The organism is Streptomyces carpinensis (genome assembly GCF_002154505.1).
In the GTDB taxonomy this organism is placed as follows: Bacteria; Actinomycetota; Actinomycetes; order Streptomycetales; family Streptomycetaceae; genus Streptomyces; species Streptomyces carpinensis.
On the sequence record NZ_MUBM01000215.1, the window covers coordinates 1 to 52,119 of the forward strand.

46 protein-coding genes and 1 pseudogene are annotated in these 52,119 nt (G+C 72.6%); 36 read left to right on the forward strand and 11 right to left on the reverse strand.

The window, feature by feature from the left end; translation table 11 throughout:
* Positions 1-243 precede the first annotated feature (243 nt).
* Positions 244-990 (forward strand): tetratricopeptide repeat protein, encoded by a 747-nt coding sequence (locus tag BZY54_RS27765; protein WP_086728074.1) that lies wholly within the window; start codon positions 244-246, stop codon positions 988-990.
* Between the two features lie 99 nt (positions 991-1,089).
* Here BZY54_RS27765 and BZY54_RS27770 read toward each other — a convergent pair whose 3' ends face one another.
* Positions 1,090-2,382, reverse strand: coding sequence for a DUF1015 domain-containing protein (locus BZY54_RS27770; protein ID WP_086728075.1), 1,293 nt, complete (start codon positions 2,380-2,382; stop codon positions 1,090-1,092).
* A gap of 73 nt (positions 2,383-2,455) precedes the next feature.
* Between BZY54_RS27770 and BZY54_RS27775 the strand changes: the two genes are divergently transcribed.
* From BZY54_RS27775 to BZY54_RS27790, 4 genes are all read left to right on the forward strand, one after another.
* Positions 2,456-3,484 (forward strand): HAD-IIA family hydrolase, encoded by a 1,029-nt coding sequence (locus tag BZY54_RS27775; protein WP_086728076.1) that lies wholly within the window; start codon positions 2,456-2,458, stop codon positions 3,482-3,484.
* Between the two features lie 49 nt (positions 3,485-3,533).
* Entirely contained in the window at positions 3,534-4,577 is a 1,044-nt protein-coding gene (locus BZY54_RS27780; RefSeq protein WP_086728077.1) for a FecCD family ABC transporter permease, read from the forward strand.
* Between the two features lie 113 nt (positions 4,578-4,690).
* Positions 4,691-5,692 carry a FecCD family ABC transporter permease gene (locus BZY54_RS27785; RefSeq protein ID WP_244217366.1) on the forward strand — a complete coding sequence of 334 codons (1,002 nt, stop codon included), beginning with the start codon at positions 4,691-4,693 and terminating at the stop codon, positions 5,690-5,692.
* On the forward strand, positions 5,689-6,567 hold the full coding sequence (locus tag BZY54_RS27790) for an ABC transporter ATP-binding protein (protein ID WP_086728079.1): 879 nt from the start codon (positions 5,689-5,691) through the stop codon (positions 6,565-6,567). The genes BZY54_RS27785 and BZY54_RS27790 overlap by 4 nt, the downstream gene beginning before the upstream one ends.
* Here the strand turns inward: BZY54_RS27790 and BZY54_RS27795 are convergent.
* On the reverse strand, positions 6,551-6,898 hold the full coding sequence (locus BZY54_RS27795; RefSeq protein WP_086728080.1) for an SCP2 sterol-binding domain-containing protein: 348 nt from the start codon (positions 6,896-6,898) through the stop codon (positions 6,551-6,553). The two genes, BZY54_RS27790 and BZY54_RS27795, sit on opposite strands and share 17 nt — an antisense overlap.
* Positions 6,899-6,940: 42 nt before the next feature.
* Here BZY54_RS27795 and BZY54_RS27800 point away from each other — a divergent pair, with 42 nt between their 5' ends.
* From BZY54_RS27800 to BZY54_RS27825, 6 genes are all read left to right on the forward strand, one after another.
* Positions 6,941-7,285, forward strand: coding sequence for a hypothetical protein (locus BZY54_RS27800; protein ID WP_086728081.1), 345 nt, complete (start codon positions 6,941-6,943; stop codon positions 7,283-7,285).
* A gap of 7 nt (positions 7,286-7,292) precedes the next feature.
* Positions 7,293-8,108 (forward strand): TlyA family RNA methyltransferase, encoded by an 816-nt coding sequence (locus BZY54_RS27805; protein ID WP_086728082.1) that lies wholly within the window; start codon positions 7,293-7,295, stop codon positions 8,106-8,108.
* Complete coding sequence (locus tag BZY54_RS27810) at positions 8,105-9,028, forward strand: NAD kinase (RefSeq protein WP_086728083.1); 924 nt, start codon at positions 8,105-8,107, stop codon at positions 9,026-9,028. Before BZY54_RS27805 ends, BZY54_RS27810 begins: the two co-directional genes overlap by 4 nt.
* Before the next feature lie 223 nt (positions 9,029-9,251).
* The gene (recN, locus tag BZY54_RS27815) at positions 9,252-10,994 is read left to right on the forward strand and encodes a DNA repair protein RecN (RefSeq protein ID WP_208640787.1); all 1,743 of its coding nucleotides are present in this window, start codon (positions 9,252-9,254) and stop codon (positions 10,992-10,994) included.
* 19 nt (positions 10,995-11,013) lie between these two features.
* Complete coding sequence (locus tag BZY54_RS27820) at positions 11,014-11,766, forward strand: hypothetical protein (RefSeq protein ID WP_086728084.1); 753 nt, start codon at positions 11,014-11,016, stop codon at positions 11,764-11,766.
* A 361-nt stretch (positions 11,767-12,127) separates the two neighbouring features.
* Positions 12,128-13,264, forward strand: a complete 1,137-nt coding sequence (locus BZY54_RS27825) for a glycosyltransferase family 4 protein (RefSeq protein WP_086728085.1) — start codon at positions 12,128-12,130, stop codon at positions 13,262-13,264.
* Between the two features lie 94 nt (positions 13,265-13,358).
* Here BZY54_RS27825 and BZY54_RS27830 read toward each other — a convergent pair whose 3' ends face one another.
* Together BZY54_RS27830 and BZY54_RS27835 are read right to left on the reverse strand one after the other, a co-directional pair.
* The gene (locus BZY54_RS27830; RefSeq protein WP_086728086.1) at positions 13,359-14,990 is read right to left on the reverse strand and encodes a PucR family transcriptional regulator; all 1,632 of its coding nucleotides are present in this window, start codon (positions 14,988-14,990) and stop codon (positions 13,359-13,361) included.
* 142 nt (positions 14,991-15,132) lie between these two features.
* Complete coding sequence (locus BZY54_RS27835) at positions 15,133-16,935, reverse strand: glycoside hydrolase family 15 protein (RefSeq protein WP_086728087.1); 1,803 nt, start codon at positions 16,933-16,935, stop codon at positions 15,133-15,135.
* A gap of 516 nt (positions 16,936-17,451) precedes the next feature.
* On the opposite strand from BZY54_RS27835, the gene BZY54_RS27840 reads away from it, so the two are divergent.
* From BZY54_RS27840 to BZY54_RS27895, 12 genes are all read left to right on the forward strand, one after another.
* Positions 17,452-19,101: a CTP synthase gene (locus BZY54_RS27840; protein ID WP_086728088.1), complete on the forward strand. Its 1,650-nt coding sequence runs from the start codon at positions 17,452-17,454 to the stop codon at positions 19,099-19,101.
* A gap of 82 nt (positions 19,102-19,183) precedes the next feature.
* Positions 19,184-19,810 (forward strand): NUDIX domain-containing protein, encoded by a 627-nt coding sequence (locus BZY54_RS27845; protein ID WP_086728089.1) that lies wholly within the window; start codon positions 19,184-19,186, stop codon positions 19,808-19,810.
* 95 nt (positions 19,811-19,905) lie between these two features.
* Entirely contained in the window at positions 19,906-20,088 is a 183-nt protein-coding gene (locus tag BZY54_RS27850) for a hypothetical protein (RefSeq protein ID WP_086728090.1), read from the forward strand.
* A 402-nt stretch (positions 20,089-20,490) separates the two neighbouring features.
* The gene (locus tag BZY54_RS27855) at positions 20,491-22,599 is read left to right on the forward strand and encodes a tetratricopeptide repeat protein (RefSeq protein ID WP_167414076.1); all 2,109 of its coding nucleotides are present in this window, start codon (positions 20,491-20,493) and stop codon (positions 22,597-22,599) included.
* Positions 22,600-22,733: 134 nt separating this feature from the next.
* Entirely contained in the window at positions 22,734-23,858 is a 1,125-nt protein-coding gene (gene ald / locus BZY54_RS27860) for an alanine dehydrogenase (protein ID WP_086728091.1), read from the forward strand.
* A 498-nt stretch (positions 23,859-24,356) separates the two neighbouring features.
* On the forward strand, positions 24,357-25,406 hold the full coding sequence (locus BZY54_RS27865; protein WP_086728115.1) for a ParA family protein: 1,050 nt from the start codon (positions 24,357-24,359) through the stop codon (positions 25,404-25,406).
* Positions 25,391-25,996, forward strand: coding sequence for a hypothetical protein (locus BZY54_RS27870; RefSeq protein WP_167414078.1), 606 nt, complete (start codon positions 25,391-25,393; stop codon positions 25,994-25,996). Before BZY54_RS27865 ends, BZY54_RS27870 begins: the two co-directional genes overlap by 16 nt.
* 18 nt (positions 25,997-26,014) lie before the next feature.
* Positions 26,015-27,217, forward strand: coding sequence for a segregation and condensation protein A (locus BZY54_RS27875; RefSeq protein ID WP_107419833.1), 1,203 nt, complete (start codon positions 26,015-26,017; stop codon positions 27,215-27,217).
* Positions 27,214-27,888, forward strand: coding sequence for an SMC-Scp complex subunit ScpB (gene scpB / locus BZY54_RS27880; protein WP_086728093.1), 675 nt, complete (start codon positions 27,214-27,216; stop codon positions 27,886-27,888). Before BZY54_RS27875 ends, scpB begins: the two co-directional genes overlap by 4 nt.
* Positions 27,888-28,952, forward strand: a complete 1,065-nt coding sequence (locus BZY54_RS27885) for a pseudouridine synthase (RefSeq protein WP_086728094.1) — start codon at positions 27,888-27,890, stop codon at positions 28,950-28,952. The genes scpB and BZY54_RS27885 overlap by 1 nt, the downstream gene beginning before the upstream one ends.
* A gap of 77 nt (positions 28,953-29,029) precedes the next feature.
* Positions 29,030-29,749: an NUDIX hydrolase gene (locus BZY54_RS27890; RefSeq protein WP_086728095.1), complete on the forward strand. Its 720-nt coding sequence runs from the start codon at positions 29,030-29,032 to the stop codon at positions 29,747-29,749.
* Entirely contained in the window at positions 29,746-30,771 is a 1,026-nt protein-coding gene (locus BZY54_RS27895; RefSeq protein WP_086728096.1) for an ADP-ribosylglycohydrolase family protein, read from the forward strand. Before BZY54_RS27890 ends, BZY54_RS27895 begins: the two co-directional genes overlap by 4 nt.
* 274 nt (positions 30,772-31,045) lie before the next feature.
* Here the strand turns inward: BZY54_RS27895 and BZY54_RS27900 are convergent.
* Both BZY54_RS27900 and BZY54_RS27905 read right to left on the reverse strand, forming a co-directional pair.
* A pseudogene (locus BZY54_RS27900) lies at positions 31,046-31,802 on the reverse strand (nucleotidyltransferase domain-containing protein).
* Positions 31,803-31,824: 22 nt separating this feature from the next.
* Positions 31,825-32,307, reverse strand: coding sequence for a Rieske (2Fe-2S) protein (locus BZY54_RS27905; RefSeq protein WP_086728097.1), 483 nt, complete (start codon positions 32,305-32,307; stop codon positions 31,825-31,827).
* A 272-nt stretch (positions 32,308-32,579) separates the two neighbouring features.
* Between BZY54_RS27905 and aroH the strand changes: the two genes are divergently transcribed.
* From aroH to der, 5 genes are all read left to right on the forward strand, one after another.
* Positions 32,580-32,942, forward strand: a complete 363-nt coding sequence (gene aroH / locus BZY54_RS27910) for a chorismate mutase (RefSeq protein ID WP_086728098.1) — start codon at positions 32,580-32,582, stop codon at positions 32,940-32,942.
* The gene (locus BZY54_RS27915; protein ID WP_086728099.1) at positions 32,939-34,024 is read left to right on the forward strand and encodes a prephenate dehydrogenase; all 1,086 of its coding nucleotides are present in this window, start codon (positions 32,939-32,941) and stop codon (positions 34,022-34,024) included. Before aroH ends, BZY54_RS27915 begins: the two co-directional genes overlap by 4 nt.
* 158 nt (positions 34,025-34,182) lie before the next feature.
* Positions 34,183-34,878, forward strand: coding sequence for a (d)CMP kinase (gene cmk, locus BZY54_RS27920; RefSeq protein WP_086728100.1), 696 nt, complete (start codon positions 34,183-34,185; stop codon positions 34,876-34,878).
* A complete protein-coding gene (locus BZY54_RS27925; protein ID WP_208640788.1) occupies positions 34,836-35,543 on the forward strand; it encodes a lysophospholipid acyltransferase family protein in 708 nt (235 codons plus the stop codon). The genes cmk and BZY54_RS27925 overlap by 43 nt, the downstream gene beginning before the upstream one ends.
* Before the next feature lie 74 nt (positions 35,544-35,617).
* Positions 35,618-37,102 carry a ribosome biogenesis GTPase Der gene (gene der, locus BZY54_RS27930; protein ID WP_086728101.1) on the forward strand — a complete coding sequence of 495 codons (1,485 nt, stop codon included), beginning with the start codon at positions 35,618-35,620 and terminating at the stop codon, positions 37,100-37,102.
* 103 nt (positions 37,103-37,205) lie between these two features.
* Here the strand turns inward: der and BZY54_RS27935 are convergent, their stop codons facing one another.
* Positions 37,206-37,580, reverse strand: coding sequence for a hypothetical protein (locus BZY54_RS27935; RefSeq protein WP_086728102.1), 375 nt, complete (start codon positions 37,578-37,580; stop codon positions 37,206-37,208).
* A gap of 43 nt (positions 37,581-37,623) precedes the next feature.
* Positions 37,624-38,442 (reverse strand): hypothetical protein, encoded by an 819-nt coding sequence (locus BZY54_RS27940; RefSeq protein ID WP_086728103.1) that lies wholly within the window; start codon positions 38,440-38,442, stop codon positions 37,624-37,626.
* A gap of 530 nt (positions 38,443-38,972) precedes the next feature.
* On the opposite strand from BZY54_RS27940, the gene BZY54_RS27945 reads away from it, so the two are divergent.
* Positions 38,973-39,692: a transglycosylase family protein gene (locus tag BZY54_RS27945; RefSeq protein WP_086728118.1), complete on the forward strand. Its 720-nt coding sequence runs from the start codon at positions 38,973-38,975 to the stop codon at positions 39,690-39,692.
* Between the two features lie 464 nt (positions 39,693-40,156).
* The gene (locus BZY54_RS27950; RefSeq protein WP_086728104.1) at positions 40,157-40,372 is read left to right on the forward strand and encodes an I78 family peptidase inhibitor; all 216 of its coding nucleotides are present in this window, start codon (positions 40,157-40,159) and stop codon (positions 40,370-40,372) included.
* A gap of 150 nt (positions 40,373-40,522) precedes the next feature.
* Here the strand turns inward: BZY54_RS27950 and BZY54_RS27955 are convergent, their stop codons facing one another.
* Together BZY54_RS27955 and BZY54_RS27960 are read right to left on the reverse strand one after the other, a co-directional pair.
* The gene (locus BZY54_RS27955) at positions 40,523-41,548 is read right to left on the reverse strand and encodes a phosphatase PAP2 family protein (protein ID WP_086728105.1); all 1,026 of its coding nucleotides are present in this window, start codon (positions 41,546-41,548) and stop codon (positions 40,523-40,525) included.
* 268 nt (positions 41,549-41,816) lie between these two features.
* The gene (locus tag BZY54_RS27960) at positions 41,817-43,073 is read right to left on the reverse strand and encodes a hypothetical protein (RefSeq protein WP_086728106.1); all 1,257 of its coding nucleotides are present in this window, start codon (positions 43,071-43,073) and stop codon (positions 41,817-41,819) included.
* A gap of 261 nt (positions 43,074-43,334) precedes the next feature.
* Between BZY54_RS27960 and BZY54_RS27965 the strand changes: the two genes are divergently transcribed.
* Positions 43,335-44,936 carry an MFS transporter gene (locus BZY54_RS27965; RefSeq protein ID WP_086728107.1) on the forward strand — a complete coding sequence of 534 codons (1,602 nt, stop codon included), beginning with the start codon at positions 43,335-43,337 and terminating at the stop codon, positions 44,934-44,936.
* Between the two features lie 103 nt (positions 44,937-45,039).
* Positions 45,040-46,236 (forward strand): acyl-CoA dehydrogenase family protein, encoded by a 1,197-nt coding sequence (locus tag BZY54_RS27970; RefSeq protein ID WP_086728108.1) that lies wholly within the window; start codon positions 45,040-45,042, stop codon positions 46,234-46,236.
* A 36-nt stretch (positions 46,237-46,272) separates the two neighbouring features.
* Here the strand turns inward: BZY54_RS27970 and BZY54_RS27975 are convergent, their stop codons facing one another.
* Complete coding sequence (locus BZY54_RS27975) at positions 46,273-46,710, reverse strand: cell division protein SepF (protein WP_086728109.1); 438 nt, start codon at positions 46,708-46,710, stop codon at positions 46,273-46,275.
* A gap of 289 nt (positions 46,711-46,999) precedes the next feature.
* Here BZY54_RS27975 and BZY54_RS27980 point away from each other — a divergent pair, with 289 nt between their 5' ends.
* The 4 genes from BZY54_RS27980 to BZY54_RS27995 all read left to right on the forward strand — a co-directional run.
* The gene (locus BZY54_RS27980) at positions 47,000-48,223 is read left to right on the forward strand and encodes a DUF5685 family protein (protein ID WP_086728110.1); all 1,224 of its coding nucleotides are present in this window, start codon (positions 47,000-47,002) and stop codon (positions 48,221-48,223) included.
* Positions 48,224-48,783: 560 nt separating this feature from the next.
* Entirely contained in the window at positions 48,784-49,566 is a 783-nt protein-coding gene (locus tag BZY54_RS27985; protein WP_086728111.1) for a DUF1684 domain-containing protein, read from the forward strand.
* 223 nt (positions 49,567-49,789) lie between these two features.
* Positions 49,790-50,695, forward strand: coding sequence for a S1 family peptidase (locus BZY54_RS27990; protein WP_086728112.1), 906 nt, complete (start codon positions 49,790-49,792; stop codon positions 50,693-50,695).
* 383 nt (positions 50,696-51,078) lie between these two features.
* Positions 51,079-52,119, forward strand: a 1,041-nt coding sequence (locus tag BZY54_RS27995) for a S1 family peptidase (RefSeq protein WP_086728119.1), incomplete at its 3' end; no start/stop codon positions are given.

Below are 52,119 nucleotides of genomic sequence, written 5' to 3' on the forward strand. Positions count from 1 at the left end.
GACGACCGCCCCTCCTACCGTCGCGACGACCGCCGTGATGACCGCCGGGACGGAGACCGCGCTGAGCGCGGCGAGCGCGGTGGCTTCCGTGGCCGTGACGACCGTCGTGGCGGCGGTCCCCGCCGTGACGACCGCGGCGGGCGCCCCGGTGGCTTCCGAGGCCGTGACGACCGCCGCGGCGGCGGCCGTTTCCGTGACGAGCGGGACCGTGACCGCGACCGGGACCGGGAGCCGATCAAGCGGCTGCCGATCCCGCCGGAGGTCACGGGCGAGGAGATCGACAAGGACGTACGGCAGGAGCTGCAGAGCCTGCCCAAGACGCTCGCCGAGGACGTCGCCAGGAACCTGGTGATGGTCGCGCGGCTCATCGACGAGGACCCCGAGGCCGCCTACGGCTACTCCAGGGTCGCCCTGCGGCTGGCGTCCCGTGTCGCCGCGGTACGGGAGGCGGCCGGCTTCGCCGCGTACGCGAGCCAGAAGTACAGCGAGGCGCTCGCCGAGTTCCGGGCGGCCCGGCGGATGACCGGCAACGTGGACCTGTGGCCGGTCATGGCCGACTGCGAGCGTGGGCTCGGCCGGCCGGAGAAGGCGCTGGACATGGCCGGGGCGCCGGAGGTGCACAAGCTCGACAAGGCCGGACAGGTCGAGATGCGGCTCGTCGCGGCCGGCGCCCGGCGGGACATGGGGCAGCTCGACGCGGCCATCGTGACGCTGCAGAGCCCCGAGCTGGCCTCCAACTCCGTGCAGCCGTGGACCGCTCGGCTGCGGTACGCCTACGCCGACGCGCTGCTCTCCGCCGGCCGGGAGGCCGAGGCACGGGAGTGGTTCGCCAAGGCCGTCGAGGCCGACCGGGACGGCAGCACCGACGCCTCGGACCGGCTGGCCGAGCTGGACGGCGTGGAGTTCACCGACGCGCTCGACGAGGGCGGCGAGGACACCTCCGAAGGTGCCGGCCCCAGCGACGGCGAGAAGGACGGCGCCGAGGACTGACATCCGGCTGTGAGCAAGGGCGGGCCCCGATCGGCATTCCGATCGGGGCCCGCCCTTCTTCGTCCGCGGGCGCCGTCACCGCCCGTCCGGGAGGTCCCGTCACACGTCCAGTGCCCGCAGCACCAGTCCCGACGCCGGCTTCGGGCCGAACGAGGTCGACTTGCGGGGCATCGTGACGCCCTGGCGGGCCAGGTCGCGGACGACCTCCTCGCGGACCGGGTGCATCAGGACGGCCGTGCCGCCGTCGTGTTCGGCCTTCGCCACGGTGGCGGCGGTGTCGTGGATGTAGGCGATGTGGGCCGGGGAGTCCTCGGGGATGCGCCACACGTGCTCGAGAAGCGTGGCGTGCAGGACCGTCGCATCCAGGGTCCGCCAGGCGGCCGGGCGATCAGCCGGTACCGTGCGGGCCAGGAGGCCGGGGTCAGGGCGGTCCACGAGATGGAAGGAGCCGTCGCCCGCGAGCAGGAAGGCGTTGCCCGCGCAGGCCGCGTCCGCGAGGGTCGCCAGTGCTTCGGCCAGCGGCACCTCCAGCCGCCGTACGCGGAACAGGCCGTCCAGCGCGGACACCGCGTCGGTGACCGGCAGGCCGTGCAGCAGGCGGTGGATGGCGCGGACCCGAAGGGGGTAGCGGGCGGTGTCGACGAGGAGGACCAGGCCGTAGTCCCAGGCGCTGGGCGAGGGGTGTTCGGCGCGCAGCCGCCGGTAGGTGGCCCAGCGGTGGTGGCCGTCGGCGATCAGGGCCTGGTGCTGGGCCAGGTCGTCGCCGATGGCGGCCAGGTCGGCTGGGTCGGTGACGGCCCACAGGCGGTGGCTGAAGCCGTCCTCGGTGGTCGTCGACAGCAGCGGAGGCTGTTCGGCGGTGCGTTCGACGACCACGGCGGTGGCCGCGGTGGACCCGTTGCCGCGGTAGGTGAGCAGCAGTGGTTCGAGGTTGGCGCAGGTGGCCCTCATCAGGGCGGCGCGGTCCGCGACGACGTGCGGCATCACGTCCTCGTGCGGCAGCACCACGCCCTCCGCCGGGTCCGACACGCGCAGTGCCCCGATCAGACCGCGTTGCAGCATCCCGTCGCCGTCGCGCTGCTCGTAGACGTACAGGCCCGGCTCGGGGTCCGCGGTCAGTATGCCCTCGGCCAGCCAGCGGCGCAGGGTGTCGGCCGCCTGCTCGTTCCGGGCGGTGGGCGTGCCGGCCTGGGGCAGGATCAGGCGGACGATGTTGTACGGGTCGGCGGACTGGAGGTGGTGCAGGCCGTCGGGGCGCACGACGACGTCGTACGGCGGGGACGTCACGGCGGCGAGGCTGCCGACCCGTTCGGGGTCGTAGCGAAGGCCTCGGAACGGGGTGAGTTCGAGGCCCCGGCGTGTTGTTGCCGGTGAGTGACCTGCTGTGTCCATCCCGGCATCGTACGTGTGTCGTCGGCATGGGGGATGATCGGGGGAAAGCCGGTACCACGAGGAGCGATGCGGAATGAGCCAGGGCGTCAGGACGAGGCCCGAGGGCAGTGACCAGGCCCTGAGCGAGGCGTACGACACGGCCCTGCTCGATCTGGACGGGGTGGTGTACGCGGGGGGCGACGCCATCGCGTACGCGGTCGACTCGCTCGACACCGCCCGCGCGGGCGGCATGCACTTGGCGTACGTGACCAACAACGCCCTGCGGCCTCCGGACGCGGTGGCCGCGCACCTCACCGAGCTGGGCATACGGGCGGAGGCGTCCGATGTCGTCACCTCGGCGCAGGCGGTGGCCCGGCTGATCGCCGACCAGGTGCCGCAGGGCGCGCGAGTGCTGGTGATCGGTGGTGAGGGGCTTCGGGTGGCGCTGCGCGAGCGCGGGCTGGAGCCGGTGGAGTCGGCCGACGACGACCCGGCGGCCGTGGTGCAGGGGTACGGCGGGCCGGAGCTGCCGTGGGGGCGCTTCGCGGAGGCCTGCTACGCCATCGCGCGCGGTGTGCCGTGGTTCGCCTCCAACACCGACCTGACGATCCCGAGCGCGCGGGGAATCGCACCCGGCAACGGCGCGGCGGTGGAGGTCGTCCGGATCGCGACGGGCGCCGAGCCGCAGGTGGCGGGCAAGCCGCTGCCGCCGATGCACCGCGAGACGATCCTGCGCACGGGCGCGAAGAGGCCCCTGGTGGTCGGGGATCGGCTGGACACGGACATCGAGGGCGCGTTCAACGGCGGGGTCGACTCTCTGCTCGTGCTGACGGGGGTGACCGACGGGGCGCGGTTGCTCGCCGCTCCGCCGCAGCACCGGCCGACGTACGTCGACGCGGATCTGCGGGGGCTCCTCACGGGGCAGCCGAAGATCACCCAAGAGGGTGACGGTTTCCGGTGCGGCGGGTGGACGGCGACGGCCGGGGCGAAGCGGTTGGAGCTGACCGGCGAAGGGGAGCCCCTGGACGGGCTGCGGGCGTTGTGCGCGGTGGCGTGGACGGCGGGCGGCGAGAGCGCGTGCGAGCTGGACGGGGGAAAGGCGCTGGCGCGGCTGGGACTGTGAACGCTGACGCGCCGTCGAGACCAAAGCGAGGGTAGGCTAACCTAACCTCGTGTTGGTCGACAGTCCTCCGGAAGAGCGCGCGGCGGTGGCCGCCGCACCCCCAACCCGTCGCGGGCCACGAGCCCTTGGGCTCCTGCTCTCCGCCGCGATGCTGGTGCTCGTCGCCCTGGCGAGCATCAGCGTCGGAGCGAAGGATCTCTCCCTGGGCCAGGTCTGGCACGGCCTGTTCCAGGACTCGGGGACCTACGGCGACGTCGTGGTCGGCGAGCGGCTGTCCCGGACCCTCCTCGGACTGCTCGCCGGGGCCGCGCTGGGGCTGTCCGGGGCCGTGCTGCAGGCGCTGACCCGCAATCCGCTGGCCGACCCGGGAGTTCTCGGCATCAACGCGGGTGCGTCGGCCGCCGTCGTCACCGCGATCACCTTCTTCGGCGTGACCAGCCTCCGCGGCTATGTCTGGTTCGCCTTCCTCGGGGCGGCCGCCGTGGGCGCGCTGGTGTGGTTCCTGGGCGGCAGCCGGGGTGCAACGCCCGTGCGGCTCGCGCTCGCCGGCACCGCGATCGGTGCAGCGCTCTACGGCTATCTCCAGGCCGTGATGATCATGGACGACGCGGCGCTGGGGAAGATGCGCTTCTGGACCGTGGGTTCCTTGGCCTCCGCGACGAACGCGACCATCACCCAGGTGCTGCCGTTCTGCCTGGCCGGCACGGTCCTCGCGCTGCTGCTCGCGCGGCCGCTCAACGCCGTCGCGATGGGCGACGACACCGCCCGCGCCCTCGGCGCCGACCTGAACCGCACCCGGGCGCTCGCCATGCTCGCCGCGACCGTGCTGTGCGGGTCCGCGACCGCCGCCTGCGGGCCGATCGTCTTCGTGGGGCTGATGGTCCCGCACGTCGTCCGCTCCTTCACCGGGCCCGACCTGCGCTGGATCCTGCCCTACGCCACGGTGCTGTCGCCCGTGCTGCTGCTCGGGGCCGACGTCGTCGGGCGGGTCGTCGCCCGGCCCGCCGAGGTGCAGGTCGGGGTCGTCACCGCGATCATCGGCGGCCCGGTGTTCATCCTGCTCGTACGGCGGCGCAGGACGGCCCAGTTGTGAAGACCACCCGCACTCAGCGGGGCCTCGGCGAGACCCAGGCGCCTCATGTCGCCCGCACGTCCCGCACCGCCCCGCCCGCGCGTACCGCACGGGCCGTCCGCACCCCGGGCGGGCTGTCCCTCCGCCTCGACGTCCGGCTGCTGACCGTCGTCGTCCTGCTGGTGCTGGCCGCGCTCGCCGCGAGCGTCGTGCTGATCGGCACCGGCGACTTCCCGATCCCGGCCTCCGACGTGCTCAAGACGCTCGTCGGTCAGGGCGACCGGGGTCAGGAGTTCATCGTCCGTGAACTGCGGCTGCCGCGCGTCCTCGTCGGGCTGCTGGTCGGCGCCTGCCTCGGACTGGGCGGGGCGCTGTTCCAGTCCGTCTCGCGCAATCCGCTCGGCAGCCCGGACGTGCTCGGCCTCTCGCAGGGCGCGACGGCCGGCGCGCTCGTGGTGATCGTCCTGATCTCCGGCGGAGCCACCGCGGTCACCCTCGGCGCGCTCGTCGGCGGCCTGGTGACCGGGCTCGCGATCTACCTCCTCGCCTGGAAGCAGGGCGTGCACGGATACCGGCTGGTCCTGGTCGGCATCGGCGTCAACGCGGTCGTCACCGCGGTCAACGGCTACCTCATCACCAAGGCCGACTTCGTCGACGCGGCCCGCGCGGTCGTCTGGATGACCGGTTCGCTCAACGGCCGCGACTGGAGCCAGGTGTGGCCGTTGCTCGCCCTGTGCGCCGTGCTCCTCCCGCTCGTCCTCGGCAACGCGCGCGGGCTGCGCATGTTGGAGATGGGCGACGACACGGCGTACGCCCTCGGGGTGCGCGTCGAGCGCGTACGGCTGCTGATGATGGCCTCGGGCGTCCTGCTCACCGCGGCCGCCACCGCCGCTGCCGGTCCGGTCGCCTTCGTGGCCCTGACCTCGCCGCAGCTCGCCCGGCGCCTGACCGGCTCGCCCGGCCCGAACCTGGTGCCCTCCCTGTGCATGGGCGCCGCCCTGCTGGTCACCGCCGACTGGGCCTCGCAGCGCGCCTTCGGCGCCGACCAGCTGCCCGTCGGCGTGGTCACCGGCGTACTCGGCGGCGGGTACCTGCTCTGGCTGCTGGTCACCGAGCGCAGGAAGGGACGGATATGAGCACCCGCCACGATCCCGGCGGCCAGAACCCCCGGAGGAGCACCGTGAACCGCCTGTCCGCCGACGACGTCACCCTCGCCTACGATCAGCGGGTCATCGCCGAGCAGCTCTCGGTGGAGATACCCGACAACTCCTTCACGGTGATCGTCGGCCCGAACGCGTGCGGCAAGTCCACGCTGCTGCGGGCGCTGTCCCGGATGCTCAAGCCCGCCCGGGGCCGGGTACTGCTCGACGGGCAGGTCATCCAGTCGATGCCGGCCAAGAAGGTCGCCCGGACGCTCGGCCTGCTGCCGCAGTCGTCGATCGCACCCGAGGGGATCACGGTCGGCGACCTGGTGGGCCGTGGCCGCTATCCGCACCAGGGCGTCCTGCGGCAGTGGTCGGCCGAGGACGAGCGGGTCGTACAGGAGGCCATGGCGCAGACCGGGGTCGCAGAGCTCGCCGAACGCCACGTCGACGAGCTGTCGGGCGGTCAGCGCCAGCGTGTGTGGATCGCCATGGCCCTCGCCCAGCAGACGCCGCTGCTGCTGCTCGACGAGCCGACGACGTATCTGGACATCCAGCACCAGATCGACGTGCTCGACCTGTGCGCCGAGCTGCACGAGGAGCAGGGGCGCACCCTCGTCGCCGTGCTGCACGACCTCAACCACGCCGCCCGCTACGCCACCCACCTCATCGCCCTGCGCGGCGGGAGGGTCGTCGCCCAGGGCGCGCCGGACGACATCGTCACGGCCGAGCTGGTGCAGGAGGTGTTCGGCCTGCGCTGCCAGGTCATCGAGGACCCCGAGACGGGGACACCGCTGGTGGTGCCGGCGGCGCGCGCGGCACGGGCGCGCGCGGCGCACCCACGGGTGGGCGCTACAGAAGCTTCCTGAGCCGGAACAGGTCCAGCAGGCTCGCCTCCAGCTTCACCCGGCCCGAACCCCAGGCCGTGGCGAAGTTCAGCTCCCCGCCGACCAGCGCGATCAGGTCCTCCCCCGTCATCGCGAGCCGGATCTGGGCCTTTTCGGGCGGCGGTCCCTGGACGGTGTCGCGCACCTCGATCCGGCCGCCCGTCAGACGGCCCACGAAGCTGACGTCGAGGTCCCTGATGTGGCAGCTCACCGAGCGGTCCAGGGCCGCCGCATCACGGGCGTCCCCCTCCGCGTTCGTCATGTTGTCCGAGAGCTTCTCGAGTGCGGTACGGCACTCCTCGATCGTGGCCATCGCGACCGACGGTACCCCAGGCCGTCGCGGTAGCGTCTGGGCATGAACGACTCTGTGCCCGAGACGGAGGTCCCGGCGGACGCGCCGGCTGCGGAGGAGGACGCCGCGGAACCCGCGTACGACCTCGCCGATCCCGCCCCCCTGGACGTCCCCCGCACCCCCACGGGGGACGCCGACGTGGACGCGGCCCTGGAGCGGCTCGGTGACGTCGACCACCTCGCCACGGACGGACACGTGGAGGTGTACGAGGATGTACACGGAGGGCTGCGCGACGCGCTCACCGCGCTCGACACCCGCCCGGGACCTCCGGCGCCCCCGGTGCCTTCGCCGGCGCACCGGCAGCCGCCCCCGAAGCCGTACCCACAGTCGTACCGACACAGGAGCTGAACCGAACGTGGCAGGAGTCGCACGCCGCCGTCTGGACGCGGAGCTGGTCCGCCGGAAGCTCGCGCGTTCGCGTGAGCACGCCAGCCAGCTGATCGCCGCCGGGCGGGTCACCGTCGGCAAGACCGTCGCGACCAAGCCCGCCACGCAGGTGGAGACCGCCGCCGCCATCGTGGTCGCCGCCGACGACGGCGACCCCGACTACGTCTCCCGGGGCGGCCACAAGCTCGCCGGCGCGCTCCAGGCGTTCGTTCCCCAGGGCCTTGCCGTCGAGGGGCGGCGCGCGCTGGACGCCGGCGCCTCCACCGGAGGCTTCACCGACGTCCTGCTGCGGGCGGGCGCCGCGCACGTCGTCGCCGTCGACGTCGGCTACGGGCAACTCGCCTGGTCGCTGCAGAGTGATGAACGCGTCACCGTCAAGGACCGTACGAACGTACGTGAGTTGACGCTCGAGGCGATCGATGGGAAACCGGTGGATCTTGTCGTGGGGGATCTGTCCTTCATCCCGCTCGGCCTGGTGCTGCCCGCCCTGGCGCGGTGCGTGACGCCGGACGCCGACCTGGTGATGATGGTCAAGCCGCAGTTCGAGGTGGGGAAGGAGCGGCTGGGCAGCGGGGGTGTCGTGCGGAGTCCGCAGCTGCGGGCGGAGGCCGTGCGGGGCGTGGCGGACAGGGCGTGGGAACTGGGGCTCGGGGTGAAGGGTGTCACCGCCAGCCCGCTGCCGGGGCCGTCCGGGAACGTCGAGTACTTTCTCTGGCTGCGTGCCGGGGCGCCCGCCCTGGACCCGGCCGACGTTGACCGTGCAGTGGCGGAGGGGCCGCGTTGACACAGACCCAAGCTCGGACACAGACCCAGGCTCGAACCGTATTCCTGCTGGCCCACACCGGGCGGCCGGCAGCCGTCCGCAGTGCCGAGCTCGTGGTCAAGGGACTGCTGCGCTCCGGGATCGGCGTGCGCGTGCTTCAGGCCGAGGCGGTCGACCTGCCGCTGCCGGACGAGGTGGAGCTGGTCAAGGAGGCCACCCCGCAGTGCCTCGACGGGTGCGAGCTGCTCATAGTGCTCGGCGGTGACGGCACGCTGCTGCGCGGCGCGGAGTTCGCCCGGGCCTCCGGGGTGCCGATGCTCGGCGTGAACCTCGGCCGGGTCGGTTTCCTCGCCGAGGCCGAGCGGGACGACCTGGACAAGGTCGTCGACCGGGTGGTGAGCCGGGCCTACGAGGTCGAGGAGCGGATGACCGTCGACGTGGTCGTGCACCGCAACGGCGACATCGTGCACACCGACTGGGCGCTGAACGAGGCGGCCGTGCAGAAGGTGTCCGCAGAGCGGATGCTCGAGGTCGTGCTGGAGATCGACGGGCGGCCGGTGACCGGGTTCGGCTGCGACGGGATCGTGTGCGCCACGCCCACCGGCTCGACCGCCTACGCCTTCTCCGCCGGAGGGCCCGTGGTGTGGCCGGAGGTGGAGGCGCTGCTGATGGTGCCGATCAGCGCGCACGCGCTGTTCGCCAAGCCGCTCGTGACCTCGCCGGACTCCGTGCTGGCGGTCGAGGTGCTGCCGCATGTTCCACCGGGGGTGCTGTGGTGCGACGGACGGCGCACGATCGAGCTGCCGCCGGGCGCGCGGGTGGAGGTGCGGCGGGGGGCGGTGCCGGTGCGGCTGGCCCGGCTGCACCACGCCTCCTTCACGGATCGGCTCGTGGCGAAGTTCGCGCTTCCGGTTTCCGGCTGGCGGGGGGCGCCTCACTAGGGCCTGTCGGGCGGATCATGGCACAGACGCGGGGCCTGGCACGCCCCGCTCCCCTTGGTCGATCGGTGTCGTTGCTCATCTGCGGCTCGATCCGCCGGACAGGCCCCGGCCGACCGCGGGGGCGGCGGGCCGTCGGCGGGTGCCGGAGACCTCCGCGGGTGCCGGAGACCACTCGCGTGGGTGACAAGGGCGGTGCGGTCGCACTCGCCGCCCCGGACCTCGTATGGTCTTGTCCGTGCTGGAAGAGATGCGGATACGGTCGCTCGGAGTGATCGACGACGCGGTCGTCGAGCTGTCACCCGGCTTCACCGCCGTCACGGGTGAGACGGGCGCGGGCAAGACCATGGTGGTCACCAGCCTGGGGCTGCTGCTGGGCGGGCGCGCGGACCCGGCCCTCGTGCGGATCGGGGCCGGCAAGGCGGTCGTGGAGGGACGGGTCGCCGTGCCCTCGGGCACCGCCGCGGTCGTACGGGCCGAGGAGGCGGGCGCCGAGCTCGACGACGGGGCGCTGCTGATCAGCCGTACCGTTTCCGCCGAAGGACGCTCGCGGGCGCACCTGGGCGGCCGCAGCGTGCCCGTGGGGCTGCTCGCCGAGCTCGCCGACGACCTGGTGGCCGTGCACGGGCAGACCGACCAGCAGGGCCTGCTGAAGCTGTCCCGGCAGCGGCAGGCGCTGGACCGGTACGCGGGCGACGCCGTCGCCGTGCCGCTCACCAAGTACACCGAGGCCTACCGGCGGCTGCGGGCTGTCTCCGCCGAACTGGAGGAGATCACCACACGCGCGCGGGAGCGGGCCCAGGAGGCCGACATGCTCCGCTACGGCCTGGACGAGATCGCCGCCGTCGAACCTCGCGCCGGGGAGGACGTGGAGCTGGCCGAGGAGGCCGAGCGGCTCGGCCACGCCGAGGCACTGTCGTCCGCCGCGACGGCCGCGCACGCCGCTCTCGCGGGCAACCCGGAGGACCCCGAGGGCATCGACGCGGCCACCCTCGTCGCGGGCGCCCAGCGGGCCCTGGAGGCCGTGCGGTCGCACGACCCGGCGCTGGCCGCGCTCGCCGACCGGATCGGCGAGATCGGCATCCTGCTGGGAGACGTGGCCGGGGAGCTGGCCGGGTACGCCGACGACCTGGACGCGGACCCGCTGCGGCTGGCGGCGGTCGAGGAGCGGCGGGCCGCGCTGACCGGCCTGACCCGGAAGTACGGCGAGGACGTGGCCGCCGTGCTCGCCTGGGCCGAGCGGAGCGCCGCCCGGCTGACCGAGCTGGACTCCGACGACGAGCGGATCGGCGAACTGACCGCCGAGCGGGACGCGCTGCGCGCCGAACTGGGCGGCCTCGCCCAGGCGCTGACGGACGCCCGGACGGATGCCGCCGAGCGGTTCGCCGCCGCCGTGACCGCCGAGCTGGCCTCGCTCGCCATGCCGCACGCGCGCGTGTCGTTCGAGATCCGGCAGACCGAGGACCCGGACGGCGTGGAGGTGGGCGGCCGCACGGTCGCCTACGGGCCGTCCGGAGTCGACGAGGTGGAGCTGCTGCTCGCCCCGCACCCGGGGGCGCCGCCACGGCCGATCGCCAAGGGCGCCTCGGGCGGTGAGCTCTCCCGCGTGATGCTGGCGGTCGAGGTCGTGTTCGCCGGGACGGATCCGGTGCCGACCTACCTCTTCGACGAGGTCGACGCGGGTGTGGGCGGCAAGGCGGCCGTGGAGATCGGGCGGCGGCTGGCGAAACTGGCCAAGACGGCACAGGTCGTCGTGGTCACCCACCTGCCGCAGGTGGCCGCGTTCGCCGACCGGCAGCTGCTGGTGGAGAAGACCGACGACGGCTCGGTGACCCGGTCGGGCGTGAAGGTCCTGGAGGGCGAGGACCGGATCCGGGAGCTGTCCCGGATGCTGGCCGGCCAGGAGGACTCCGAGACGGCCCGCGCCCACGCCGAGGAACTGCTCGCCACGGCCCGTGCGGATCAGTAGCAGTGCGTAGGGTGGCGGGATGATCTCCCGTCTCGCCACCTCCTTCGCCCTGGCCGCCGGTCTCAGCCGCGCCACGACCGCCGCCCTCCGCGCCACCGCGCCCGGCGGTGGCCGGCGCTGGGAGCGGACGAACCACGCGGGCCGGCCCGTCGAGCTGTACGCCGGGCCCGCCACGGCGCTGGCGGCCGGGGTCGCCGCCGGGCGGGTGCGGCCGGCCGCAGGGTTCGCGGTGCTGGCCGCCGGGGCCTGTGGCGCCTACGACGACATCGCCGGGGCCGGTGATCCACGGCGCGGTTTCCGGGCCCACCTGTCGGCCCTGCGGGACGGAGAGGTCACCAGCGGGGCGGTCAAGCTGTTCGGGATCGGTGCCGCCGGGCTGATCGCCGGGGCGCTGCTCAAGGAACGGCCGGTCGACAAGGTGCTCGCGGGCGTGGTGATCGCCGGGGCCGCGCACGCGGTCAACCTCGTGGACGTGCGGCCCGGCCGCGCCGCCGGTGCGGTGCTCGCGCTCGCGGCTCCCGGACTGCTGCGCGGCGGGCCGGGCGCCGAACTGGCAGCCGCCGTGACGGGGACCGCCGCAGCCGTGCTGCCCGACGACCTCGGGGAGCGGGCGATGATCGGTGACACGGGGGCTCACGCCCTGGGCGCGATGCTCGGCGCCGCCGCCGTCGTGTGCAACGGTCGTGCCGGGCTGGCCGCGCACGCCGCCGCGGTCGTGGCCGCGGCCGTCTGCGGCGACCGGGTGAGCCGGTGGGCGGCCCACTCCTTCTGAGACCGACCGGCGACGATCCGAGGCCGGCCGGGAAGCATCCGCTGGGACCGGCCGAGCGTCCGCGGTGGGTCGGCCGGCCGGGAGGCATCTGCGGCGGGCCGAGGCCCCGAGGCGGGCCGGGCCATCGGCATGGGCCTGTCAGATTCACTCGTGTGAGTGACACGGGTTCGTCGGGTCGGCCCGTGCCCGCGCTCTCGCCGCACCCCCGGCGTGCCCGGAACACCCGTACGTACTGGCATCCTTGAGCCGGGGGCGGCACGCGGAGCAGGCGCGCGCGGTTCGGTCCCCGGCTCGATACCTTCTGTACGTTCTCCCGTGATTCCCCGTGTCCGCCCGACGCCGAACCAGGAGCCCTGGCCGCGTGAGCCCCGTGAACAGCCACGTACCGCACGGTCAGTCGACGCTGCGCACCGTGCAGGTGCTGGGCGGCGGCAACGCCGGCAGCAGCGCGCACGTGCGGTCGCTGGCCGCGGGGCTGGTCGCGCGGGGCGTACGGGTCACGGTGTGCGCCCCCGCCGAGGCGGACTTCGCCTACGGCTTCACCGTGGTCGGCGCCGACCACGTCCATGTGCCGCGCAGCAGCGACCCGGTGTCCGTGGCCGCCCTGCGCACGGCCTGCGCGGGCGCCGACCTGGTGCACGCGCACGGGCTGCACGCCTCGTTCCGGGCGGCGCTCGCGCTCAGCGGCCGCCGCACCCCGCTCGTGGTCACCTGGCACAACCACGCCCACGCCGAGGGCCCGCGCGCGCATCTGCTGCGCGTGCTGGAGCGGCGGGCGGTCAAGTCGGCCACCGTGGTGCTGGGCACCACATCCGAGCTGGTGGACCGGGCCCGTCACCGGGGCGCGCGGGACGCCCGGCTCGCCGCGGTCGCCCTGCCCCGGCCGCGCGCCGCCTACGAGCACCCCGATCGCCCCCGCTCCAAGGTACGGGCCGAACTCGGCGCCACGGGAAGGCCGTTGCTTCTCGCCGTGGGCTCGCTGGACCCGCACCGGGGTCACGAGCTGCTGCTGGACGCCGCCCGCGCCTGGCGCCTGGCGAACCCCGTGCCGCTGGTCGTGATCGCGGGGGAGGGGCCGCTGCGCCCGCTGCTGCAACGGCGGATCGAGGGCGAGGAGCTGCCGGTGCGGCTCGTCGGCCGGCGCGACGACGTCGGCGAACTGCTCGCCGCCGCCGACCTCGCCCTGCTGCCCGGCAGCCGGGAGGCCCGTTCCGTGCTCGCGCAGGAGGCCCTGCACGCGCGCGTGCCGCTCGTCGCCGCGCGGACCGGCGGCATCAGCGAACTCGTGGGCGAGGCGGCCGAACTCGTCCCCCACCGGGACGCGGAGGCGTTCGCCGCCGCCGTGCTGCGCCTGCTCGGCGACCCCGAACGCCGTCAGGCGCTGCAGGACCTGGGCGTCCGTCAGGCGGCCACCTGGCCCACCGAGGACGAGACCGTCGCCCAAGTGCTGAGCGTCTACGACGAGTTGACCAGGTCCATGCCCCTCGGCCGGCGCTAGGCCCTGTCGCCGAACTCCCGTCGTCCGCCCGGAGCGTGGGGCAGACGGGAGTTCGCCGACAGGACCTGGGGAACGAGGGGGGCGTCGGAGGCGGTCAGGGAACGTGCCGGCGGGCGCGCAGGGCGAGGCTCAACGCCAGGACCGTCTGCGGGTCGTCCAGATCGGTGCCCAGCAACTCCCCGATACGGGCGAGGCGGTTGTAGAGGGTCTGCCGGTTCAGGTGCAGCTCGCGGGCCGTCTCCGCCTTGCGGCCCGCGTGGGCCAGATACGTCTGCAGAGTGGGCAGCAGCGGCGGCTTCGAACGCCGGTCGTGGTCCCGCAGCGGGCCGATCGCGCGGTCCACGAAGGCAGCCAGGTCCGGGTGGTCGCGCAGCCGCCACAGCAGCAGGTCGATGTCGAGGCGGCGGGCGTCGTACCAGGCCCTCTCCGGCAGCCCCAGCGCCGCCGTCGCCGTCTCGGCCGCGTGCCTCAGGCCCGCCGAGGCCGCCGCCCAGCCCCCTGCCACCCCGACGACCACCACTGGCGGCTGCGCACCCGGCCGGCGCATCCCGGCCCGCTCCACACCGGCTCGCAGCGCCCCGGCGACCCGGTCGGCGACCGCCGCCCGCTCCGCCTCCGAACGCAGCCCGACCAGCAGCAGGACCCGGCCCTCCACCGGCCGTACGCCCAGCAGCACCGGCACGCCCACCGCCGCCAGCTCCTCGGCGACCGCACGCGCCAGCACCGCCCAGCCGCCGCCCGGAGCGAGGGCGTCGCCCAGCCGCATGACCAGGGGCAGCAGCGGGCTGCTGCCCGGCTTGAAGCCGAGGACGCGGGCCTGGGCGGGGGCGTCCTCGGCGGTGATACGGCCCTCGGCGAGATCGGTGAGGAAGTCGCCGCGTCCGCGGGCCGCCAGCTCCTCCTCCTGGCGGGCCTGCATCAGGACGACCGCCAGGATGCCCGCCGCCCGCTCGGCGGCCATGCGGTGGACCGGCGCGAGCGGCGAGCGGACCGGGAGCAGCACGAGCCGCGCGCGGACCGATCCCGAGCCGGGGCCGCCACCCGGCACGTCCACCAGGACCGAGCCGGCCGGGGGCGGGGCGTCCTTGTGCTGGCCGCGCAGACCCTCCCAGACCTGGAGCGGATCGGCGCCCTCGGGTCCGGAGCCGGCCGCGTACAGCAGCCGGCCGTCAGGGGTCTCCAGGAAGACCGGGTTGCCACCGAAGTCGGCCAGGATGCCGAGCACCTGCGGCACCCCGCCGCCGCCGAGCAACGCCTCGGTGCAGCGGCGGTGCACCTCCTCGGCGCGCTGGAGCAGCGCGTAGTGCCCGTTGACGATCTCCGTGTGGATCTCCTCGGTGACCGTCACGAACGGCACCTCGCGGTGCAGCTGGACGAGCGGGAGACCGGCGGTGCGCGCCGTCTCGACGAGGGCGGCGGGCAGCCGCGCGAACCGCGGGCCCAGCTCCACGACGAGCGCGGCGATACCGCGTTCGGCGAGGGTGCGGACGAACGCGCGCTGGTCGGCGGGGCGGGTGCCCAGGCCGTAACCGGTGGTCAGCAGGAGCTCGCCGCCCTTGAGCAGGGAGGCGATGTTGGGGACCTCGCCGGCGTGCACCCAGCGCACGGTGCGGGTGAGACGGTCGGCGCCGGCGAGAACCTCCGGGAGGCCGCTGCGGAGGCCGGGGAGGTCGAGGGCGCGCTGGACGGTGATCCCGGCGCCCTCGGTGTCGAAACTGCGGTCCATGAAAGCGGACGCTACCTGCAACTTTGCGGGGTGGGCAGCCTTGGGGGCGGTTGCCTTTCAGGCGCCCGGACTCGTGGGGTCGCGGTGAGGCGAAACAGCGCGGCTCGGCGTTAGGGCCGCCGAGCCGCCTCCATGGCGCGGTTCAGCCTCCGTACGCGCCGCTCGCCGTCAGCCTCAGGGCCGTGTCGATCAGGGGGACGTGGCTGAAGGCCTGGGGGAAGTTGCCCACCTGGCGTTGCAGGCGCGGGTCCCATTCCTCCGCCAGGAGCCCCAGGTCGTTGCGCAGCGACAGGAGCTTTTCGAAGAGCCTCCTCGCCTCGTCCACGCGGCCGATCATCGCCAGGTCGTCGGCCATCCAGAAGGAACAGGCCAGGAAGGCGCCCTCGTCGCCGGGGAGGCCGTCGACGCCCTTGTGCTCGCCGTCGGTGGGGTAGCGCAGGATGAACCCGTCCGGCGTGGACAGCTCGCGCTGGATCGCCTCGATGGTGCCGATCACCCGCTTGTCGTCCGGCGGCAGGAAGCCCATCTGCGGGATGAGCAGCAGGGAGGCGTCCAGCTCGCGCGAGCCGTAGGACTGGGTGAAGGTGTTGCGCTCCTTGTCGTAGCCCTTCTCGCACACGTCCCGGTGGATCTCCTCGCGCAGCTCCTTCCACCGCTCCAGCGGGCCGTCGACGTCGCCGGACTCCATCAGCTTGATCGTGCGGTCCACGGCGACCCACGCCATGACCTTGGAGTGCACGAAGTGGCGGCGGGGCCCGCGCACCTCCCAGATGCCCTCGTCCGGCTCCTGCCAGTGCTTCTCCAGGTAGCGGATCAGCTTGAGCTGGAGCAGGGAGGCGTAGTCGTTGCGGGCGAGGCCCGTCATGTGGCCCAGGTGCAGTGCCTCGGTGACCTCGCCGTAGACGTCCAGCTGGAGCTGGTGCGCGGCGCCGTTGCCCACGCGGACCGGCGCGGAGTTCTCGTAGCCGGGCAGCCAGTCCAGCTCCGCCTCGCCGAGTTCTCGCTCACCGGCGATGCCGTACATGATCTGCAGGTTGTCGGGGTCGCCGGCGACCGCCCGCAGCAGCCACTCGCGCCAGGCGCGCGCCTCCTCGCGGTAGCCGGTGCGCAGCAGGGAGGACAGGGTGATCGCCGCGTCCCGCAGCCAGGTGTAGCGGTAGTCCCAGTTGCGGACGCCGCCGATGTCCTCCGGGAGGGACGTGGTGGGCGCGGCGACGATGCCGCCCGTCGGGGCGTACGTCAGAGCCTTCAGCGTGATCAGGGAGCGGATGACGGCCTCGCGGTAGGGGCCGTGGTACGTGCAGTGCGCGACCCACTCGCGCCAGAAGTCCTCCGTCGCCTCGAGCGACTGCTCCGGCTCCGGCAGCGGCGGCGGCTCCTTGTGCGAGGGCTGCCAGGAGATGGTGAACGCGATCCGGTCACCGGGGGCGACGGTGAAGTCCGCGTACGTGGTCAACGACTCGCCGTAGGTCTCCGCCTCTGTGTCGAACCACACGGAGTCCGGGCCGGCGACCGCCACCGTGCGCGACTCGTGCCGGTGCACCCACGGCACGACCCGGCCGTAGGAGAAGCGCATGCGCAGCGCCGAGCGCATCGGGACCCGGCCCGTGACGCCCTCCACGATGCGGATCAGCTGCGGGGCGCCGTCACGCGGGGGCATGAAATCGGTCACGCGGACCGTGCCGCGCGGGGTGTCCCACTCCGACTCCAGGACCAGCGAGTCGCCGCGGTAGCTCCGCCGGGCCGCCGCCGGCGCCGCCGCGTCGGCCGGGTGGGCGGGGCCGAGCCGCCAGAAGCCGTGCTCCTCGGTACCCAGCAGACCGGCGAAGATGGCATGCGAGTCGAAGCGGGGCAGGCACAGCCAGTCGACCGTCCCGTCCCGGCAGACAAGGGCAGCGGTCTGCATGTCTCCGATGAGTGCGTAGTCTTCGATGCGCCCGGCCACGTGCAACTCCAGTCGAACGGCCACGTCACACCCCACGAAAGGGGCTGTCGCTAGTGCGGTCAAGGGGTGGTTGTAATGCGTCGTCGAGCGGTGAAACGACCGTCGGTCGGCCCTGGGGCAGAACGACAACCTCTGCTCAACGAACTGACGAGCTCTTGTTGTTCCGGTCTATACGGGCTGGGGTGGTGCCGTGTTGCCGGCCGGGCTCGGCAGCGAGTGTCCGAGCAGGATACGACGCACGTACATGATCCGCGTGCCGCTCCCGGCAACCCGCATGCGCCGAACGAGTGAGCCACGGGTGAGGAAACTGTAAGCGGTGCGCACCCGTGTCGGGGTGTGTGCGGAGCGTGGCCGGAAGCCATCGCCCTCAGGCGCTGATACCCTGGTAGCCCGTGGACCGGTGGGCTCGAAACCCCCGAACCGCAGCGACGGCGCCCCAGCCGGACAACCCGGGTTCCCCGGGCCGGACAGCCGTACCGCACGACAGACCGCGACCACGGGAGCCCCCTCTTGGCCATGCCGCCCAAATCCACGACGACCAAGCACATCTTCGTCACCGGGGGTGTCGCCTCCTCGCTCGGCAAGGGCCTCACCGCCTCCAGCCTCGGCATGCTGCTCAAGGCGCGGGGCCTGCGGGTCGTGATGCAGAAGCTCGACCCGTACCTGAACGTCGACCCGGGCACGATGAACCCCTTCCAGCACGGTGAGGTGTTCGTCACCAACGACGGCGCCGAGACCGACCTGGACATCGGACACTACGAGCGCTTCCTCGACCGGGACCTGGACGGCACCGCCAACGTCACTACAGGCCAGGTGTACTCCACCGTGATCGCCAAGGAGCGGCGCGGCGAGTACCTGGGCGACACCGTGCAGGTCATCCCGCACATCACCAACGAGATCAAGCACCGTATCCGCCGCATGGCCACCGATGAGGTGGACGTCGTCATCACCGAGGTCGGCGGCACCGTGGGCGACATCGAGTCGCTGCCGTTCCTGGAGACCGTCCGCCAGGTCCGCCACGAGGTCGGCCGGGACAACGTCTTCGTGGTCCACATCTCGCTGCTGCCCTACATCGGCCCCTCCGGCGAGCTGAAGACCAAGCCGACCCAGCACTCGGTCGCCGCGCTGCGCAACATCGGTATCCAGCCGGACGCCATCGTGCTGCGCTGCGACCGCGAGGTGCCGACCGCCATCAAGCGCAAGATCTCGCTGATGTGCGACGTCGACGAGGCCGCCGTCGTGGCCTGCCCCGACGCCCGGTCGATCTACGACATCCCGAAGGTCGTGCACTCCGAGGGCCTGGACGCCTACGTGGTGCGCAAGCTGGACCTGCCCTTCCGTGACGTGGACTGGACGACCTGGGACGACCTGCTCGACCGCGTCCACAACCCCGACCACGAGATCACCCTCGCCCTGGTCGGCAAGTACATCGACCTGCCCGACGCCTACCTGTCGGTGACCGAGGCGCTGCGCGCGGGCGGCTTCGCCAACAAGGCCCGGGTGAAGATCAAGTGGGTCACCTCCGACGACTGCAAGACCCCGGCCGGTGCCAAGGCGCAGCTCGGCGACGTCGACGGCATCTGCATCCCGGGCGGCTTCGGCGACCGCGGTGTGCTCGGCAAGGTCGGAGCCATCCGCTACGCCCGCGAGAACAAGATCCCGCTGCTCGGCCTGTGCCTGGGCCTTCAGTGCATCGTGATCGAGGCCGCGCGCAGCCTCGCCGACATCTCCGACGCCAACTCCACCGAGTTCGACCCGGCCACCGCCCACCCGGTCATCTCCACCATGGCCGAGCAGCTCGACATCGTCGCCGGTGAGGGCGACATGGGCGGCACCATGCGGCTCGGCATGTACCCGGCCAAGCTGGCCGAGGGTTCCATCGTGCGGGAGGTCCACGGCGGCAAGGAGTACGTCGAGGAGCGGCACCGCCACCGCTACGAGGTGAACAACGCCTACCGCGCCGAGCTGGAGAAGAAGGCGGGCATCGTCTTCTCCGGCACGTCCCCGGACGGCAAGCTCGTCGAGTACGTCGAGTACCCGCGCGACGTCCACCCGTACCTGGTCGCCACCCAGGCGCACCCGGAGCTGCGTTCGCGCCCGACCCGCCCGCACCCGCTGTTCGCGGGCCTGGTGAAGGCCTCGGTCGAGCGGAAGAACTCGAAGTAACACACCCGGTTGTACGGTTGCCGGGGTGCAGGCCTTCAAAGGCGGGCACCCCGGCTTTCGTACGTGTGGGGAAGGACAGGGCATGACGATCAAGGACGCCCCGGAGGAGTGGGAGATCCGGGGGACTTCGACCCCGTTCACCGGGGCCAAGACCTCGGTCAGGACCGACGAGGTGGTCATGCCCGACGGGTCGGTGGCCACGCGCGACTACCAGGTCCACCCGGGCTCGGTGGCCGTGCTCGCCGTGGACGCCGAGGACCGGGTGCTGGTGATCCGCCAGTACCGCCACCCCGTGCGGCAGAAGCTGTGGGAGATCCCGGCCGGCCTGCTCGACGTGCCCGGTGAGAACCCGCTGCACGCCGCCCGCCGCGAGCTGTACGAGGAGGCGCACGTCAAGGCCGAGGACTGGCGGGTGCTGACCGACCTATACACCACCCCCGGCGGCTGCGACGAGGCCGTACGGATCTTCCTCGCCCGCGACCTGTCCGAGGCGGAGGGCGAGCGCTTCGCGGCGGAGCACGAGGAGACCGACCTGGAGCTGGCCCGGGTGCCGGTGGCGGAGCTGGTGCGCGGCGTGCTCGCGGGCGAGCTGCACAACAACTGCCTGGTGGTGGGTGTCCTGGCGCTGCTCGCGGCGCGGCAGGGCGACGGGCTGGACGCGCTGCGCCCGGCGGAGGCGCCCTGGCCGGCGCGTCCCTTCGAGTCCTGACGGCGACACGCCGAAGCATCGCGCCGGGCGTCCTGGCCGTCGCGGCGACGGCGGCGGCCGTCACCCGGGCGGGTCGGCGCCGTGAGGGCCGGCAGGTGCACCTGGCGACGGCCCCGTCCCGCTCGGCGGTCGTCGGCGCCTGGGACACGGTGGACGGGCGTGGCCGGATCCGGCCCGACGCGGACGGACGTTTCCGGGCCGCGGCGCTGCCCGCCGAGGTGTTCGCCCTCGGCCGGCGGGTCGACGGGACGACGAGTACCACCGCACCTGGTTCCTGAGCGGCAACGGCGGCTGGGTGGCCCTGGAACCGGCCACCGCCTCCGGTGCGGGGGCGGACGACCTCGGTCCGGCGCCGTCGAGACCGGGGGCGCCACCCAGCTGTGCGTGGGCTCGGACGACCCGGGGGTGCCGTGCGACTCGCTGCTGCGGCGGGCTCCCGGATGAGCCGGACGGGCCCGGCGCGCGGCGTCCGGTGTGACCATCGCCTGATCCGATCGGGCGACGTGCCTGCGGTGCTCGTCATGCTGCTCCCGGAACGTCGCAGAGCGTGAACTAGGCTCTTCGCGAGTGAGCCGAAGGTGCTGCAGCGCCCCCGAGGCGAGCGAGCCGAGGAGCAGGCGCAGCGCCCGCACGGGAGCCACGGCGGGCCTGCGCGTTGCGGTGGGACGGGAGTGTGGCCCGTGACGGATCAGGCGGTGGACGCAGGCGGCATGAACCTGTCGGGAGACGACCGGACGCCGGCGGCCACGACGCGCCTCTTCCTGGGTCGCACAAGGGAGTTGAAGGAGCTGCGCGCCGACATCGAGCGCGCCGGCCTCGACACCATCTCCGGCCGCAAGGCCCCCCGCGCGCGGGTGCTCCTCATCGCGGGGCGGCCCGGCTCCGGCCGTACGGCGCTCGCCGAGAAACTGGTCCGGCAGGTCGCCCACCGTTACCCCGACGGCGTGCTGCGCGCCCGGCTCACCGAACCCGACGGCACTGCCGTGCCGGTCGAGCGCGCCGCCCGCGACCTGCTCGCCGCGCTCGACCTGCCCGGCCCGCCCGGTGCCGGCGAGGACGACCTGGCGAAGGCCCTGCGGGACGCCCTCGCCGAGCGCCGAGTACTGCTCCTGCTCGACGACGCGGCCGGCGCCGGGCAGGTCGACGCGCTGCTGCCCGACAACGCCGACTGCCTGCTCGTCGCGGTCTCCCGGGGCCCGCTCACCGGCATCGCCGACGTCCGCCCCTGCACCCTGGGCGGACTGGACACCAAGTCCGGGGTGGAACTGCTCACCCACCACATCGACCCCGTACGCATCACCGTCGACCCGCGTGCCGCCGAGACCCTCGTCGAGGTCTGCCAGGGCCAGCCGGCCGCCCTCGCCCTGGCCGGCGGGTGGCTCGCCGCCCGCCCCAAGGCGGCCGTGTCCGACCTCGCCAAGCAGCTGCACGCCGACCCCTACGAGGGCGACGCCCTCGGCCGCGTCCTCGGGGTCGTGCACGCGGCCCTGCCCGGCTCCGTCGCCCGGATGCTGCGCCTGCTCGCCCTCGCCCCGGCCGGTGACATCGACCCGCACACCGCCTCCGCGCTCGCCGGCTGCTCGCTCGACGCCGCCCAGGAGCTGCTCGACGACTTCGCCGCCCTCGGCCTGCTGCGGGCCGTTCCCGGACCGCTGCCGCGCTACGAGGTGCCCGGCTGTCTCCACCCCCTGCTGAAGTCCCTCGCCGACCGCCACGACCGCCCCGCCGAGCTGCAGCTGGCCCGGGCCCGGATGCTGGAGCGGACCGTACGGCTGCTCCAGTCCTGCCGTGCGATCACCGAGACCGACAGCCCCGAGACCCGCGAGCGGCTGAAAGGCCTGCCGCCCGCGCTGCGCTTCGCCACCCCGAGGGCCGCCGAGGACTGGCTGCTGGCCCGCAGGCCGGCCCTGCTCGCCGCTGCCCGCCTCGCGGTCGCCGACGGTGAGCTCGACACCCTGGCCCGCCGCCTGATGTCCCAGCTGGTGCGGGCGATGGTCGCCCACCTCGGCACCCAGGCCGCCGCCGCGGACCTGTACGGCATCCACAGCCTTGTCCTCGACGTGGCCGAACGGCAGCAGCTGCCCCGGGAGCAGGCCGCCGCCCTGCTGAACCTGGCCGACCTGGACGCCCGCACCGGCCGCACGGCGCAGGCGCTGGCCCGCTACCGGGCCGCACTGGACGCCGGACGCGCGGCGAACGACCCGTACGCGACCGGCCGCGCGATGGAATCCGTAGGCAGCGCCCACCAGGAGCTGGGGGACCACGACCGCGCCGCCGACTGGTACGGGCGGGCCCTCGCCCAGCGGCTGGCGCGCGGTGAACACGAGGACGCCGCCCGGCTGTACGGCCGGATCGCCACCGCGCACACCTACGCGGGCCGCTACGGCGAGGCGCTGCGCAACTGGCGGGCCGCCGTCGCCGCGCACCGCAGGACGGGCGACGTCGCCGCCCACGCCCGCGCGTTGAGCGAGCTGGCCCGCGTCCAGGAGTACGCGGGCCGCCCCGAGGAGTGCCTGCGCACCTGCCAGGAGGCCGGGGAGTGGGCCCGTCGCGCCGGGGACGTGCGGCTGCAGGCCGCGCTCCAACTGCGGCTCGCCGACACCCTGGAGCGGCTCGGCGACCCGGCGGCCGCGGGCCTGCACCGCGGCGCGGCCGAGCGCCTGCTCTCGGGCGAGATCCGGCCGGTCGGCGACGCCCCGGCGGAGGACGAGCCGGGCCCAAGGGACGACACACCAGGGGAACGCGGTGCTGACGCCTGCGAAATCCGCAGCACATCCGGTGAAGATTGATGCAATGAAAGGCTAGACAGCGAGAACACCTTCATTAAACTGGCTCTGCCGCTCGTTCTCCTGCGGTGTCTCCTGGTATGCCCCCGCATGCCGGGGTACGTCTTTATTGCCCCACATTCCCTGAGTCAAGGACCGTGATCGACGTGAAGGTCGGCATCCCCCGCGAGGTCAAGAACAACGAGTTCCGGGTGGCCATCACCCCCGCCGGCGTGCACGAGCTGGTGCGCAACGGTCACCAGGTCGTCGTCGAGCGGAACGCCGGCGTCGGCTCCTCGATCCCGAACGAGGAGTACGTCGCGGCCGGCGCCGAGATCCTGGACACCGCCGACGAGGTCTGGGCCACCGCCGACCTGCTGCTGAAGGTCAAGGAGCCCATCGCCGAGGAGTACCACCGCCTCCGCAAGGACCAGATCCTCTTCACCTACCTGCACCTGGCCGCCTCCAAGGAGTGCACGGACGCCCTGCTGGAGTCCGGCACCACGGCGATCGCCTACGAGACCGTCGAGCTCCCCAACCGCGCGCTGCCGCTGCTCGCCCCGATGTCCGAGGTCGCCGGCCGGCTGGCCCCGCAGGTCGGCGCCTACCAGCTGATGGCCGCGAACGGCGGCCGCGGCGTGCTGCCCGGCGGTGTCCCGGGCGTGCCGGCCGGCAAGGCCGTCATCATCGGCGGCGGTGTCTCCGGCTGGAACGCCGCGCAGATCGCCATCGGCCTGGGCTTCCACGTGACCCTGCTCGACAAGGACATCAACAAGCTCAAGGAGGCCGACAAGATCTTCGGTACGAAGATCCAGACCGTCGTCTCCAACGCCTTCGAGCTCGAGAAGGCCTGCCTCGACGCGGACCTCGTCGTCGGCGCCGTCCTCATCCCGGGCGCCAAGGCCCCGAAGCTGGTCACCAACGACCTGGTGTCCCGGATGAAGGCGGGAAGTGTCCTTGTCGACATCGCGATCGACCAGGGCGGCTGCTTCGAGGACTCCCACCCGACCACGCACGCCGAGCCGACCTTCCGGGTCCACAACTCGGTCTTCTACTGCGTGGCCAACATGCCCGGTGCGGTGCCCAACACCTCCACCTACGCGCTGACCAACGCCACGCTGCCGTACATCGTCTCGCTGGCCAACAACGGCTGGGTGGAGGCGCTGCGTCGCGACGCCGCGCTGGCCAAGGGCCTCAACACCCACGACGGCAAGGTGGTTTACAAGGAGGTCGCCGAGGCTCACGGCCTGGAGCACGTGGACCTCGAGACCCTGCTCGGCTGACCTCGCGGCCGAGTCGTCGTCAAGTCGTCTTTACGCACAAGGCGATACGTCAACACGAGTCGTCAACGCCAGGCAACCGGCCGGACCTTGCCCCACAAGGTCCGGCCGGATGTGTGTATGGTCACTTCGCCGCACTCGGTCAACTCGCCTCGAACGCAACCATTCGACCGATTCACGCACCGGTGAAACCTGCCGTGCGACGGTCGTACGCCCTTGACAGAGGGATGTTTCATTGCCGACACATCGGGCCGGGTCCGGCGGATTGTGTTGCTGCGGACCGCCGACACGCCATAGAGTCGCCAATCGTCGGCATGGTGCCACGCTGACCTGTCTAGAAGTTTCCTGGTCACCAAGGAGGTAAGACGACTTGTGAATGAGTCGACATTTTCTCCCGGGGGTGGTCAACCAGGAACGCCTGTGCGGGGCCAGGGCTCCGCAGGGCTCGAGGCTGTCGGCTCCGTTGCTGTGCGCACCTTCGCAGCCCACCAGGGTCACCGGATGCAAGGGGTGACCCAGTCAGCACACCAGAGCATGGATGGCCATCACGTGAACGCCATGGCCGGCGACGGAAGTGGCGCGCCCCACAACCACTTCGCCGACTACGACTCACTGCCCGAGGGGCACTTCTACGACCCCGACGCCGAGTACGAGCCCGATCCCGAGTACGCGGCCACGCTCGCGCCCGACGCGGCGCGCCAGCGCCGCGAGCGCATCGGTCCCACCGGACGGCCGCTGCCGTACTTCCCCATCCCGGGTCCGCTGACCGACCACGGTCCCGCGAAGATCATCGCGATGTGCAACCAGAAGGGCGGCGTCGGCAAGACGACGTCGACCATCAACCTGGGTGCCGCGCTCGCGGAGTACGGCCGCCGGGTGCTGCTCGTGGACTTCGACCCGCAGGGCGCGCTGTCGGTGGGTCTCGGCGTCAACCCCATGGAGCTCGACCTCACCGTCTACAACCTGCTCATGGAGCGGGGCATGTCCGCGGACGAGGTCCTGCTGAAGACCGCGGTCCCCAACATGGACCTGCTGCCCAGCAACATCGACCTGTCGGCCGCCGAGGTCCAGCTGGTGAGCGAGGTGGCGCGCGAGTCCACGCTGCAGCGCGCGCTCAAGCCGCTGATGGACGACTACGACTACATCGTCATCGACTGCCAGCCCTCGCTCGGTCTGCTCACCGTCAACGCCCTCACGGCCGCGCACAAGGTGATCGTGCCGCTCGAGTGCGAGTTCTTCGCCCTGCGTGGTGTCGCGCTGCTGACCGAGACCATCGAGAAGGTCCAGGAGCGCCTCAACCCGGACCTGGAGCTCGACGGGATCCTCGCCACGATGTACGACTCGCGCACCGTGCACAGCCGTGAGGTGCTCGCGCGTGTCGTCGAGGCGTTCGACGACCACGTGTACCACACGGTCATCGGGCGCACGGTCCGCTTCCCGGAGACCACGGTCGCCGGTGAGCCGATCACCACGTACGCATCCAACTCCGTCGGTGCCGCCGCCTATCGCCAGCTCGCCAGGGAGGTGCTCGCCCGGTGTCACGCCGAGTGAGTCTGCCGGGGGCCGACGAACTGTTCCGTACGACAGGGGGGACGGCGCTCCAGGCGTCCACTCCCCGGCGCCAGCCGGGTGGCGAGGCCAGGGTGCCCGCCCCCGCGGGGGAGAGCGACCCGGCGGCGGCTCCGGCGGAGGACGCCGCCCCGCAGTCGGTGCCCGCGCAGGGCGGCGACGGCGGGGGCGCGGAGCACGTCGCGGCCGGCGCCGACCCGGCCGAGGCCGGCGAGTCCCGCAGCCGGGGCCCGGCGGTTCCGGCCGCGGAGCGCTCCGCACGGCACCAGGCCGCGCAGGAGGGTCCTGCCGCCAACGGCGCCGCGAATGCCGCCGCCGCGCAGCCGCGCAAGCGCGGCCGGTCCGCGACACGCCGGCCCAGCGGCCGGGAACGGCACGACGAGAAGATCACGGTGTACGTGTCCGCCGAGGAACTGATGGACCTGGAGCACGCCCGCCTGGTGCTCCGGGGCGAGCACGGCCTTGCCGTCGACCGCGGCCGTATCGTCCGCGAGGCGGTGGCCGTGGTCCTCGCCGACCTGGAGAGCCGCGGGGACGCCAGCATCCTCGTACGCCGGCTCCGCGGGCGGTAGCGGTAGCCTGCGGGGGCCATGACCTCGAACGACGTTCCCGCTCCCGGCGCAAACGCCGGCCGTCGGCGTGCGTTGGGGCGGGGGCCCGGTGCCGCGCCCGCGGCGCCCCCGGTGGCGGTCCCCGTGGCGGACCTGGAACCGGAGCCGCCGAAGCCCGAGCCTGAGCCGTCCCGGCAGGAGCCTGCGGAAGAGGACGAGCCGGAGATCGTCGCGCCCGGGCCGGAGCCCGAGGAGGCCGCACCCGAGTCGAAGATCGTCGCACCCGAGCCGGAGCCCGAAGTGGCCGCACCGGAGCCGGTGCCTGACGTGGTCGCGCCCGAGTGGGCGCCCGTCGAGGCCTCACCGCCCGCCCCGACCATGGCCGCACCGCCCGCCGGGGAGCCCGAACCCTCCGACGGCGTCTTCACAGTGCGCCTGTCCAACTTCGAGGGCCCCTTCGACCTCCTCCTCCAGCTGATCTCCAAGCACAAGCTGGACGTCACCGAGGTCGCTCTCTCGAAGGTCACCGACGAGTTCATGGCGCACATCCGGGCCATGGGCCCGGACTGGGACCTGGACCAGACCACCGAGTTCCTCGTGGTGGCCGCGACGCTGCTCGACCTCAAGGCGGCCCGGCTGCTGCCCGCCGCCGAGGTGGAGGACGAGGCCGATCTGGCCCTCCTGGAGGCCCGGGACCTGCTGTTCGCCCGCCTGCTGCAGTACCGCGCGTACAAGCGGATCGCCGACATCTTCAACCGGCGCCTGGACGAGGAGGCACTCCGCCATCCCCGTACCGTCGGCCTCGAACCCCACCACGCCGAACTGCTGCCCGAGGTCGTGATCAGCATCGGCCCCGAGGGCTTCGCGAGGCTCGCGGTCAAGGCGATGCAGCCCAAGCCCGAGCCCCAGGTGTACGTCGACCACATCCACGCCCCGCTGGTCAGCGTGCAGGAGCAGGCCGGGATCGTCGTGGCACGCCTGAAGGAACTCGGCGAGGCCAGCTTCCGCGCGCTCGTCGAGGACACCGACGACACGCTGACCGTCGTGGCCCGTTTCCTGGCACTGCTGGAGCTGTACCGGGAGAAGGCCGTCGCCCTGGAGCAGGAGGCCGCGCTCGGCGAGCTGATCGTGCGCTGGACCGGAGGGGACGGGGAAGCGGCGCCGATGGTCACCGACGAGTTCGACCGGCCACCGGAGGAGCCCAAGGAGCGCAAGGAGTCCAAGGAGGAGAAGAAGCCGTGAGCGAGGAGACCGCCGAGGCCCCGGCCGCGCCGACCACCGTCGCCGACCTCGACCTCAAGCCCGCCCTGGAGGCCGTCCTCATGGTCGTGGACGAACCCGTGACCGAGGATCAGCTGGCGAAGACGCTTCAGCGGCCGCGGAGGCAGATCGCGGACGCGTTGCGCGAGCTGGCCGACGAGTACACCGTGCAGGGGCGCGGCTTCGAGCTGCGGCTGATCGCCGGCGGCTGGCGCTTCTACACCCGCCCCGAGTACGCCGCGGCCGTGGAGGGCTTCGTCCTGGACGGGCAGCAGGCCCGGCTCACCCAGGCCGCGCTGGAGACCCTGGCGGTGGTCGCCTACCGCCAGCCGGTCAGCCGCAGCCGGGTCTCGGCCGTGCGCGGAGTCAACTGCGACGGCGTGATGCGCACCCTGCTCCAGCGCGGGCTGGTCGAGGAGGCGGGCACGGAACCCGAAACAGGTGCGATCCTGTACAGGACGACGAACTACTTCCTGGAGCGGATGGGCCTGCGCGGTCTGGACGAGCTCCCGGAGCTCGCGCCCTTCCTCCCGGAGGCGGAGGCGATCGAGGCCGAGACCCAGGAAGCCGTGCCGTCGTTCGACCCGGACGCCCCGGACCCGGACGACGGTCCCGGGACGCAGATGACTGACACGACGACGACGGAACTTTGATGCGAAGCAGCGGCAGCGGCAAGAGCGGCGGGCGCGGTAACTACCGCGGTGCCGGTAACGACAGGGACCAGAAGCAGGGGCAGGGCCGCCCCCGCAAGCCCCGCCCCGAGGAGCGCCGCTACGACGTCGGCCCCGGCGCCACCAAGGACGGCCCGAAGGCGGGGCGCGGCGGCGCGGCCCGCGGCGGAGCCAAGGGAGGCCCCAAGCAGCCCCAGCCCCGCAGCGGCCGTACGGCTCCCGCGCGCTCCCGCGAGTACGAGGCGCGCGCCGAGGAGCGCAACCGCGAGCGGTACGCCGGCAAGAAGGACATCAAGCTGCCCAAGACCTTCCCGGGCGCCGAGCAGGAGGGCGAGCGGCTGCAGAAGGTCCTCGCTCGCGCGGGCTACGGTTCGCGGCGTGCCTGCGAGGAGCTGATCGAGCAGGCACGGGTCGAGGTCAACGGCGAGATCGTCCTGGAGCAGGGCCGCCGGGTCGACCCGGAGAAGGACGAGGTCAGGGTCGACGGCCTGACGGTCGCCACGCAGTCCTACCAGTTCTTCTCGCTGAACAAGCCCGCGGGTGTCGTCTCCACGATGGAGGACCCGGAGGGCCGGCAGTGCCTCGGCGACTACGTCACCAACCGCGAGACACGGCTCTTCCACGTCGGCCGGCTGGACACCGAGACCGAGGGCGTCATCCTGCTCACCAACCACGGTGAGCTGGCGCACCGGCTGACCCATCCCAAGTACGGCGTGAAGAAGACCTACCTCGCCGCCATCGTCGGGCCGATCCCGCGCGACCTGGGCAAGCGCCTGAAGGACGGCATCCAGCTGGAGGACGGGTACGCCCGCGCGGACCACTTCCGGGTCGTCGAGCAGACCGGCAAGAACTACCTGGTCGAGGTCACCCTCCACGAGGGCCGCAAGCACATCGTCCGCCGCATGCTCGCGGAGGCCGGCTTCCCGGTGGACAAGCTGGTCCGCACCGCCTTCGGCCCCATCACCCTCGGTGACCAGAAGTCCGGCTGGCTGCGCCGCCTGTCCAACACCGAGGTCGGCATGCTGATGAAGGAGGTCGACCTCTAGGAGGCCGTCCAGGGCTTGTCACCGCCCCCACCCCTCTTTATAGTCGAGATGACTCTTAAAGGGGGGTGGGTGCGCGCATGCGGGGCTACGACAAGTACGCCTACGAACCCTTCGCCGTGACCGTCGACCTCGCCGTCCTGACGATCCGCGGGGGCGCGCTGCACGTGCTGCTCGTCGAGCGCGGACAGGAGCCGTACGCCGGACACTGGGCGCTGCCCGGCGGCTTCCTGCTGCCGGACGAGTCCGCGGAGACGGCCGCGCGGCGCGAACTCGCCGAGGAGACCGGGCTGTCGGACGTCTCCGGACTGCACCTGGAGCAGTTGCGCACCTACAGCGAGCCCGACCGCGACCCCAGGATGCGGGTCGTGTCGGTCGCGTTCACCGCGCTGCTGCCCGACGCGCCCGAACCGCACGGCGGCGGCGACGCGGCCCAGGCCCGCTGGCGGCCGTACGACTCGGCCGGGCCGCTCGCCTTCGACCACGACCGGATCCTCGCCGACGCCCACGACCGGGTCGGCGCCCAGCTGGAGAGCAGCTGCCTGGCCACCGCTTTCTGCCCGCCCGAGTTCACGCTCGGCGAGCTCCAGCAGGTCTACGAGACGGTCTGGGGTCTGGGGCTGGACCGCCCCAACTTCCGCCGCAAGGTCCTCGCCACTCCCGGCTTCGTCGAACCGGTCCCCGGCGCCGCGCGCCTCACCGGCGGCCGCGGCAAACCGGCCGCACTCTACCGCGCGGGCACCGCCACCGTGCTCCACCCGCCTCTGCTCCGCCCCTCCCGGGAAGGACGCCCCGCATGACGACCACCACGACCGTCCGCAAGCGCGCCGCCACCGGGGCCCTGCTGGGCCTCGCCCTCGGGGACGCGCTCGGTTTCCCGACCGAGTTCAACGACGTGCCCTCGATCCTCGCCAAGTGCGGCCCGTGGCGCGAGATGAAGCTGCCGCGGCCGGCGATCGTCACCGACGACACGCAGATGACGCTGGCGCTCGGGCGGGGGCTTCGGACGGCGATGGGCCGTGGGCTGCTGACCCCGTCGCGGCTGGCGCGGCCGGTGCGCGAGGAGTTCGTGGACTGGTACCAGTCGCCGGAGAACAACCGGGCCCCGGGCCGCACCTGCCTGGTCGCCTGCGGTCTTCTGAAGTCGGAGCGCCGGCCCTGGCAGGAGGCCAGCCAGATCGGCTCCAAGGGCTGCGGGGCCAACATGCGCGTCGCGCCCCTCGGGCTCGCCCCCGGGCTGAGCGACGAACAGCGCGCGGGCGCCGCCCAGCTGCAGGCAGCGCTCACCCACGGCCACCCGACGGCACTCGCCGCCTCCGACCTCACGGCGCGCGCCGTACGCCTGCTCGCCCAGGGCGCCGAGCCCACCGGACTGGTCGGGCTGCTGCGGTCGTACGCGTACGAGAACCGCACCCGCTACCACCACCAGTGGCTCGGCGACCTGTGGACCCGCGCCCAGGACCCGACGCCGGAGCACTTCATCGCGCGCGGCTGGGACGAGTGCCTGGACATCCTGGGACGGCTCCAGGAGGCCGTGCGCACCGTCTCGCCGGAGACCGACCCGTGCCTGGCCACCGGCGCGGGCTGGATCGCCGAGGAGGCCCTGGCGACCGGGCTGCTGTGCTTCCTGCTCTTCGTCGACGAGCCGCTCACGGCGCTGCGCCGCGCCGCGTGCACCTCCGGGGACTCGGACTCGATCGCCTGCCTGGCGGGCGCCTTCGCGGGGGCGCACCTGGGCGCGGACGCCTGGCCGGCCGAATGGGCCGACCGGATCGAGTACCGGGGCGATCTGCTGACGCTCGGGGCGCTCTGGGACGCTTGACCGGCGACCGGCGACCGGCCCCCCCGGCCCCGCGCCCGTCGTCGCCGCAGAACCCGACCCCCTGCTGTTCGTGACCGACTCCGGCGGCCACCGTCACGGCCGCCCGGCGCACGACCCGGACGAGGAGCCGCCGGGCGTCCGCCTGTTGCCGCCGGCCGCACCGTCCGGCCTGCGCGAGCCGGACGGGACACGGTCGCGGATGCGGGTGCTCCGCGAGGGGCGTGGAGACGGACCCGGTCATCCAGACCTGGGCAAGCGGCCAGGCGCAGGCGCGTCAGACCTGCCCGGTGGGCCGGGCGTGTGGCAGACACCGCCCGACTTCGCGGTCCGGGTCCGTCCGCAGGGCCGAGGCACGGCGGACCCGGACGAGGAAGTCCTCGACGCGGCGACGGTCCGGCTCCGGGGGGAGCGGCGTGTGGTGGGCGGCGCGCTCGGTCTCCGCCGCCAGGCGGGCCATCCAGGACTCCACCTCGGGCCAGGGGACCTCGCCCCGCTTGACCGCCAGCAGGCGCTCCCGGCGCTCGCCCACCTCGACGGTGAGATGGCCCGTGCGCACCAGGTCACGGGCGCTGGTCAGCAGGCGCAGCAGGTGCATGGCGTGCTTCCAGCGCGGGGCGCCGTGCGTGCGCAGATCGGCGTCGAGCTTGCGGCGCTGGCCGAGGGCATAGCCCGTGAAGGTGTCGTGGACCCGGCGGGACAGGAACGCCTCGCGCAGCGCCAGCAGTTCACGGCCGGTGTCGTCGGCGTACTCCACGAGCGGGGAGTGCAGGCACTCCAGGATGTTCGGGTTCCCGCCCAGCGCCAGCTCGCAGAAGCGCTCCAGCTCCCAGCTGAACTGCTCGGGCAGCGGGCCGTCCACGTGCGTGGGCGGCTTGTCGAACCGCCAGAAGAGCTCGGTGGGGGCGACGAAGACGCCCCGGCGGTCCGTGTCGCTGCCGTCCGTCGCCAGTCCGAAGGCCCGCGAGCCCATCCACGCAGGCGAAGATCGTGTGGTCGCGTACCAGGCAGAACCTGGGCTCCTCGGGCTGCATGCCCGGGAGCGTACGCGGATCCTCACGCCAGACGGATCGAGTTTCCCTCCACCTTGATCTGCCGGGCGGCCAGCGGCCGTGTCGCCGGGCCGTCCGCCACCGAGCCGTCGGTGACGCGGAAGCGGCTGCCGTGGCAGGGGCAGTCGATGGTGCCGTTCGCGACCTTGGCGACCGAGCAGCCCTCGTGGGTGCAGATCGCCGAGAAGGCCTTGAACTGACCCTTCGTCGGCTGTGTGACCACCACCTTCTGCTCCGCGAAGACCTTGCCGCCGCCTTCCGGGATGTCGCTGGTGCTCGTCAGACTCTGCGCCACTCCGGAGCCTTTGACGGAGGTGTTGGCCGAGGCGTGGGAGGAGGCCTCGGCTCGGGCGGAGGGCGACGTCTTGGCGGAGGGAGACGTCTCCGTGGAGTTGTCGGTGCCGCTGGCCGTGTTGCCGCACCCCGTCGCCACGAGTGCCGCCGCACCCGTGGCGATAACCGTGCGCCGCGTCGAGCCATGGGTCATGGGAGTCACTCCGGGGGCCGAGGGAAAAGGGGAGAGCTCCGGGGCGGAGCAAGAGCATCTTTGCATCGAAGGCCACCAGGACGAAGCAAATCGGAAGGAAGCCGCGTAAGTCGTAAAAGGCGCTCTTCGTGCGACCTCGTCGGCGCCGCTCCTGCCTCCGTCCCTTTTCCCGTCTCAGTGAGCGAGCGGCCGCACGCCGCTCGCACGCACTCTGACTAGGCTGGACGCCCGAGAACGACACAGACGTCAGCACGTCAGCGAGGAGCAGCGCCGTGGCGGTACGAGCGGTCCGGGGGGCCGTCCAGCTGGAACGGGACGAGGCCGGCCACATGAGTGAGCAGGTCGAGGCCCTGCTCACCGCCGTCCTGGAGCGGAACGGCCTGACCGCCGACGACCTGATCAGCATCTGGTTCACGGCCACGCCCGACCTGCACAGCGACTTCCCGGCGGCCGCCGCCCGCAAGCTCGGCATCGTCGACGTACCGCTGATCTGCGCCCAGGAGCTGGACATCGAGGGCGCGATGCCCCGCGTCGTCCGCATCCTGGCGCACATCGAGTCCGACAAGCCGCGTGCCGAGATCGCCCACGTCTACCTCGGCGCCGCGGCCGCCCTGCGCAAGGACATCGCCCAGTGAGGACCGCACTCGTCATCGGCACCGGGCTCATCGGCACCTCCGCCGCCCTGGCCCTGGTCCAGCGCGGCGTGACCGTGCACCTGGCCGACCACGACCCGCAGCAGGCCCGTACGGCCGCCGCGCTCGGGGCCGGCACGGACGAGGCCCCGGACGGCCCCGTCGACCTCGCGATCGTGGCCGCCCCGCCGGCGCACGTGGCCTCGGTGCTGGCCGACGCCATGCGCCGGGAGGCGGCTCGCGGCTACGTGGACGTGGCCAGCGTCAAGGGCGGCCCGCGCCGCGAGCTGCAGTCGCTCGGCCTGGACCTGACTCGCTACATCGGCACCCACCCCATGTCGGGCCGCGAGAAGTCCGGCCCGCTGGCCGCGACCGGCGACCTCTTCGAGGGCCGCCCCTGGGTGCTCACCCCCACCCGGGACACCGACACCGAGGTGCTCAACCTCGCCCTGGAGCTGGTCTCGCACTGCCGGGCGGTGCCGGTCGTCATGGACGCCGACGCCCACGACCGTGCCGTGGCCCTGGTCTCCCACATGCCCCACCTGGTCTCCAGCATGGTTGCCGCGCGCCTGGAGCACGCCGAGGAGGCGGCCGTACGGCTGTGCGGCCAGGGCATCCGGGACGTGACCCGGATCGCCGCCTCCGACCCGCGGATGTGGATCGACATCCTGTCCGCGAACCCGGGCCCGGTCGCCGACCTGCTCTCCGACGTCGCCACCGACCTGGACGAGGCGGTGCGCGCCCTGCGCGCGCTGCAGTCCTCCGACGAGTCCAAGCGCCGCGAGGGCAGCGCGGGCATCGAGGGCATGCTGCGGCGGGGCAACGCGGGCCAGGTCCGGGTCCCCGGCAAGCACGGGTCCGCGCCGCGGACGTACGAGGTCGTCGCCGTCCTCATCGACGACCAGCCCGGCCAGCTGGCCCGCATCTTCGCGGACGCGGGGATGGCCGGGGTCAACATCGAGGACGTCCGCATCGAGCACGCGACGGGGCAGCAGGCAGGTCTGGTGCAGCTGATGGTCGAGCCGAAGGCGGCCCCGGTCCTCACGGCCGCGCTGCGCGAGCGCGGCTGGGCCATCCGCCAGTAGCGGCTCCCTCCGGTCGCGCCGGTGCCCGGCCCTCGCCGGGGCCGGGCACTCACCCGTATGGAGGCCTCCGGGAAGCCAGTAACCTTGTGCGGGGCGCCCTGAGGACCCGGCGTCCCCGCACATCCATCCACCACCCTTCACCAGGAAGGTGCCCCGCTGTGGAAAACGGCGCCGCCCGGACCGCCCAGCCCGTGATTGTCGCCATCGACGGCCCCTCCGGCACGGGCAAGTCGAGCACGTCGAAGGCCGTGGCCGCGCAGCTCGGCCTGAGCTACCTGGACACCGGTGCCCAGTACCGGGCGATCACCTGGTGGATGGTGACCAACGGGATCGACATAGACGACCCCACCGCGATCGCCGCGGTGGCCGGCAAGCCGGAGATCGTCTCGGGCACCGACCCGGCCCACCCGACGATCGCCGTCGACGGCGTGGACGTGGCCGGCCCGATCCGCACCCAGGAGGTCACCTCCAAGGTCAGTGCGGTCAGCGCCGTACCGGAGGTGCGGGCCCGGATCACCGAGCTCCAGCGCTCCCTGGCCTCCTCGGCCGGGACGGGGATCGTCGTCGAGGGCCGCGACATCGGCACCACCGTGCTGCCGGACGCCGACCTGAAGATCTTCCTCACCGCCTCCCCGGAGGCCCGCGCCGCCCGCCGCAGCGGAGAGCTCAAGGGCGCCGACGTGCACGCCACCCGCGCGGCCCTGATCAAGCGGGACGCCGCCGACTCCAGCCGCAAGACCTCCCCGCTGGCCAAGGCCGGCGATGCGGTCGAGGTGGACACCACCGACCTGACGCTGGCGCAGGTCATCGAGTGCGTCGTCACCCTCGTCGAGGAGAAGCGGGCCGCGAAGTGAGCCTTCCGTCCGAGCGCACGGCGGGCCTTCCGTCGGAGCGCGGCGCCGACGTCGGCCGTCGGATCGGCGTCGGGCTGATGTACGGGCTGTGGCGTCCGCGCGTGCTCGGCTCCTGGAAGGTGCCCGCGACCGGCCCGGCGATCCTCGCCGTCAACCACTCCCACAACATCGACGGCCCGATGGTCATGGGCGTGGCACCGCGACCGGTGCACTTCCTGATCAAGAAGGAGGCGTTCGTCGGCCCGCTCGGCTCCTTCCTGACCGGCATCGGCCAGCTCCAGGTGGACCGGCACACCACCGACCGCACGGCCATCACCCGCGCCCTCGGCGTCCTGGGCCAGGGCGGTGCCCTCGGCATCTTCCCCGAGGGCACCCGGGGTGAGGGCGACTTCGCCTCCCTGCGTGCCGGGCTCGCCTACTTCGCGGTCCGCAGCGGGGCGCCCATCGTCCCGGTGGCCGTGCTGGGAAGTTCCGAACGGCGCGGACGGTTGATACAGGGGTTGCCCCCGCTGCGCTCCCGCGTCGACGTCGTCTTCGGCGACCCCTTCGAAGCGGGCGACGGCAGCGGCCGGCGCACGCGCCGGGCGCTGGACGAGGCCACCGAACGCATCCAGAAGCAGCTCACCGCCCACCTGGAAAACGCCAGGCGCCTGACCGGGCGCTAGGCGACACTCGAGTAGTGGATCACCACGGACCGTGGCGCTCCACCGATCACCACGAACGACGAGGTACGGACTTCATGAACGACGACATCCAGCCCGAGGGCTCGGCCGAGCACGAGTACGACCACGGGGCGCTCGGCGATGCCGAGTACGCGGAGTTCATGGAGCTCGCCGCGGAAGAGGGCTTCGACATCGAGGACGTCGAGGGCGCCATCGAGGCGGCCGGCCACGGGCCGCTGCCCGTCCTCGCCGTCGTCGGCCGTCCCAATGTCGGCAAGTCGACTCTGGTGAACCGCATCATCGGCCGCCGTGAGGCGGTCGTCGAGGACAAGCCGGGCGTCACCCGCGACCGCGTCACCTACGAGGCCGAGTGGGCGGGCCGCCGCTTCAAGGTCGTCGACACCGGTGGCTGGGAGCAGGACGTCCTCGGCATCGACGCCTCCGTCGCCGCCCAGGCCGAGTACGCCATCGAGGCCGCCGACGCGGTCGTCTTCGTCGTCGACGCCAAGGTCGGCGCCACCGACACCGACGAGGCCGTCGTACGGCTGCTGCGCAAGGCCGGCAAGCCGGTGGTGCTGTGCGCCAACAAGGTGGACGGCCCGAGCGGCGAGGCCGACGCGGCCTACCTGTGGAGCCTCGGCCTCGGCGAACCGCACCCCGTCTCGGCGCTGCACGGCCGAGGCACCGGCGACATGCTGGACGCCGTGCTGGAGGTGCTGCCGGACGCCCCGCGCGAGACCTTCGGCGGGAGCGGTATCGGCGGCCCGCGCCGGATCGCCCTGATCGGCCGCCCCAACGTCGGCAAGTCCTCCCTGCTGAACAAGGTGGCGGGCGAGGAGCGCGTCGTCGTCAACGAGCTCGCGGGCACCACCCGCGACCCGGTCGACGAGCTGATCGAACTGGGTGGCGTGACCTGGAAGTTCGTCGACACGGCGGGTATCCGCAAGCGCGTCCACCTGCAGCAGGGCGCCGACTACTACGCCTCCCTGCGCACCGCGGCCGCGGTGGAGAAGGCGGAGGTCGCCGTCATCCTGATCGACGCCTCCGAGAACATCTCCGTGCAGGACCAGCGGATCGTCACCATGGCCGTCGAGGCGGGCCGCGCGATGGTCATCGCCTACAACAAGTGGGACACCCTCGACGAGGAGCGCCGCTACTACCTGGAGCGGGAGATCGAGACGGAGCTGGGCCAGGTCGCGTGGGCCCCGCGTGTGAACGTCTCGGCGCGCACCGGACGGCACATGGAGAAGCTGGTCCCGGCCATCGAGACGGCCCTGGCCGGCTGGGAGACCCGGGTGCCGACCGGCCGCCTCAACGCCTTCCTGGGCGAGCTGGTCTCCGCCCACCCGCACCCGATCCGGGGCGGAAAGCAGCCGCGCATCCTCTTCGGCACCCAGGCCGGCACCAAGCCGCCGCGGTTCGTCCTGTTCGCCTCCGGCTTCATCGAGGCGGGCTACCGGCGGTTCATCGAGCGCCGGCTGCGTGAGGAGTTCGGCTTCGACGGCACGCCGATCCACATCTCGGTACGGGTGCGCGAGAAGCGCGGCTCGAAGAAGAAGTAGCGGCCCGGGGAGGCGCGGGGGACCCGGAGAGCCGGCAGAGACAGAGGAAGGGCGGCCCCTGTCAGGGTGGGCCGCCCTTCCGGTCCGTGGACCTCTGTGTGTCTCACAGGCCGCGGCGCGGGGCGGGCGGCAGCGCCGCCGGGACGGGATGCGTCCCGGTCTCCTGCCGCCGGATCGTGCCCACGCGCTGCCACTGCGCCTGCTGCTGGCCGGTGCCGTGCCGTGTGCTGTAGGCCCCGGCGCTGTAGGCGATGTACGCCTGGGAACCCGTACTGTGCGAGAGGTGCCCGAACGCGACGAAGCCGAGATCCTCCTCGCCGCTGCGGTCACCCGGCAGCGCACGGTAGGACTTGACGTACTCGGCGTAGAGCGCGTCGTAGATCGGCGTGGCCGATGGGCCGCCATGGGGGTCGTGGACCGGCCGCGGGGACCGGATCGGCGGGTAGGACTGGCGGCGGGGAACGTCGTATGCGTGCACGTATCTCCAAACGACCCCGGACCGGAAGAGATGCGGCTCAGGCTCAGGTACCGGCCAGCGGCAGGGTGGCCGCCACCAGCCGGCCCGCGGCCGCGGCCTTGTCCAGGGCGTCGCGCAGCAGGTCCTCGCGCGGCTGGCGTCCGATGGAACCGACCGGCGCCGCGAACAGGAGCACCTGCTGGTGCTTGTTGGCGGCCGCCCGCCAGCCGTCGCTGACCTGGAGCGGTTGGTGCGCCTGCCACCAGGCCGTCGGCTGGCCGCCGCCGGCGCCGGGCTGCAGGACGGCGTGCAGCTGGCCCATGGCCAGCAGCACCGACCATCCGTGCAGCACGGGCGGCACGGAGTCGAGGTCGGCCACCGGGCGGTAGCCCTGCTCGAGGAGCAGCGTCAGGAAGTCGTCGCCGGGGCCCATCGTGCCCGGACGCACGATGGGCGCGGTCGGCTCGACGACCAGGGCGGGGTGCAACTCCCCGGCGATCAGGACCAGTCCGCTGGTCACCCCGAGCACGGCCTGCTCGGGCACCGGCCTGTGCTGCTCGCCGTACTGCGGTACGCCCTGCGCGGGCACCCCGCCGGAGACGCCCGCGTCGGCGTTGATGGAGCGGACCGCGCCTCGCAGCTGTTCCTCGGTGACCTGGACGACCTGCGAGGGCAGGCAGGTGGCGTGGGCGAAGGCGAGGACGGCGGTCTCGTCCCCGACGAACAGCACGGTGCTGGTGCGCTCCTGTTCGGAGTCGCCGGGGGTGCGGCAGGACGTGCAGTCGTAACTGCCCGGGGCGTTCTCTCCGGTGAGCAGCCGGTCGGCTTCTTCGTCGCCGATCTCGGCGCGTACGGCGTCGCTGACGTCGAGCATGCGCGGCACGGGTGGCTCCCTCGGGATGCGGTGCGTGGCGGGACCGGGTGGCTCCCGGCCCGGGAACCGGGAGGGCCCCCGGCTCATGAAGAAGACAACGGACGATCTGTGGCGGGAGTCACGCCCTCCGGCATACGGAATCGATCCATCCTGCGCACACGGTCACGACAGGTGCGGAATCCGGCACTCAACGTCAACTCGCCAAAAGTCAAGGGGTGTTGACGGGGTGAAGTGAGTCACAGAGTGACCGTGGTCCTGGTCGACAAATCAGGAAATCAGCGAATGAAGTGGGTGGCCGAAAAAAGACGGTACCCCTGGTAACCGGCAACTGGCCTGCCAGAACAGCCGATTGGTTGATCCCCGCTCGTCATGCTCCCTACATTCCTCGGCCGAGTGCACAGAGCACCGCCCGGGTACGTCCGCCGACCGCACCACCCAGCACGACCCCGACCGGCGGGCGGGGCGAGCACGCCGACCGCGTCCATGCGCGTGAGGTGCGCCGCGCCATGGGGGACCCCGGGTCCTTCGAGAGGATCTCCATGTCCGAATGTGCCGATACCTACGCCGCTTCCCACGTCTCACACGCCGACACCAAGCGCGACGGCGCCCGTAGGGCCCGGACGACGGCAGCCCTCGCCGGGGCGGCTCTGCTCGCCCCCCTCGGCCTGCTCGCCGCGTCCGGCGAGGCCCGGGCGGCGGACGGCGGGGTGTGGGACCGCATCGCACAGTGCGAGAGCGGCGGCAACTGGCACATCAACACCGGCAACGGCTACTACGGGGGGCTTCAGTTCGCCGCCGGCACCTGGCGTGCCTACGGCGGCACGGCCTACGCGCCCACCGCCGACCAGGCCTCACGGGCCCAGCAGATCGCCGTCGCCACCCGGGTCCAGCAGGCCCAGGGGTGGGGCGCGTGGCCGGTCTGCTCGGCCCGGGCCGGAGCGTCCGGCGGCGCGCCGGCCTCGGGCCCGGCCGGGGCCGGGTCGGCGCACAGGACGCAGAAGGCCGACAAGCTCCGCTCGTCCTACGAGTCGGCACACGGGTCGGTTCAGCGGAACCGGCAGAACGCGGCGCCGGCACGCGAGACCGGGCATGCGGACCGCGGCGCCGCACGCGGTACGTACACCGTCCGCGCGGGCGACACCCTGAGCGGCATCGCCGCCCGGCAGGGCGCCACCTGGCAACGGCTCTACGACCTCAACAAGTCCGTCGTCGGCGGCGACCCCGACCTGATCGTGCCCGGGCAGCGCCTCGCCCTCTGAGCCACCGCCCGTTCCAGGGGGACGCTCGGCACGACGCACGACGCACGACGCACGACGCACGACGCACGACGCACGACGCACGACGCATCACGCGCCGCGGCCCCACGCGCACGGCCCCGTCCGGTCCATCGACCGGGCGGGGCCGTCGCTGCGAATGCCTGCGCCGTCACGGGCTTCGCGGACCGGCGCGGAATGGGGCCTGGAATGCTCTTCCGCGGCTGCCGACGACGGGGTCGCAGCCGTTGTCACCATTGCTTTCCGTGGGGTTTTCCGGACGCCGTCCGGGCCGCCGGAAATTGCGTTCGAATACGTGCGGATGACAAACGGAACCGTCCTTGAGGGTGAAGGAGTTACTCCGTCCGGCCGTCGTGATCCTGTGACAGAAATGTGACAGGAGTGACGTCGGTGACTGCTGCAGCCATCGTGGGCTTCCGCGGCCGGGGCCGGACGCCTAGCGTGGCCGTATGGCACCGATTCCCACTCCGCCCGCGGAGCCTCAGGACAATCCGGAGACATACGTCGGCCTGGAAGCCGGGCGGGCCGAGCGAGTCGCGCGTGAACGCGGCTGGTCCACGGTCCGGTCGCTGGCGCCGGGCACGATCATCACCATGGAGTACCGGTTCGGGCGGCTGAACTTCGAGGTGGAGGACGGCCGGGTGGCCCGCGCCTGGAAGGGCTGACCCACCGGCCCGAACCGTCGTCCAGGGTCTTTCGTTCGGATCTGGCCCCGCGAGCAGGGCGTGATCCGAACGAGAGGTCCTAGGTGTACTCGCTGACGCCGCGGGGCCCGCCCTCCGGGCGGAGGACGGGAGTTCGACGACAGGACCTACCTAGGGGCGGGCCGCCGAGGTCGTGCCGCGGGGCACGCGCTCGGGGTGCGGCGGGCGGCGACTGCCGGTCGGGGTGACCGCTGGGCGCTCCGAGCGCGTCAGATGCGGGCGGGCCGCAGCGAGATGGGCCGCGGTCCGGGACGACGAGCGGCTCGCACCGACGGTCTCGCGGGCCGCGGGGGCCTCGTCCGCGGCGGTGGCCCGTGGATTGAGCAGTACGGGCGAACCCACGGGAGCGGCCGGTACGGGCACCGGGGCGCGGCGGCCACGACGGGCGCGCCACAGGTCGCGCAGGTCGAAGAGCGCCGTCTCGACCCTGGCGATCAGTGGCTCGAACCACGGCAGCGCCAGCATGATCAGCAGACCGGCCGCCCAGCCGAGGAGCACGTCGCTGAGCCAGTGCGTCCCCAGGTAGACGGTGGTGAGGCCGACCCCGAGCGCGGTCACCGCGGACAGCGCGGAAAGCCAGCGGCGCGCTCTCGGGGTGGAGGCCAGATAGGCCAGAATGCCCCAGGTCACCACGGCGTTGGCGGTGTGGCCGCTGGGAAATATATCGCCGCCCAGACCCATCTCGTTGGAGCCGATGACGGTGGCGTAGTGCGGTCCGAGGCGTCCCATGCCGAGCTTCGCGGCGCCGACCGTGATGTTCAGCAGCAGCAGTGAGGCCGCGAGGGTGAGCAGCGGGCGCAGGGTGTGCTGCCGCCAGGAGCGCCAGCCCAGCCAGGCGGCGACCATCACGGCGGTGGGGCCGCGCTGGCCCAGCACCACGTAGTAGTCGAGGAAGGCGTGGATCTGCGGCCACTGCTGGTACGGCCGGAAGAACATGACCTGCCAGTCCAGTCGGACCAGCCAGGAGGTGGTCACCACGGCCCAGACGATCGCCAGGTAGAAGGCCAGGGTCGCCGAGAAGAGCACGACCCGGTGCCTGCTCATTCTCGGCATGTCGATGTGCGCCGGCCGTTGCGGCTCACGGTCCAGCCTGGTGAACACCCGGTCCAGGCGGGTGAGGGTTCCTTCGGTACGCACCTAATCGACGTTACAGCGAGTGAGGTCACTTCCCGGACGAATCACGGGGTTTGTGATGACGATGTGATGTGGGATTGCTCTCAACGGGGCTTTATTTCCACGGATTCCGCAATCCGGTCCACTTCCGGCTGACAATCTCTTTGATCATTCCAAGAGTTGCTTATACGGCCCTTATGAATTCGTTAACCGGAAGCTCGGATGTAATTATCCGTGTGCTCATCGGACGACTGCGCCATCGGTGGGTGATCGGGAGTCGGTGATCGTCCGGTCACGGGGGACCGGAGCCGTTGAGCCAGAACGCTCCGTAGATCGCCGAGGCCACCGCGACCACGCCGACCACCAGCACCGACCGGGAGACGCGTGCCCGGGCGAGGGCAAGGGCGAGCGGCAGCAGCAGGGGGAAGGCGGGCAGCAGCAGGCGCGGCTTGGACCCGAAGTAGCTCGAGGCGCACAGGGCGAGCGCGGTGACGACGCCCGAGTACGCCAGCAGCGGCAGCGGCTGTCCCTGCCGTACGCCGATGACGTACAGCCAGATCACAAGGGCCACCCCGGCGATCAGCCCGAGCCCCGCCAGGGCCGAGGGGAACGACGTGAACTTGTCGGCGACGAAGCGGCCGAAGGCGTACCCGCCGTCGAAGCCGTTGCGCCAGCCGGCCTGCACGTCGAGATAGCCGAGCGGGCCCCCGCCGGTGCGGTGGCCGACCCACAGGACGTAGCCGGCCGCGCCGAGCGGGGCGAGCAGCACGCCGATGAGGAGACGGGAGGGCGCGCGTCCGCTGACGGCGGAGGCGGGTGCCGCCTGCCGTGCGCCGTCCTTCACGGCCGCGCTCCGGCTGCGCACGAACGAGGTAACGGCCGCCGCCCACACCGCCGCGGCCACGGCGAGCCCGACCGGCCGGGTCAGCCCCGCCAGCAGGGCCAGGCCGCCCGCGGTCACCCAGCGGCCGGTCAGCACGCAGTACAGCGACCAGGCGGCGAGCGCGGTGAACAGCGACTCGCTGTACGCCATCGACTGCACGATCCCGACCGGCAGCACCGCCCACAGCAGCACCGCGCAGACTCCGGCTGCCCGCCCGTCTCCCGCCGCCGCCCTGCCAGGGCCGCGCTCCGCGCCCTCTTCTCTTCGCCCGTACACGTGATCGACCACCGCGAAGATCCCCCAGGCCGCGGCGAGGGAGGCGAGCAGGCTCACCACGAAGCCGGCGCCGGCGTACGACAGCGGGCTCACCGCGGCGAGCAGCCGCTCCAGCCACGGCAGCAGTGGGAAGAAGGCCAGGTCGGAGTGGACGTCGCCGTTCGGCAGGCGCACCTCGTAGCCGTAGCCGCCTCCGGCGACCCTGGCGTACCAGAGGGAGTCCCAGCGGGCGGCCAGCAGGGTGTACGCGCTCTTGCCGCGCGCGGCGCTCCAGACGGCCAGGGTCACCAGGCCCAGGGCGCGGACGGCCGCGTACCCGAGGAGCGCCGGGGCGGCCCGGCGCAGGGCCGTGGGACGGGCCACCGCCACGCGCGTTGCAAGATCGGTCACGGGCTCGATTATCGACCGGCCGAGCGGCGGGGCGGACAATCGGGGGCGGGGAGGCCGATGAAGGAGTGGCGTACGCCACACGGGTTGCCCGCAGAGTCTGAGAGCTGGGCCACGCGCCATCGCAGCCGACTCGCGTACGCTGACGAGTCACTCGCACGTCGTTGCACGGGCCGGGGACCGCCGCTCCTCTCCGGCCGAGCCCTGGGGAGTCCCCACCCCACGGGCCCGCCGACGGCGAGGGTTCATCTGGGAGGTACGTACATGTCCAGGACGACCACGGCCGCCGACCGGCTGTGCCGTCGGACAGCCGGGGCCGGTGCCAACCGCTGGGTCGTCCTGGTCGTGCTCTGTGTCAGCCTGCTGCTGGTCGCGGTGGACGCGACCGTCCTGCACGTGGCGGTGCCCGCCGTCACCGAGGATCTCCGGCCCGGCGCCATCGAACTGCTCTGGATCGTCGACACCTACCCACTCGTCTGCGCCTCGCTGCTGATCCTGTTCGGCACGCTGGGCGACCGGGTGGGCCGCAGACGGATCCTGCTGCTGGGCTACGGCCTCTTCGGCGTCGCCTCCGCCGTTGCGGCCTTCTCGCCCAACCCTCAGATGCTGATCTTCGCGCGGGCGCTGCTCGGCGTCGGCGGCGCCATGATCATGCCGGCCACGCTGTCGATCCTGCGGCAGGTCTTCCCCGACCGGCGTGAGCGCGCGCTGGCGATCGGCGTCTGGAGCGCGGTGGCGGCGGTGGGCGCGGCGGTCGGGCCGCTGCTCGGCGGCTTCCTGCTGGAGCACTTCTGGTGGGGTTCGGTCTTTCTCGTCAACATCCCGCTGATGCTGGTCAGCCTGCCGGTGGGCCGACTGCTGCTGCCCGAGTCGACGGGCGAGCGGGACGGCCCCTGGGACGTGGTCGGCGCGCTCATGGCGGCGGTCGGGCTGTTCGGGGTGGTCCTGGGGGTGAAGCGGCTCGGCGGCGGTGGGCCGGTGCTGAGCGTGCTCACGATGGCTCCGCTCGCGGTGGGCGCGGTGCTGCTGGTGGTGTTCGCACGGCGGCAGCGGCGCCGGACGCATCCGCTGGTGGACCTGAGGATGTTCGCGCGGCCCGCGTTCAGTACGGCGGTGGGCTGCATCGTGCTGGCGATGCTGGCGCTGGTCGGTCTGGAGCTGATCGCGGCGCAGTATCTGCAACTGGTGCTCGGGCTGTCCCCGCTGCAGACGGGGCTGCGGCTGCTGCCGCTGACGTTCGCCGCGATGGCGGCCGGGCTGCTGGGGGCACGGATCCTGCGGCGGTTCGGGCCGCGGTGGATGGTGTGCGCCGGGTTCTGCCTGACGGCCGCCGCGGTGGTGGTGCTGACCGCGATGGGCGGCAGGGACGACGCGGGGCTGCTGCTGTTCGGCTTCGTGCTGCTGGGCTTCGGCCTGGAGACGACTCTCTTCGGGGCGTACGAGTCGATGCTGAGCGAGGCGCCGGCCGCGCGGGCGGGCGGGGCGGCGGCGATCGGCGAGACGTCCTACCAGCTGGGCGCGGGCATGGGCATCGCCCTGCTGGGCACGGTGATGAACGCGGCGTACGCGCCCGGACTCGCGCGGGTGCCGGGGGTGCCGGCGGATGCGTCGGGAGCGGCCTCGCACTCGCTGGGGGAGGCCTACGAGGTCGCCGAGCGCCTCGGCGGGCCGGCGGGGGACGCGCTGCGGCGGGCGGCCCGGGACTCCTTCGTGCACGGGCTGCATGTGACGTTGCTGGTGAGTGCGGCGCTGTTGCTGCTGGGTGCGGTGGCAGCGCTGCGCCTGCCGCGGGTGATGCTGTGCGACGAGCCGGCCGTGGAGCTGCCCGCGCAGCGGGAGGTCGAGAGGCCCCGGGTGTCGGTGTGATCGCCGGCGGGGTGGACGTGACGGGCACCGCGTCGTAACGTCGGGCCAGAGCTATTTAACTAGCGGTGCTAATTTTCAGTCGCCGTTCCGGAGGGTGCCCGCAATGTCCCCGTCCTCGAAGTCGTCGTTGCCTCCGTTCGACCCCACCGACCCGCTCGGGATCGACGATCTGCTGGACCCGGAGGACCTCGCCGTCCGCGACACCGTGCGGAACTGGGCGGCCGACCGCGTGCTGCCCCACGTCGCCGAGTGGTACGAGAACGGCGAGCTGCCGGTCATCCGGGAGCTGGCCCGCGAGCTCGGGAGCATCGGCGCGCTCGGGATGTCGCTGAGCGGGTACGGATGCGCCGGGGCCACCGCCGTGCAGTACGGGCTGGCCTGCCTGGAGCTGGAGGCCGCCGACTCCGGGATCCGCTCCCTGGTCTCCGTGCAGGGCTCCCTCGCCATGTACGCCATCCACCGCTTCGGCTCCGAGGAGCAGAAGCAGCAGTGGCTGCCGCGCATGGCCGCCGGCGAGGTGATCGGCTGCTTCGGACTCACCGAGCCCGACCACGGCTCCGACCCCGCCTCCATGCGCACCCACGCCAAGCGCGACGGAGACGACTGGGTCCTCAACGGGCGCAAGATGTGGATCACCAACGGCTCCGTGGCCGGGGTCGCCGTCGTCTGGGCGCAGACCGAGGACGGCATCCGCGGCTTCCTCGTGCCGGCCGGCACCCCCGGCTTCTCCGCCCCCGAGATCAAGCACAAGTGGTCCCTGCGGGCCAGCGTCACCAGCGAACTCGTGCTCGACGACGTACGGCTGCCCGCCGACGCCGTACTGCCCGAGGTCACCGGGCTGCGCGGCCCGCTCAGCTGTCTGTCCCACGCCCGCTACGGCATCGTCTGGGGCGCCATGGGCGCGGCCCGCTCCTGCTTCGAGGCCGCCGTCGACTACGCGAAGTCGCGCGAGCAGTTCGGCAGGCCCATCGGCGGCTTCCAGCTGACCCAGGCCAAGCTCGCCGACATGGCGGTCGAACTGCACAAGGGGATTCTGCTCGCCCACCACCTGGGGCGGCGCATGGACGCCGGCCGCCTGCGCCCCGAGCAGGTCAGCTTCGGCAAGCTCAACAACGTGCGGGAGGCGATCGAGATCTGCCGTACGGCGCGGACGATCCTCGGCGCCAACGGGATCTCTCTGGAGTACCCCGTGATGCGGCACGCGACCAACCTGGAGTCGGTGCTCACCTACGAGGGCACGGTCGAGATGCACCAGCTCGTGCTGGGCAAGGCGCTCACCGGTCTCGACGCCTTCCGGTGAGCCCCGGGTGGGGCAGGGCCGGCGTGCGGCCCTGCCTCAGCTCTGGTTGAAGAATCCGTCCGAGCGGTGCGCGCCCGGGTCCCCGCTGACGATCTCGGTGTCGGCGGGCGAGAGCAGGAACACCCGGGTGGACACCCGGTCGATGGAGCCGCGCAGGCCGAAGACGAGCCCGGCCGCGAAGTCGACCACGCGCTTGGCGTCGCCCGGCTCCATCGCCGTCAGGTTCATGATGACGGGCACGCCCTCGCGGAACAGCTCGCCGATGGCGCGGGCGTCCCGGAAGCTGTCCGGCGTCACCGTGCCGATCCGGCGGCCCTTCTCCTCGGCCGTGTCCGTGGCCACCTTCACCCGGGGGTCGGTGACCCAGGCGTCCCCGGACTCGGTGCCCTCGGAGTAGTCGTCGTCGTAGTAACGCTCGTCTTCGTTGTCGTCGACGAGGCCGAGCCACGCACTCGCCTTGCGTACCGATCCCATGGACGCCTCCTCTCACAGCGGTCTTTCATGCATTCCGCATCCCTATGGTCATCCATGATGCGGACGGCGCGCCAAGTGGATAGACGCCGCGCGGGGGGTTTGTGACGGTACTGGTGCAGAGCGAATCCGTCGAGTGCCTTGTGCCCCAAGGGTGATGACACATGCGGCTGCTGACTGAGAGTGAAATATGATTGTCCACGGCACACGGGTGAGGGACAGTGCGTACGGGTGAACGAACCGGTCGCTACGATGCGGCAGCTCAACGTCGTACACACAACGGGGGATCGTCGTGTTCGGAATCGTCAGGCCCTGCCGTCACCGGCTCGGTGACCCTCTCGCGACCCAGTGGATGGCCCACTTGTGCGGCCTGTGCCTGGCGCTGCGCGGCGATCACGGTCAGCTCGCCCGGGTGGTCACGAACTACGACGGCCTTCTCATATCCGTCCTGACGGAGGCTCAGGCCGCGAAGGACGGCAAAGGCGGGGCGTGGCGGCGTACGGCCGGCCCCTGTCCGCTCCGCGGAATGCGCACCGCGTCCGTGGCACAGGGTGAGGGCGCCCGGCTCGCGGCGGCCGTCTCCCTGGTGCTCGCCTCCGCCAAGGTGCGCGACCACGTCGCCGACGGCGACGGGCTGCTGGCCCGCCGGCCGGTGGCGCTCGCCGCACGCCGGGTCGCCGACAGCTGGGGGCGCGCCGGCGCGCGCACCGGAGCCGACGTCGGGTTCGACACCGCCGTCCTGGTCGACGCGGTGGACCGGCAGACCGGCATCGAGGCGCTGGCCGGACCCGGCACTCCGATCCTCACCGTCACCGAGCCGACCGAGACCGCGACCGCCGCCGCCTTCGCGCACACCGCGGTCCTCGCCGGCCGGCCGGGCAACGCCGAACCGCTCGCGGAGGCCGGGCGCCTGTTCGGACGGCTCGCCCATCTCCTGGACGCCGTGGAGGACCGCGCGACCGACGCAGCCCGCGGGGCCTGGAACCCGCTCACCGCGACCGGCACCTCGCTCACCGAGGCCCGCCGGCTCGCCGACGACGCGGTGCACGGCATCCGGCTCGCCCTGCGCGAAGTGGAGTTCGAGGACGGCCGGCTCGCCCACCTGCTGCTCGTCCACGAGCTCTCGCGCTCCGTGGACCGCGCCTTCGGCACCGAGTCGTGCGGGCACGCGCCCGCGGGGGCCTTCGGACCGCCGCAGGACCCGTACGCACCCCACGATCCGCGGACCCCGTACGACCCCGACAACCCCCACACCGGGGGCGGCAACCCCTTCGGCGGAGAGCCCCCGCGACCCGGCAAGCGCGGCTTCCTCGCCGGGTGCGCGGCCGCCCTCGCACTGTGCTGCACCTGCAAGGTGTGCTGCGCCGACGAGTTCGAGGGACCCTGGTCGCGGCAGCGGCGCGAGGGCTGGTGCAGCAACTGCGACTGCGGTGATTGCAGCGATTGCTGTGATTGCTGCGACTGCTGCGGCAATTGCTGCAGCTGCGACGGTTGTGACTGCGGCTGCGACTGCTAGGTCCTCCGGTTCCCCTGTTCTTCAGCTCCGGTGGCGAGATTCGTGACTCCTTGAGCGCCGACCCCGTCGCGCCCCACCTGCGGAGGATCCTCTCGAACGCAGGCCGTTGACGGTCGACATCACCACGTCGCCGGGGCCCTGCCGGGTACGTTCCCGGCGTCGGCGCGGGGAAGTCCACCGTGCCGGATCCGCCGCAGGGCCATCCGGTCGTCGTCCGGGCGGGGGATTCGCGGGAGAACCGGAGCTCACCGCGTCGACGGCCGATGTCATCGTCACGCGCCACGGCACCCCTGCGGCGTGCCGGGAGAAGGCCGCCGCGCAGGCCGGAGCGCCCGGAGAACGGCCGTGCGACCCGACGGGCCGTCATCGCGGCCGTGGGCTCCCCCTGTTCGAGCGACGTCGAGGACTCGGAGGGACGTCCCCGCCGAACTCCAGGCGTTCGTAAGCCAGGACGTGCCGCTGCTTCGGTACAGGGGTGCGCTCGCCAAGGAATACAAGGGCTTCGCGCCGCGCTCACACCTCGGTTTGGCCGCCCGGCTGCGCATGGAAGGGTTGATCACATGACGGACGCATCCGACCAGTGGAAGCAGTGGCACGAGCGCCGCACCGAGACGGTGTCGGCGCCCTACGGCCCGCTCGCGCTGACCGGTACGTACTGGCTCGAGGACCATCCGGGCGGCCGAATTCCGGCCATCCCCGGGATCTGGACGGCCGACGGCGACGCAGTCGTGCTCACCGCTGCCGGGACGGACGGGCTGACCGTCGACGGCCGGCCCCTGGCCGGTGAGGTACGGCTCGGTGCCGATACCGGACCGGTGGAGGGCGCCCGCGTCGCGCTGGGCGAACGGCGGCTGGTCGTGCTGGTCCGCGAAGGCATATGGGGCATACGCGACTACGACCCCGCCTCCGCCGCGCGCCGGGCGTTCCGCGGCATCGTGGCCACCGCCCACGACCCGCGCTGGTCGGTCCCGGGGCGCTTCACCCCGTACGAGAAGAGCCGCACCGTGCGTGTGCCGAACGCGGACGGACGCGAGCGCGGCCTCGGGCTCGCCGGGGAACTGGCGTTCACGCTGGACGGGCGGGAACTGACACTCCAGGTCGCGCAGGATCGGGACGGCGGGCTGTGGGCGGTGTTCGCCGACGCCACCAGCGGGAACGGCAGTTTCCGCTTCCGGTTCCTGTACCCCGGGGCGCCGGACGCCGAGGGGCGCACCACGGTCGACTTCAACCGGGCCGTCCTGCCGCCGTGCGCGTTCGCCGACCACTTCGTCTGCCCCTTCCCGCCGCCCGGGAACACCCTGGATCTGGCGATCGCCGCGGGGGAGCGCCTTCTGCGGGACTGACCAGCCGTCAATCCATCCTCATCGCACACAGTTCACTTGAATCGCCCACAGCCGCACGGCCGAAAGGCACCCTTGCGCCGACCGGCCGTTCGGCCGAATACTCCCCCTCAGCGCTTGTCAGGGGCACAACGTGTCCGGAATCCGGATGTCCGTGCCTGTGACTGCGCCTCACCGGGCCCCGACCCCACGCGGGCCCCCGACTTCCTTTGTGGAGGAACGAAAAGTGAGGATCAAGCGCACTGCCCCCCGCAGCGGCATCGCGAGACGGACCCGGCTGATCGCCATCGCTTCCGGGCTCGTGGCCGCCGCCGCGTTCGCGGTCCCCAACGCGAACGCTTCCGACACCGGCACCTTCAGCACCGCCCAGCTCACCAAGGCGAGCGACTCGGTGCTCAAGGCCGACGTCCCGGGCACCGCCTGGGCGGTCGACAGCAAGAACAACCGGGTGGTCGTCACTGCCGACAGCAGGGTCTCCCAGGCTCAGATCGACAAGATCAAACAGCAGGCGGGCGCCGAGTCCGGAGCCCTGACCATCAAGCGCACGCCGGGCAGGTTCAACAAGCTGATCTCCGGCGGCGACGCCATCTATGCGAGTAGCTGGCGCTGCTCACTGGGCTTCAACGTCCAGGACTCCAGCGGCAACTACTACTTCCTGACCGCCGGTCACTGCACCGACGGCGCGGGCACCTGGTGGTCGAACTCCTCGCACTCGACCACGCTCGGCACCACCGCCGGCTCCTCCTTCCCGGGCAACGACTACGGCATCGTGCGCTACACCAACAGCTCGGTGAGCAAGCCGGGCGGGGTGGGCAGCGTGGACATCACGAGCGCCGCCACGCCGTCCGTCGGTACCACCGTCTACCGCCGTGGCTCCACCACCGGCATCCACAGCGGCCGCGTCACCGCACTCAACGCGACGGTCAACTACGGCGGCGGCGACGTCGTCTACGGTCTCATCCAGACCACCGTCTGCGCCGAACCCGGCGACTCCGGCGGGCCCCTGTACTCCAACAGCGGCGTCGCCTACGGTCTGACCTCCGGCGGCAGCGGCAACTGCACCTCCGGCGGCACGACCTTCTTCCAGCCGGTCACCGAGGCACTGAGCGCCTACGGGGTCCACGTCTACTGACGTCCCCGACCGCCGGGCCGTCGGCACGGCCCGGACGGTAGTGCAGCCGGCAGCAGGTGGAGCCCCCGTACGCAACACGCGTGCGGGGGCTTCCCGTTGTGCGGGCACGACGACCGGTTTGCGCAGGGGCGAAATCAAGACAGGACTAGACCTCACGGAGCGCAGAGCGGTTACTCGCCCGTAGTGTTTGCAGTGCGAACGTCGACGGTGTGACCTCGGGCGGACAAGGCACAGGGGGCGTACGCCGGTTGACGTATGCGCGTCCAGAACTCGACCTTGTGCACCCCCTGTGGGCCTCGGAATAGTGGGCGCCGTTCAACCGCCTTCCGGCCCGTGAGGTCCCCACAACCTCCCCGGCCGATCCCCCCACAGGAGGACGTCAGTTGAAGCACCGACGCATACCCGGGCGCCGTGCTGCCGTGGCAGGTGCGGGCATCGCCGCACTCGTCGCCGCGGGAGTCACCTTCCAGAGTGCGAACGCCAGCGAGCCCGTGAAGAGCCCCGCGGCCCGTACCCTGTCGGCCCCGGAGGCCGGAAGTCTCGCCTCGACCCTGCTCGAGAACCTCGGCGGTGACGCCGCCGGGACGTACTACGACGCGAAGTCGAAGGCCCTCGTGGTCAACGTGGTCGACGAGGCCGCGGCCAGGACGGTCGAGGAGGCGGGCGCCAAGGCCAGAGTCGTCGAGAACACCCTCGCCGAACTCGACGGCGCTCGCGCGACGCTGAAGAAGGACGCGACCATACCCGGCACCTCGTGGGCGACCGACCCGGTCACCGACAAGGTCGTGGTCACCGCCGACCGGACGGTGACGAAGTCCGGGTGGGCCACGCTCTCCAAGGTCGTCGAAGGTCTCGGCGGCAAGGCCGAACTCAGGCGCTCCAAGGGCGAGTTCAAGCCCTTCGTCGCGGGCGGGGACGCCATCACCGGCTCGGGCGGCCGTTGCTCGCTCGGGTTCAACGTGGTCAAGGGCGGACAGCCCTACTTCCTCACCGCAGGCCACTGCACCCAGGCGATCTCCAGTTGGTCGGACTCCAGCGGCACGGTGATCGGCAGCAATGAGTGGTCCAGCTTCCCGGGCAACGACTTCGGCCTGGTCAAGTACACCGCGAACGTCGACCACCCGAGCGCGGTCGACCTCTACGACGGCTCCACGCAGACGATCACCAAGGCGGGCGAGGCGACCGTGGGCGAGAAGGTCACCCGCAGCGGCTCGACGACCCACGTGCACACCGGCACGGTCACCGGCCTGAACGCCACCGTGAACTACTCCGAGGGCACGGTCGGCGGTCTCATCCAGACCGACGTGTGCGCCGAGCCCGGTGACAGCGGCGGCTCGCTGTTCGACGGCGACACCGCGATCGGCCTCACCTCCGGCGGCAGCGGCGACTGCACCTCCGGCGGCGAGACCTTCTTCCAGCCGGTC

Excerpts from the sequence above, each read along its gene's own strand:
- der (WP_086728101.1), top strand. The coding sequence starts at position 35,618 with ATGAACGACGACATCCAGCCCGAGGGCTCGGCCGAGCACGAGTACGAC.
- BZY54_RS27970 (WP_086728108.1), top strand. The coding sequence starts at position 45,040 with ATGTCCCCGTCCTCGAAGTCGTCGTTGCCTCCGTTCGACCCCACCGAC.
- BZY54_RS27845 (WP_086728089.1), top strand. The coding sequence starts at position 19,184 with ATGACGATCAAGGACGCCCCGGAGGAGTGGGAGATCCGGGGGACTTCG.
- BZY54_RS27800 (WP_086728081.1), top strand. The coding sequence starts at position 6,941 with ATGAACGACTCTGTGCCCGAGACGGAGGTCCCGGCGGACGCGCCGGCT.
- BZY54_RS27895 (WP_086728096.1), top strand. The coding sequence starts at position 29,746 with ATGACGACCACCACGACCGTCCGCAAGCGCGCCGCCACCGGGGCCCTG.
- BZY54_RS27985 (WP_086728111.1), top strand. The coding sequence starts at position 48,784 with ATGACGGACGCATCCGACCAGTGGAAGCAGTGGCACGAGCGCCGCACC.
- BZY54_RS27975 (WP_086728109.1), bottom strand. The coding sequence starts at position 46,710 with ATGGGATCGGTACGCAAGGCGAGTGCGTGGCTCGGCCTCGTCGACGAC.
- BZY54_RS27830 (WP_086728086.1), bottom strand. The coding sequence starts at position 14,990 with ATGGACCGCAGTTTCGACACCGAGGGCGCCGGGATCACCGTCCAGCGC.
- BZY54_RS27875 (WP_107419833.1), top strand. The coding sequence starts at position 26,015 with ATGACCTCGAACGACGTTCCCGCTCCCGGCGCAAACGCCGGCCGTCGG.
- BZY54_RS27890 (WP_086728095.1), top strand. The coding sequence starts at position 29,030 with ATGCGGGGCTACGACAAGTACGCCTACGAACCCTTCGCCGTGACCGTC.
- BZY54_RS27795 (WP_086728080.1), bottom strand. The coding sequence starts at position 6,898 with ATGGCCACGATCGAGGAGTGCCGTACCGCACTCGAGAAGCTCTCGGAC.
- BZY54_RS27965 (WP_086728107.1), top strand. The coding sequence starts at position 43,335 with ATGTCCAGGACGACCACGGCCGCCGACCGGCTGTGCCGTCGGACAGCC.
- BZY54_RS27775 (WP_086728076.1), top strand. The coding sequence starts at position 2,456 with ATGAGCCAGGGCGTCAGGACGAGGCCCGAGGGCAGTGACCAGGCCCTG.
- BZY54_RS27950 (WP_086728104.1), top strand. The coding sequence starts at position 40,157 with ATGGCACCGATTCCCACTCCGCCCGCGGAGCCTCAGGACAATCCGGAG.
- recN (WP_208640787.1), top strand. The coding sequence starts at position 9,252 with ATGGTCTTGTCCGTGCTGGAAGAGATGCGGATACGGTCGCTCGGAGTG.
- BZY54_RS27820 (WP_086728084.1), top strand. The coding sequence starts at position 11,014 with ATGATCTCCCGTCTCGCCACCTCCTTCGCCCTGGCCGCCGGTCTCAGC.
- BZY54_RS27945 (WP_086728118.1), top strand. The coding sequence starts at position 38,973 with ATGTCCGAATGTGCCGATACCTACGCCGCTTCCCACGTCTCACACGCC.
- BZY54_RS27840 (WP_086728088.1), top strand. The coding sequence starts at position 17,452 with ATGCCGCCCAAATCCACGACGACCAAGCACATCTTCGTCACCGGGGGT.
- BZY54_RS27770 (WP_086728075.1), bottom strand. The coding sequence starts at position 2,382 with ATGGACACAGCAGGTCACTCACCGGCAACAACACGCCGGGGCCTCGAA.
- BZY54_RS27865 (WP_086728115.1), top strand. The coding sequence starts at position 24,357 with ATGCAAGGGGTGACCCAGTCAGCACACCAGAGCATGGATGGCCATCAC.
- BZY54_RS27790 (WP_086728079.1), top strand. The coding sequence starts at position 5,689 with ATGAGCACCCGCCACGATCCCGGCGGCCAGAACCCCCGGAGGAGCACC.
- BZY54_RS27905 (WP_086728097.1), bottom strand. The coding sequence starts at position 32,307 with ATGACCCATGGCTCGACGCGGCGCACGGTTATCGCCACGGGTGCGGCG.
- BZY54_RS27885 (WP_086728094.1), top strand. The coding sequence starts at position 27,888 with ATGCGAAGCAGCGGCAGCGGCAAGAGCGGCGGGCGCGGTAACTACCGC.